This is a genomic window from Vibrio sp. HS-50-1 (genome assembly GCF_024747315.1).
In the GTDB taxonomy this organism is placed as follows: Bacteria; Pseudomonadota; Gammaproteobacteria; order Enterobacterales; family Vibrionaceae; genus Vibrio; species Vibrio diabolicus.
This window is the reverse complement of the sequence record NZ_JAMPZF010000048.1, coordinates 1,037,113-1,094,783: the sequence shown is the minus strand read 5'-3', so window position 1 is coordinate 1,094,783 and position 57,671 is coordinate 1,037,113. Positions and strand designations below refer to the sequence as shown.

Here is a 57,671-nt window from a genome sequence, read left to right as displayed (position 1 = left end):
AACCAATAGCATGAAAGCTTCCACGATGAGCGTGTCATCGGGCAAGTCAAAAGCAACACACAACACATCAACAACAGAAAACACGACGGACAAATTAGGACTGAATAACCCGGCCTTTTGGTATAGCGGTGGTTTTATCGCGTTGTTCGTTGCTATTGCACTTTATGACGGCGAGTTGTTATCTACGATCGTTAACGCCGGCTTTGGCTGGGCAGTTCAGGTGTTTGGTCCTTACTGGCAGTTACTGCTGCTTCTCACTTTTCTTATTGGTCTTGGCTTGGCTGCAGGGCGAACAGGCAAGGTGATGTTGGGCGGGATTGCGAAACCAGAAATGGATTCTTTCCGCTGGATGGCGATTATTTTCTGTACCTTATTGGCTGGTGGTGGTGTTTTCTGGGCCGCGGCTGAGCCTATCGCGCATTACGTTAGCCCACCCCCGTTGTACGGTGCGCAAGATAACCCGCAGCAAGGTGCGGTGAATGCGTTGTCGCAATCCTTTATGCACTGGGGCTTTCTGGCTTGGGCGATTGTAGGTAGCTTAACTTCCATCGTGGTGATGCACCTGCATTACGACAAAGGCTTACCGCTAAAACCCCGTATTTTGCTTTATCCAGTCTTGGGCGAACGAGCGCTTAAAGGCCAGCTCGGTGCATTGATTGACGCATGCTGCATTATCGCGGTAGCCGCGGGCACCATTGGTCCAATTGGGTTTCTGGGCTTGCAGGTTAGCTACGCGTTAAATGCATTGTTTGATATTCCTGATGGCTTTACGACTCAGCTTATCATCATCTTGTTTGCGATTGCGCTTTACACCTTGTCAGCACTCAGTGGATTAAGCCGAGGCATGCAACTGCTTAGTCGTTACAACGTGATTCTGGCAATGGCATTGATGGTTTACATCCTGTTTTTTGGTCCTACGAATTTTATCTTTAACGGATACATTCAAGGGGTCGGAAGCATGTTGGATAACTTTATCCCAATGGCGACCTATCGCGGTGACGAAGGTTGGCTAAGTTGGTGGACAGTATTTTTCTGGGGCTGGTTCCTTGGTTATGGTCCGATGATGGCAATCTTTATTGCGCGTATTTCCCGTGGTCGCACTATTCGCCAAGTTATTTCCACCATCAGCATTGTGGCTCCGCTCACCACCTGTTTTTGGTTCACGATTGTAGGCGGCTCTGGCCTAGCGTTTGAAATTACTGAACCGGGTAGTGTGAGTGCGGCGTTTGAAGGCTTTAACTTGCCAGGTGCTTTGCTTGCGGTGACTCAGCAACTACCAATGCCAATGCTGACTTCAATTCTATTTCTGATTTTAACCACGATCTTCATCGTCACGACGGGCGACTCAATGACCTACACCATCAGTGTTGTGATCAGTGGTGAAACGGAGCCGAATGCGATCATCCGTACCTTCTGGGGCGTAATGATGGGTGTGACAGCTCTGATCCTGATTTCGCTTGGCTCTGGCGGCATCTCTGCACTGCAATCTTTCATTGTGATTACCGCGGTTCCGGTTTCGCTGATTCTGTTGCCGTCACTTTGGAATGCACCGCAAATCGCAATCAAAATGGCGAAAGAGCAAGGGCTATAACAATTATCTAACTAAAACAACGTGGAGCTTGTGCGGGTGTTTTCCTCCTACATCCGCACAAACCCTAGTATTCTTACAATAACAAATAGGTGGTGAGCAAAATGGATGCACATCGTTCTACTTATACGGAAGCAACTATGCGCGACGCAGCGATTGTCATGGCAGCCGAAAGGCTTGGCGCAATGCACCAAAACCGAATCAGCTTTGTTCGTAGCCTGATTCGTAATATGGCAAGCCAAAACTGGCAAGTAACCAAGCATGAGTGGCAACTTTGTCCGCGTGGTTATGGTCACGTTATTTACAAGTTGACCACGCCAGAGCACGTTTATCATTTGGTGGTGTTCTGTGATGAAATTACTGATGACGAGCGTAATGACCGCGTCATTGCTGAAAAGTGGGACGTCACATTCGCACTGGTTCAAGGCGATGTTGATGTTACTTTGTTGGGAAGATTGCGAGCAAATGTACCGCTGCAAGAAGCGGGACGCAATCCGAATAACGTGCTTGTTCTGGCTCGCGCAAACAAAAGCGTGCGTGTGTTTGAACACATTGTTAGCGCCCTTTCTCAAGGCAAGCAGCCCGAGCCAAAAGAGCTGGCGGAAGTGGGTTATATCCTGCGTACCACAGCTGTGTATGGGAACGGCAAGTTTGGCATCGCCGATTTCAAACTGCTAGAGAACAACTCAGATTTCAGCCAGTCTTTTAGTGCGCAAATGTGCGCGGTATATATGTTGCGTGAATTCAGCTTGGATTGGGTGCACTACCTAGCACTTCAGCAAGGTGGCGATAACGCGGTGGCTTTGCATCGTGGCTTGCAGCGCTACCTTGGTGTCGGCAATGCTACTGGCTTAGGCATGGCTCCATACTTGATTAATCACCCGTGCATCGTTGACCAATGGATGACCTCTCGCGAGCGTGCGGTAGCGCGAGTCTTTGCGATGCCGTGTAAAGCGTCGTTCCATGCTCCTTTGCAAGGATTGCTGCAAAAAGCACAGCGTCATTTAGAGCAAGTCATCACCATCAATGAACATCAAGACAGGCTCAATCATCAAGCGATAGCAGACATCAAACAACTGCTATCGGAGCTAACAACGTTAATGGCATTACATCCGAACTGGGCGAGTTTGGTCGAGCATAAGAAAACAATGAGTGTGGAAGCCCAAGAAATCCTCACCTCTTGCTTGATCGAACTCTACCCATCTTTAGTGGATGAATTTGCTAGCCAAATGAATACGGATGAAACGTTATCTATTCCGGGCGGGAAAAAGATCCAAGATTTACTGGAAGTGTTGCAAAGCAAATACCGCTGGGCGATTGATACGGATTACTCACTAGCCGAGAACAACTACTGGTTCTGGTATCGCTCACAAGACAAAGAAGAGCCAAGGCTTGGTGTTCGTGGGGAAGAGGCAGGAGAAGAAAAAGAGCTGCCGCTTGATATCGGCAGACAAGTGAATCGCTTGTACCACGCTTTGCTTGGTTGTGATGAAGAAATGTCCGTAGCAGAGTTTCTGTTGCAAAATCCGACTTACCGTTCGATCACACGTCGCGTATGGACGTTAGGCAACCGAGCAATGGGTGATATTCAAATGAACGTGCTGCGCCAAGATGCACTGCCAATGCACTTATTGCGTTGTAAGTTGGCGATCTTTGGTGCGACTAAGTTTGATCCGCGCTCGGATCGTTGGGTTCGAGTAACTTTCTTCCAGGGCGCGCCGCTGTTAGATGAAATTCACGATCCTAAACTGGCGGACACATGGATTTTCCCAAGCATGCCGGAACGAGAAGAAATTGCGCAAAGTGACAATCTAAAAATCAACGGAGGATTTGCATTATGATCGTCTCTCACAACGAATTGGTGGCCGCGGTTAATAAGGCATTTCTTGGCATGCGCCGTCACTGTGGTGAGGCGGATGTCATTGCGAACATGGTGGCGGACTTGCAAATGGTTGGTCTGCACGGGGTGCGTCACTTTAATAACGCCAGCCTGTTTCTTGGGTTAGATTCGGACTGCGCGGTGTCGGTGACCAACAACACGTCAGCGAGTATCGAGATGGATTTGCACAATGGCAGTGTGGCGTGCCACTTACCCGCCGTGTTGGATTTCGCACTTGAGAAAATGATCAACAGTAAGTCGATTACTATCAAGTTGAAACAGTGTCATAACCGTTGGCTAGGTTTTAGTGAGTTGTTGAAGCTCTCTGCAAAAGGCATTGCGTGCCGTGCACAATGGGTCAATGGGTCTAGTCCAAAACGAACGCTTTATGTGTTAAATCGTGGACGAATCGCGCCAGAAGTCTTTTTCTCGGATCAGTTTGATGGGCATGATACGGATTTGCATAGTATGGTTATCGAACTCTCTGTGAACGATTTCGATATCGAGAAAAGCGCACAGGGATACACCATTCACATTGAAGGCGATGAGTTAAGCAACACGCAACAAGCCTCTTGGCAAAATGGTATTTTTGTCGAAGACCAAGAGTGGGAAACACTGAAACAAACCGCAACCGCGTTGCTAGTGGAGAATAGTGAGCGTTCCATGCAGGGCGCTGGTGGTGTGCTTTAAGCTCTGAAGGGACAGTGATTCCAAGTTTCAAGTGATGAAGGCTGCGGTTTAGCGGCCTTTTTTGTGCGCGATGTTCGGTCACTTCTTAGGTTCTAAGGCTATGATTATCGTTAAATACCAAGTAGAGCGACATAAGGAAGAAAATGGACCTGCAAGAGAACAAAAGAAATGCCATTGCGTTTTACGAAACCGCCTATCGGGGTAACCCAAGAAAGGCGGTTGAAGACTACGTTGGCGATGAATACATCCAGCACAATCCATTAGTTGGAAATGGCCCCGAGGCTTTTATCGAGTATTTTGAGCGGATGCAAAACGAGTATCCCGATAAAGATATTACGTTTGTGCGAGCCATTGCTGAAGGGAATTTGGTGGCACTACACACTCACCAAACATGGCCTAATGATATTGAATACGTGACGATGGATTTCTTTCGTTTTGATCATAATGGGAAAATCGTCGAACATTGGGACGCTCTGCAAGAGATTCCTAAAGAAACATTGAATGGTCACACCATGTATTAACGAATCGTTGACGAGTCTCCCATGCCGTTTATTCAAACGGTATGGGAGGTTAAACGATTTGTAGCACTCTAAGCATTAATCATCAAAGCGCTTTTTCGATTATCACCGCGACGTCTTCAGATACCCAACCTTTCCATAAGTCAGGGTAGGTATTAAAGAAGTAAAACATCGCTTCTTCACCATCCGCGTAGTTATCTTCCATCCAGGCCAGCATTTCACTCATTTCCTCGTTGGTAAATCCGCGTTTCTGCAAGTACGCGAATGCTTGGGGTTCTTTGTTCGCAAATGCCTCAGTTGTTACTGTGCGAACTGGAGAAGGTGGGTACATTGTTACTTTTGGTGAAGCGCAATCAGGTTGGGTGGTACAGTTGCGATACTCTTCCAAATCTGTTCCGCTACCAAAATCCACTTTGACCATATCATACTTGCCCAATACGGGTGTTGGTGACCAGTAGTAACCAAACCAAGGCATTTTGCGATCATAGGCTTTGGCGATGGTGCCAGCTAATGCTGCGCCAGAGCCTGGGTCAACCATCTCAAAGCCGTGCTCACTTAACCCTAATGCATTAAATAAGTGACCGGAGGTGATTTGGCATGTCCAACCAGCAGGGCAGCTATAAAAGGCGAACTTGTCATCATCCTCAGGGTGTTCAAACAGCTTGGCGTGTTTAATGACGCCTTCTATCGTCGCGAGCTCTGGATACTGTTTTACCAGATAGGCGGGAACCCAAAACCCTTCTTCACCGCCATTGACAAGCGACTCACCAGCGATACGCAAGCGTTTATCCGCAATCCCTTTATCAAGTGCTTCTTTAATACCGTTTGTCCATAACTCTGGTGCAACGTCAGGCTGCCCCTTTTCAATCATAGAGGTGCCTGTAGGAACGCTATCACCAGGGATCAATTCCGCATCGCACTGGTAGCCTTCATTTAAGACAAATTGGTCGATGTGCGCCATTAAGCTGGCCGAATTCCAATTCATATCCGCGATGGTTATTTTTCCACATTCATCCGCATTTGCATGAGTTGATAATGCTGATAGCAGCAGAACAGAGAGCATTGAAGGTGTCGTCTTCATGTGACTGAATTTCCTTGTCGTTGTCATTTACTTCAGTATATACATCGGTTTACAAAGATTCAGTGAACAAGGTTTTTTCAGTGACGTTAAGCATAAAAACGGCGATTTATGAAGCGTTTAGTGAAAGTGGTTGAAAGGGAGTTAATACAGCAAGAACACCCCTTCGTAGCCACCGATCTCAATGTGAGAAACATAGTCGCCGATGTTACCGTCTTGATCTACAGGTCGCATAGGCTCTGGAAGCTTGAACGCCATCTTCGGTGAGGAGAAATAATCGATATTCTTGCCAAAGAAGTCAGTCCGATACAGCACTCGGCCTTTGGTGAATTCGCGGGCTAACACCATCTCCGTAGGGCCATGCATCACTACCGTATCGTCTGAGCGATACGCAAAGTACGTATGGGTTGGTAACAAATCGATAGCGCCATTAGGCAAGTCAGGATGAGCCACTTTGCTCATAGAAGCATCTCCAATCACCGTGTAATCGGCGGAATAGGGCGTGCTGGTGGACATCATTAGCGGAGTCGCCTGATACCCATCTGGGATTTGATTGGCTGGTGTACCTAAATCGATGGCAAGCAAGGTGCTAGGTTGATAAGCAATATTCTTTGGTACGCCTGCCTTCCAGAAGTTGTTAACGGTGGTGTTATTGCTTCCATATCGGTAGCCATTATTCCACTGACTAAAGTAACTGCGCTCAGGGTGATAGTTTAAGTAGAACACTACTAGTGCAGAATATTGGTCCTGCTTCCAATTGTTTTCTGTGTTACCAAAGTATTGGACGCGACCATAACGCGTTGTTGCTTGATAAATCACGTTCTGACCAACTTTGGCGAGAGCAGAGTTATCCCAAAACTTAGCCAAGCCAGCATAGCCACTAAAGCCAGTGGAAGGGAAAAGGTAGTGCTCTCGCAAGTACAAGGAGCCAGCATCAACCAAGTGGTTTTGGCCGTTACGACCGAATAAGTTGGCCGTGCCTATGTTGAGGCCAATTAACGCATCCGCATCCAGCGTCGCCAATTTGTTTAAGAACGCCGAGAATTGCGCTTTGTATGCATCATCAGCGGCTTGGCTTCCCGCCACCAAACCAAGCTCATCCACCGTACCACCGGAATAAACGTAGAACTGATTTTCTCCGAGTAACTTATTCGTATCGTCGTTGTACGCACCGTTTAAACCTTGTTTTGCCCATTCAGCTTGATAATAGTGGCGCATTGTATTGGCAAAATCGGGATTGCCGAGATTGGTCAATGCCCAAGAAGAGGTTTGATTCCACATGCGACCAAATGGAACAACGCGTGCCTCCCAACGAAATCGTGCGGTTGCATTCTTATTTGAGCGGCTCTTGAACTCTTGCCAAGAAAGATAATTATCTTGGTTTCGATCAGCTGATTTGTCAAAACCTCGGATTTGTCGCCAGCGCTGAATAGTTTGTCCTTCAGGTGTCTCCGTTGGTGCTCCTGAGACATTGACGACAGGGAAGCTATCTTTGAGTTGAATGTTTTCGAGGCGTGGGCGGTTTTCTATGTTGTCGTCATGCCAAGTAATTTTCGCAACGTAAAGGCGGCCGCCGTCGCGTAAAAAAGTGGACCCAAAATACTGACCGCCACCATAGGTTTGTCCGCTACCATCGTGTGTCGTAGCGCGAACCCAATCCGAAGGAACAGACCAGTTTACCGTTTGGTTTTTAGTCATGTTCTCCGTCTTGTCTTTTTTAATTGCGAAGTTTTTCCATTCTGTTACCAGACCGAATGAATCGATGGCAGAAGGGTATTCAATTATGAAGTTGCCACCTTGAGCAAACTGGGAAAACGTAAGGGTTAAGCGGTCGAACTTCTCTGAGTGATAAACATAGAGGGCACCACCATTATTCGCCTGACCGAATACATCAGCATCCCATGGCGGTGGTTGATATAGCCAAAAACCGGCGTGGTCAGCACTAGCCGTATAACCAACAATCATCGGTTTTCGATTGAGCAGAGTATTCTCGCCATGGCTTGAGTCGACTTGAGCTAGGACAGTGTCTTCCGAAAAATGAAGAAAAAAGTTCTCATAATCGATGTTATTTATTTCTGCTTGGTTACGTATATCGTTTTCCAGCCAACCTGAGTTAAGTTCCAGCTTTTGGTTGTACATGTAACCAAGCGCTTTTACACGCTCGTTATCACTCTTATTTTCGTAAGCTCCAAACACGATATAGGCATTATCCAACTCCCATTCAAGTGCAGCGGCAGCAGAGATAGGCTTATCTTGAAGATCAATACCCTGTTCATGCAACCCAGGTAACACGATTGCTGTTCTACTCCAAACGTTGGGTACAGAAAGCAAGCTCAAAGAAATGAGTGTAACGAGAGAAAAACAATGCGACTTCAACATGGAGTTATCCCATTAATACTTAGATGACTCAAATTAAGAGTCAGATACAAAGAGAAATTATAGTCCATTCGCGAAGTCGTAATCAGGACCCTGCCATAGAGGACTTTACAGGAAAGCTAACAGGGGATGCTGTGCAAAAATGAGCGGGTGTACTTGGAATAGATCATCCTCATAGACTCAAAACTTCCTCTACACGTCAGCACAAAAATAACCACCATTTTAACCTTGTTTCGGTCGTCACCATGTTGTTGGATTTTTCTTCAACAAATTCAGTTAAAACTAACTCTTCAAACCAGTCAGATACTCTGTCTTGGTGGTTGCTGATCATACAAAAAATTAACAAATTAAATTTTTATACATTTTTATTGCATAAAAAGTCCAGTTGAGTAATATAAATACCAAGTGACAATTAATGCGGTATGTCAGCATGACTATTCAGGTAAGCGGAATCAATAAATCCTACGGTGAGACACAAGTGCTTCACGATGTCAGCTTTAAGTGTGAAAGCGGTGAAACGCTGGTTTTACTCGGTCCAAGTGGCGCAGGGAAGAGCTCTCTACTACGAGTTCTTAACCTTCTTGAAGGTGCGGATAACGGCAAGCTAAACATCGCAAATGATGTTTTTGATTTCTCTACTGAAATCAAAGAGAAACAAGGTTTAGCACTTCGTCGTAAAGTAGGCATGGTGTTCCAGCAGTACAACTTATGGCCGCACATGACAGTAATGGAGAACCTGATTGAGGCTCCGGTAAAAGTCTCTGGCATGGATAAAGAAGAAGCGAAGAACCAAGCAATGCAAATTCTCGCAACACTGCATTTGGCAGACAAAGCGGATGCATGGCCGATGCAGCTTTCTGGTGGTCAGCAACAACGTGTGGCGATTGCTCGTGCATTGATGATGAAACCGGAAGTCTTGCTTTTTGATGAACCGACCGCTGCGCTTGATCCGGAAATTACTAACCAAGTCGTTAAGATTATTAAAGATTTAAGCGAAACTGGCATCACCCAAGTCGTAGTAACGCATGAGGTCGATTTTGCTAAAAAAATCGCTAGCCACGTACTGTATCTAGAAAAAGGATACATCGTCGAGCACGGCACAAATGATTCGTTTTCTAACCCGCAAACCGCCCAGTTTGCTGACTACCTAAATCACTAAATTACGTTTTTAAAGTTCAGTCTATTTAACAGATAAGCTCGGCTGTCATTGCGAGTGTCAGCCCACTAAGTACACACGGAGTATTGCAATGAAAAAGATTCTACTAGCTTCACTAATCGGCCTTTCTTCTGCAACTATGGCAGCAAACGCAGCAGCACAAGAAGAGATCAAATTCGCGATGGAAGCGACGTACGCACCATTCGAATACATGGATGAAAACAACCAAATCCAAGGTTTTGATGTGGATCTGGCGAACGCACTATGTAAAGAAATGGAAGCAAAATGTACCTTCCACAACCAATCTTTTGACAGCCTGATCCCTGCATTAAAATTCAAGCGCTACGATGCGGCTATCTCTGCAATGGATATTACTGAGGCGCGTTTGGAGCAAGTGAATTTCACGAATGCATACTACGACAACTCAGCAGCGTTTGTTTCTATCAAAGATAAAGTCGCAGACCAAAAAGCATTAGAAGGTAAGCGTGTTGGTGTTCAAAACGGTTCAACACACCAAAGCTACCTGATAGAGCAAATGCCGGGCGTAACAGCGGTTCCTTACTCAAGCTACCAAGACGCGTTCATCGATATGAAGAATGGCCGTATTGATTCTGTATTCGGTGACACAGCAGTCGTAGCAGAATGGTTCAAGAAAGAAGACAACCTAGCGTACGTAGGTGAGCACGTCACTAACCCTAAATACTTCGGTAACGGTTTTGGTATCGCAGTAAATAAAGGTAGCGACGAGCTAGTGAACAAGCTGAACGCGGCACTGAAAACAGTGAAAGCGAACGGCGAATACAACGTAATCTACAACAATTATTTCGGTAAGTAATATGGCACTAACGGGTTACTCTTTATCGCTTGTTCAAGCTAGTTGGATGACTGTCCAGCTAGCCTTCACAAGCCTCTTAGTCGGTTTGATTCTGGCAGTGGTATTTGCCAGTGGTGAAATGTCTCGCCGCGTTTTCGTTAAATGGCCAATGACGGCGTTTGTGACGATTGTACGTGGCTTGCCAGAAATCCTTGTCGTGTTGTTCATCTATTTTGGTTCGACGCAGGTTCTGTTTTTAATCACCGGCGACTTTATTGAAGTTAGCCCGTTCTTGTCTGGGGTGGTGGCGTTGTCATTGATCTTCGCTTCTTATGCTTCTCAAACTCTACGTGGCGCGCTAAAAGCCGTTGGAAGAGGGCAGAGAGAAGCAGCAAGTGCACTCGGCATCGGTCAGGCACATGCTTTTGTTCGCGTTGTTTTGCCACAAGCAGTAAGACACGCGCTACCAGGTTTAACTAACCAATGGTTGGTTCTGTTGAAAGATACCGCGCTTGTATCACTGATTGGCGTAACGGATTTGTTGAAACAAGCGCAGCTAACGTCTGCTGCGACGCATGAAGCTTTTACATGGTACGCAACCGCTGCGGCGATTTACCTAGGCATCACTTTGATTACACAACGTGCCGTCAAACTGATTGATAAGAAGTTCTCAGTTCAAGGCATGAGCATGGGACAGGAGGCAACCGCATGAACGAACAACACGTTTGGCAAATGGTGGATGGCTTAGGTACTAGCCTTCAATTAACCGCCGCTTCCTTGGTTGTCGGCTGCCTCTTAGCTTTGATGATGACGCTGACTCTGATCCTACGTACTCCGGGTTTGTATTGGGTAAGCCGTGGCATCATCACCTTGTTTACTGGTACGCCTTTGTTGGTACAGATCTTCTTGGTTTACTACGGTCCGGGTCAGTTTGATGTAGTGAGAGAAAGTGTTTTTTGGACATGGTTAAGCCAACCTTGGTTCTGTGCGATGTTAGCGTTAGCGCTTAATACCGCGGCGTACAGCACTCAGCTGTTTAAAGGCGCGTTTAACGCGATTCCTTCTGGTCAATGGCAAGCGTGTCGTGCTCTAGGGATGAACAAAACCGCAACGCTAAAAGTGCTGCTGCCATACGCTATTCGTCGTGCCGTTCCGGCTTATTCGAACGAAGTGATTTTGGTCTTCAAAGGCACGTCATTAGCGAGCACGATCACGATCATGGATCTGATGGGTTACGCGCAGCGCATTAACGCACAAACTTACGATACGTTGACGGTATTTGGTATTGCAGGCGCATTTTATTTAACCGTAAATGGTGTGCTCACTCTTATCTTCCGTCAGGTAGAGAAGAAAGCACTAGCCTTTGAAGCCGTTTAATTATTAGTAGCTAATTTGTAAATGCCTCTGTTCAGCGTTGCCCTGAACAGAGGCATGTTTGTTTTAGTGTACTGCTACGCTGGAAAAATCATCAAGAATCACCAAACTTAAGTAAGGCAAACAATCACTGGTGATGATATGGAACGTCGACACTTCTTAGCTTTATGGTCGCTAATATTTGCGCCTTCGCTAAAATCCGCTAGCCCAATGAAGCCGACACCGCCTCAAACGGAAGGACCATTCTATCCCGTGGTTCCAGTGCCATTTCGTCAAAATTTGATTTTGCAGTCGAAAGGTCTTATTGGTGAGCCCATTTTTCTTCAGGGTAAGGTAATGGATACAGCAGGAAACCCATTGTCTGGAATGAAAATAGAACTATGGCAATGTGATGGACAAGGCATATATGATCACCCTAATCACCCTAATCAACCTAACAATAATAAGTTTGATCCTCACTTCGCAGGCTTTGGTGCAGTTTTAACTGACGAAGATGGGAATTACCTTTTTCAAACGTTATTTCCGGTTCCATATAGCTCTCGACCTCCCCACATCCACGTCAAACTATGGCGTGGAGAGAAAGAGCTGTTAACGACTCAGCTTTATTTGAAAGGGCGAACTGGTAACGAGTGGTGGGGCGGAAAAGCCCGTGATTATTTGCAGTTTGAGCCTGTCAACATTGATGGTCGTGTGGTCGGTGAGTTCAATTTTGTGCTCGCTTAGTGCGATTAAGCGTTATTTTGAAAACTCACATCGTAGATTACAAAAGTAATTAGCAAACAGAAGCTTCTAACAGATTAGTCTTGTCCGGCTCTGACTCTTAGTTTGTAGAAATCACTGTACCCAGATTTACGGAGTTGAACACCGCTTACACCTTTCGCTATGGTGATTTTTTCTTGCCCCCAGAACAATGGTAAGATTGTTGTATCAGCTCTGAGCTCCGAGAGTATTCCCTCCAAACGTTTTTCAGGCGTGGGATCAGAGACTGCATCGTGTACGTGATTAAGATGCTGTTCAAATTCATCAGAGTGAAGAGCAAATCGAATACCTGTACCTGTTAATAGCCACTCATAAATTCCATAGGTTAAAGGTGGCTCAACGACATCTTCGACAAAGAGCAAGTCGGCTTGTTCTTTTACAAGTTGAGGATTACTAGCGTCAGTTAGCTCCACAAATTCTACATGCAACCCAGTTTGACGGATTAAATCTACGATCCATTGGTTCGCTTTACTTAAATAATCAATCGTCCACTTTGGATGGGTTATGACCAACGTTCCCTCAAGCTGAGGAACATTCTCGTTGTGAGAGCTATCATCGAGAATGTGCATCGTTTCCAAGCCATTCGCTTTGGCAAATTCAAATCTACGACTCTCGATAAAAGAAAATAGGCGCTGCCAAGTTTGCTCGCTTAGTGAGCACTCGGCGCGACGGTTACGTGCTAGAAAAGAAAATGCCTGAATCATATAACATTCGGTATCGTCAGTTTCCTGATTATAACTGATGTATTGATCCAGCTCAGTCCCCTGATGAGAGAGCGTGATTTGCTCCAATAATGCCTTTTTTGCGAAATAGTTATGATGTTTCTTCAGTACTATTTTGTCGGTATCCCAATGCCTAAGTACAAACGGGCCAGTACCTATTGTGATACTGCGACCTTTAAAGCTCTTCTGACGTCGAGTAGTGATAGACGCATTTGCGGTTGCTAAGCAGTAAATGAATAAGTTATTAGGCTGCTTTAAGTCAATACGTATAGCTTGTTTGGCATTATCGAAGCTGATACGAGTGACTTGCTGAAGTAATTTTTGGACGGGACCATCTGTTGTAATGAGCTTATTTAAAGAGTTTACGACATCTTCTGCTTGTAATGTTAGCCCATCGTGACAGTAGATATCAGGGCGGAGCCAAATATATATACAACTGCCTTCATTTTTGTACTCACAAGCGAGGTGATTTTTTAATTGACCGTAGTGATCAACGGTAAAAAGAGTGTCATACAAGCTGCGTATTACCTGCAGTTCCGAAAAGCGATAAGTCAGTGAAGGGGTTAGCTCATCTACCCAAGGATACTGGCTGACGATGAGTGTATTTGAATCTTTGTTTTCTTCTGAAACTTCTGCGAGTGCTTGGCTAAGTGCGCTTACAGCGGTGCTACGGTAATGCTCAAGTAACCTCGAGATGACGTCAAAACTACCATTGTTGATTTCATTACGAATCGTAAAGTAGAGGGCTTGGTGTATTGTTACCGTCACTTTTAGTGTGCTGGCTTTCCCACGGCCACGACCTGGCTCCCAGTGGATCCAATTGTAGCTGTCAAGTATTCTCAGTATATTAGATATATTGCGTCTAGAAGTTGAAAAAACCAGTTCTAAATCGTCGAGGTTTACCTGATACGTTTGAGAGTGTTTGTAATGTTTTAATAACTGGCTCAATCTACGAAGACATGTTTCTGTCATGTTTTATTATGTTTCCTCAATAGATGATTGATTTATTAAAGCTATATAATAAATTGATTTCATATTGTGGTGAAGAAAGGTGATTGCTTAAACCTCTCAGTGTTATTGATTGGCTTATCTTCTTCCCATTTAAAAGTATTGGTGGTTTTCATTTTGACTCTAATATATTACTACTAATAGAGAGCAAAGGCTCACTTTTAATTTTTACTATAATATTAGTGAGTTATGATTAATGTTAGTGTTTGTTTTATTAGTTGTGTCTAATTAGTTAGGCGTAATGACATGAAAATACCCCCACTCATCTATGTAAATAAGCAGGGGTATAAGTTTATTTTACTTCTGGGAAGGTAGTGAATATCGTCCACTCATCTTTAACCATCCCTTGCTGGCCGACAACAGTGGCAGTAACGCGGCGGTTTAATGCGTGGCTGACACGATCCATACCCGGCTCTGCTAGCTGTGTGTCGCCAAAAGCAATAATTGCGAGGCGGTCACCCGGGATTCCTTTTTCTATCAATAGATCGCGTACATTCTCTGCACGATGGCGAGATAGGTTTAAATTGTATTCTGCGCGTCCTACCTTACTTGCGTATCCTTGTATCTCTATAGAAGTGGTTGGATACTTTTTAAGAAATGCAGCCAACTCATCTATCTTGTTTTTAAAAATTTGGTTAATAAGAGCAGAGTCATTATCAAACAAAATCTTAAGTTGGTATTGCTCTTCTTTATGCAAATAGGTTTCACAACCATCATTGTCCACTTCTGCCCCTATTGGAGTACCTGCGCAAAGATCACGAGCGTTTATCACACCATCTTGGTCCAAGTCGTTTAGGTCAGCAATCTGATTCGCCTTTGGTATAGGAATGTACGCCAGCTCATCTTTTGCGTATGCACTATGATGACTCATTATGACTAAAGCCAGAGTGATTAGAAGATTCTTTTTCATTGTATTTAGTACTCCACCGATTGAGTCCACGCTTCCGGTATGTCGACGCGCAATGCGTCTAAAAGTTGCCCGGTTGAAGTCAGGGTTCGATATTGTGCGTATTGCTGCGCGAATTGTGTTTCTAAGTAGTTTTTGCGTGATTCAAACAACTCGTTTTCAGTGTTCAGCAGATCAAGTAGGGTGCGCTTTCCAATACGATATTGTTTTTGGTATGCAATAACGGTGTTTGACATGGAATCAACGTGTTGTATTAAAAAAGACTTTTGTTGTTTAGTCAGCTCAAGAGCGCTCCAAGAAAGGCGGAGCTCTTGCTCTACACTTCGGTATGCTCGCTCTCTGAGGTCTTTCGCTTTATTGAGTTGGTAGGCCATACTGTCACTGTTTGCAGAGTCTCGGCCACCGTTGTAAAGGTTGTATCGGACACGGAGCATTGCTTGTGTTTCAGAGTTGAGACCATTTACTCCTCCTACATCATCGTTCCAGCTTTGTTTCGCTTCAAATGAGATGACTGGGAAATAGTTTGCATCTGCTTGTTTATATTGGAACCTGGCAGAATCGACATCTGCGAGTGCTATTTTTATGACAGGATGATTGTCAAAAGCCTGCGATTGGGCCTCGTCTAGAGAATTGGGGATAAAGTTTTGGTCTGCGTGCGGAAAAATAAGGTTAGTTGGTGCTTCACCAACTAAGCGAAAGAATGCTGTTTGAGCGTCTTTATGGTTATTTTGTGCAGCTAAAACATTACTTTGAGCTTTTGCTAAACGAGCTTTAACCTGGTTAAGGTCGGCAACTGAGCCAATTCCTGACTCTGTACGCTTTTTAATATCAGTATAAATTCGCTTATGTGTGTTTAGGTTGCTAGTGGAAAGCGCAGTCAGCTTTTGTGTTTTTACTACATCCAAATAAGCTTTGATGACTTCTAACGCAACATTTTGGGCATCTGCAAGCAACTGATAACGCACAGACTCTGCATCTGCAGAGGTACGATCAATGTCATATAGGGTTTTTGAACCATCCCAGATCAACTGGGTAAGAGTAATTGCCATATCTTTGCGGGTCATCTCGGTATCACTCTTACCAGTAGAGTCGGAAGGGTGAATGCTCTCGTAACCGATACCCGCGTCAATATCGAGACTAGGTTTATATGCTCCACGTGATTTATCGATAATATAACGACTACTCATATACTCGTTAAACGCACTTTTGATATCAGGGTTCGTTGCAAATGTTGTCGCTATTGCTTGTTCTAAAGTTTGTGCGCTAGAAACCAGTGGTATTAGCAAACCAAAACACGCGATACTAATATTACTTAGCTTCACTAAAATCTCCCCAAATAATTTAACGCCAGTTATTTTTCAAAAATAAACATTAAAGATTACTAATATTACCCAAGGCAAACGTTTCCTTTTGTTTGCTTTTTTGGAATGTAAGCTGCTATTTCAATGAAAATTTAATGACAAGTTTAAAGAATATTAAAAATAGGTCGCATAACATATGTTTTTACGGTGCAAAATAAAACAAATTTAAAACATGAAAATTATTGATAGGATAATTGCGTGTTTTAGATGGGTTAATTGATGCTAGCTTACGCCCAATTGTGTATATCGCTTCTTGAAAATAAGTCTTATTACTTTCTTAGTTTTATGGACTTTGAGATTTTTGTATTTACTAAATGAGGTATAAGCTCTTGGTTGGACCATCAAAATTAACCGCACAAACCTATGTTGTAATCGGCCTAGATGGTCAAATTAAAGCTTTTGCGTCTAAAGAAAACTTGTTACCGGGAGAAGTGGTCGTTGAATTAGTAGAGGGGAAGATCCAACCTCAGCATGTATATATTGCTGACACAGGAGGTGAAGCTCAAACTGATTCTACCGACAAGCTAGCGAAAATATTAGAGGCCATCGAAAAAGGGCAAGACCCGAGCGAACTAGGTGATGAATATGCTACTGAAGCTGGTGAAGTTACGGGTTCAAGTTTGACGGCTTCTGGTACTGTTGAACGAACGGGGGCAGAAGTACTAGCAAGTACTTTTTTTGAAACCGCCGGCGTGACGACAGAGCAAAGTACAACGCTATTTAATATTTCTCGATTCACAACCTCAGAGCTTGGTGAAACTGAAGCGTTGATTGATGGTGAAGATAGAGGTGCCGTTCAAGAAGACGTGACGCTTGGAACTTCTGGCAACCTCAGTGTTACTGATCCAAACACAGGTGAAGCGTTATTCCAATCACAGAGTGAGGTTCAAGATAGTTATTGGGGCGTCTTCTCAATTGATGCTTTCGGTAACTGGAATTATCAGCTGAATAATGAGCACGAAGAAGTGCAGGCTTTGGATCATGACAGTGGCCCAGTCATCAGAAGTATTACCGTTTTATCTGCAGATGGCACTGAGCATGAAGTTGTGATCTCTATTACGGGCACCGAAGACGCGCCAGTCGTGACGGGCACGTTTACGGGCAAGGTGACCGAAGGCAATCCCGGTGATGTTGTGACCGCAACAGGCACCATTGCTATTACTGATGTCGATAATGGCGACGATCCGATTTTTACAAACACCACCGTTACGGGCATTTACGGTGAGCTGGTATTGGTGGATGGGCAGTGGACGTATACGCTGGACCAAAGTCTGGTTCAAGAGTTAGATGAGGGTGAGCAGGTGCAAGACACCATCACTCTCACAGCGACCGATGGCACACAACAAAGCATCGTGATTGATATTACGGGCGCCGAAGACACGCCTATTGTTGACGGTACGTTCACCGGCAAGGTGACCGAAGGCAATCTCGGTGATGTCGCGACGGCAACAGGCACCATCACCATCTCTGATGTTGATAATGGCGATGAGCCAGTGTTTAGCAACACTACAGCGACGGGTACCTACGGTGAGCTGGTATTGGTGGATGGGAAGTGGACGTATACGCTGGACCAAAGCCAGGTCCAACAGTTGGACGAGGGTGACCGGGTGCAAGACACCATCACTCTCACGGCGACCGATGGCACCCAACAAAACATCGTAATTGATATTACGGGCACCGAAGACACGCCCGTCGTGACGGGTACGTTCACCAGCAAGGTGACCGAAGGTAATCTCGGTGATGTTGTGACCGCAACAGGTACCATCACCATCTCTGATGTTGATAATGGCGACGATCCGATTTTTACAAACACCACCGTTACAGGCACTTACGGTGAGCTGGTATTGGTGGATGGAAAGTGGACGTATACGCTGGATCAAAGCCAGGTTCAGCAGTTGGACGAGGGTGACCAGGTGCAAGACACCATCACCCTGACGGCAACCGATGGCACCCAACAAAACATCGTAATTGATATTACGGGCACCGAAGACGCGCCTATTGTTGACGGTACGTTCACCGGCAAGGTGACTGAAGGTAATCTCGGTGATGTTGCGACCGCAACCGGCACCATTACTATCTCTGATGTTGATAATGGCGACGATCCGATTTTTGCAAACACCACCGTTACGGGCACCTATGGTGAGCTGGTATTGGTGGATGGGCAGTGGACGTATACGCTGGATCAAAGCCAGGTTCAACAGTTGGACGAGGGTGACCAGGTGCAAGATACCATCACTCTCACAGCGACCGATGGCACACAACAAAGCATCGTGATTGATATTACGGGCACCGAAGACACGCCCATGGTTGACGGTATGTTTACCGGCAAGGTGACCGAAGGTAATCTCGGTGATGTCGCGACCGCAACAGGCACCATCACCATCTCTGATGTTGATAATGGCGATGAGCCAGTGTTCAGCAACACTACCGTTACGGGCACCTATGGTGAGTTAGCATTGGTGGACGGGCAGTGGACGTATACGCTGGACCAAAGCCAGGTTCAACAGCTGGACGAGGGAGATCAGGTGCAAGACATCATCACCCTCACGGCAACCGATGGCACCCAACAGAACATCGTGATTGATATTACGGGCACCGAAGACGCGCCAGTCGTGACGGGCACGTTCACGGGCAAGGTGACCGAAGGCAATCTCGGTGATGTCGCGACCGCAACAGGCACCATCACCATCTCTGATGTTGATAACGGCGACGATCCGATTTTTACAAACACCACCGTTACGGGCACCTATGGTGAGTTGGTATTGGTGGATGGAAAGTGGACGTATACGCTAGACCAAAGCCAGGTTCAGCAGCTGGACGAGGGTGAGCAGGTGCAAGATACCATCACCCTGACGGCGACCGATGGCACTCAACAAAACATCGTGATTGATATTACGGGCACTAATGATGTTCCTGAATTTGTTAGTGGGAGTAATGACAACTTTGGTCTGGATGCCCAAGGTAAAACCGACATCGATAGTTACCAGTTTAGCGTTGATGAAAACAGTCAATCGGGTGTAATTGGAAAAGTAAATGCATTCGATGTCGATCAGGACAGTCAGATTACGTATCACTTAAACGGTCATAGCGAACTGTTTGAAATCAACAGTCTTACCGGTGAGATCAGTGTCAAAAATGGTGCAAATCTGGACCATGAATCTATCGATAACTACCAGCTAGAAGTGGAAGCTCGTGACCAGTTTGGCGGTAAAGACACCGCTCAGGTCGAGGTGTTGGTTCGCGATATTAATGAAGCCCCTATTGCTGAAGATGATAAGGGCATTGAAAAAACGACCAAGACACTTGACCAGAGCAACTGGGATGATAGCACTGATATCACAGTCGATTACTATGTGATTGATACTCGATCTGGAAACAAGGTTTCTGATGCATCGAAAGCTGATTATGTTGGTGACGGCGACCACAAATATGGCGTTAGTTCTGCGCTAGACAGCGGCTCTGACCGGGTTCAAGATGGTCAGATTCGATATGATGATGCAACTGGACAAAGTGAAGCAATGCGCTTCTCCTTCGCTAATGGTCAGGTTGCCGATCATGCTGAAGTTGAAGTGAAAAACCTATGGACAGACACTTCGAACGGTAGCTGGGAGCCTGGTATTGAGCGCGGTGTTTGGAAGGCTTACTACAAAGGTGACTTGGTTGCGACAGGTGTGTTTGAAGGTACCCGTGGTGGTAATCAAGTAGTCAACATCAATGCAGATGGGCGTTTCTTCGATAGTATTGAAATGTCTACTACCAGCTATAAAGACGGTGTCATTGATCCTAAAGGCTCAGAGTACTTTATTACTCAGGTATCAGCGGACCTGACGACCTTTGATGAAGCTTACCAGACCAACGGCTCAGGCACGTTAGAGCTGGATGTTCTGGCGAATGACAGCGACCCGGATGGTGACGCTCTGACTATTATCGACTATCCATCAGAAAGTTTCCTCAGTCTGCAAGATGGTAAATTGGTCTTTGATGCGGCCAAGTACCTAGAGTCACTGCCAGCTGATCAACAAACCCTGAAAACGGGTGAAGTGAAAGATTATACCTTCGAATACACCATCCGTGATGACGACGGCCTGACTGATAAAGCAGAAGTTACCGTTAGTGTGATGGGTGAGCCTATGTCGCTCAGTGATGCACACGCAGCATTGGATGAATCTCAAGTTGATACGGATACTGGCGTACATGCTGAAGGCAACTTTATCGCAAATCTCGGTTCTGCAACGGAGGCTGAATATCACTTCAACGCCGATCAAAACCTAGGTGGTTTCACCAGCGATGGTAAAGAGGTTGTGTTTGAAGTGAGTGCAGATCAGAGCACTCTAACTGGTTATACTGGAACAGGTGCCGATCGCATCAAAGTGGTTCAAGCCAACATAGATAGCAAAACGGGTCATTTCACAGTTGATCAACATATGCCTCTTGATCATGCGGAGCATGGGGCGGACATGCTGGATATCCGCGCTAGCGTCGAGGTGGATGCCGGAGGTCAGTCTGAGAGTGCCACCTTGCATCTGAATGTAACGGATTCATTACCGTCATCGTCTTCAGCTCACTACGAAATAAATGATGTTGATTCACAAAGTAATAGTGTTGTGATTGCACTTGATGCGTCAGAATCAATGCTCGACTGGGTAACAGATGCAGACGGACAATATGTTACTCGCTGGCAACTTGCTCAAGACTCTATTAAGTTAATGTTTGAGCAATACCAAGATTTGGGTCCAGTAAGTTTTAGAATTGCAACTTACAGCGGACAACCATCTGGCCAGATTTCTGAGTGGCTAGATTCTGCCGAGGCCATTGATGCCTTTATCTCTGGTATACATCCATATGCATCGACGCCATATAACCAGGCCGTTGACCAAATAAATGAAATACTTAGTGATCCAGAAGATGATGCATTGCTTAGTAATACCGATACCCAGCTTTACTTTATCTCAGATGGTCGACCTTCCGATTTTACCTATTGGACAAATCAAACGAACGTGGGAGAAATTCAAACCCGTGAAAACTTGATTAAGTGGTCAACATCAGATGATTTTGAAAGTGAACAGCGTTATCAGGACATAGTGAATGGTCGGGTTCAGCCTACTTCTGAAGAAGAGGGCATCATTCTGCAAAATGCGATGGAAAATGGCATCAGCAGTAGCGGTCAGGATGTTGAAAATATCTGGTCTGTCGGTATCGGTAATGGTGCGTCTCTGGAACACCTGGAGTCGATCGCGACAGATAAAGGCAGTGCTATTGTCGTTGTAGATGATTCTCAGATTGGGGATTTGCTTAGCAAAACGGTCTCAGGCCAGTTGCAAGGTAACCTTCTGGATGACAATGGCGGTGATGCTCAGTGGGTAGATCACATCACTATCGATGGTGAGATATATTACTACAACAAAATAAACGGTGATGTCACTACCAGCGATGGCACGAAAATATCGGATCATTCTCTGGCGCAAATTGATACCAACCACGGCAAGCTGACCATTAACTTTGAAAATGGTCACTACGACTATCAAGCGAGCAATGTTGTAGGTCATCAACAAGAGAAGCTTGACGTTACGGTTATCGATGCTGACGGTGATACTACAAATAGCGAAGTTACCATTGATATCCGAGATCGCGCACCAGAATTCATCAGTGTCGGTGATACAGACCAAACCCATGGCACCGATGCCAACGGTATGCCAACAGAAGATACAGCAAGCTTTGACGTCGCTGAGCAAGAGGTTGGGGTATTAGTCGGCCAGGTGGAAGCGTTTGATCCGGATGGCAGTGACACCATAAAGTATGAATTGAGTGGTGGTGATGCTGATCTATTCCGTGTTGACTCGAATAGCGGTGAGATTTGGCTGAAAGATGGTGTAAAACTGGATCACTCGACTCAGCAAACGTATCAGTTGGAAGTGTCTGCAAGCGATGGTGTGGATACCGATACAACTCAGGTTATCCTGAATGTCACTGAGAACCATGCCCCAACCTCATCTCCAGTTCAGGGCTTTGCTCAGATGGAAGACTTACCGATCAATAAAGTGACGGTAGTGTTCGACCACTCGAACAGCATGACCCGTACCTTTGACGGTGAGAATACCGTGGGTCGTGATGCAACCGCACCGAAAACTGAATCGAGAGCTTACAAAGCAGCAGCAGCGTTACATTCCATGGTTGAAAACATGATTGCCGATGGAGGAGAATCAAACACCTATATCCGTCTGGTACGTTTCGACGGTGATACATCCACACATAGCTGGCTGACCTTGAGTGAAGTTGAGTTGATGACACGCCCACCAGAGATGAATGGCCGTGATTCAAACGATTTAAGTTTCCAAAATGAAGTTTCAGAATATGTGCGTAACTGGTGTGACGTAGAATACGGTACTAATACGGATTACGATAAAGCTTTAGAGGCTGTAATGGAGCCTGGTGAGGCGAGTAATGCCGTTTACCCTTGGCAGGATGGTTGGGACTATTTCGGTCCAGAAAAACCGTCTGAGAGTAAGGACACCATATTCTTTATCTCAGATGGCGAACCCAACCCTAGCGAGGGCGCTGTTACTTCTCCTGATCTAGCCGAGCGCTGGGAGGATTACAAACAGACTCATGACGCCAAAGTATATGGGATTGGTATTGCTCTCTCTGATAATGTCAAAGCAGCAGAGGCTCTAGATGAGCTTAGCGACAAAGTGGTGTTTATCGACTCAGGTGAAGACTTGGGGCAGTACCTAAACCAGTTCTCTCCCGATCCAATTGCCGGTGAGTTACTGGCGGGAAGCCAGGACGCTGATGGTGATAGCATGACCGTTTCTTTGGCAGAAGGTGATTTCACTCTGTTGGGCGCAGATCTGCACGGTGTAAGCGTAAATCAGCCGTTAGTTTCTTCATCCAGTGAAGTAGATGGTCAGCTTCATATCCAGACAGCGTTCGGCACCTTGGAAGTGTCATCCAATGGCAGTTATAGCTTTACTCAAAGCGATGAGCTTACTCTACAGGGTGACCAGCAGGCGGATATGCATTTCTTGTTTAAAGTGTCTGATGGTAAAGGTGGCATAAGTGAAAACGTCTTTACACTTACATTGAACGATTCTGGCACCGATATTGCCCAAACTGAGCGCCATGCGTCAGTGGGAGATGAGTTTGCGAATAGCATCACTGGTGGCGAAAGCATTGATATTTTGCTAGGACAAGCAGGTGAAGATACGTTGAGTGGTGGCGCAGGCGATGACATTCTGGTTGGTGGGCTTGGAAACGATATCCTGACGGGAGGTCTAGGCAGTGACATCTTGACAGGTGGAGAGGGTATTGACACCTTCACCTTTACTCAAGAATCACTGGACATGACGTCATCAAGAGATGTGATTAAAGACTTTAGGCTGGATGAAGACAAGCTGGATTTGAGTGACATTCTTGAGTTTGTCGGTGACGACACAACGGATATGGATAACTTGTTGGAACACGTAAGCGCAGACTACGATAGTGCCCAAGATACTCTGAATTTGACGATTACTGGAGAAGACAGCAACACAATGTCCGTGGCATTAGAGAACTTTGATTTATCAGGGTTGGAGCTAGGGTCGTCAGCGACATCTCATGAAATCGTTGATCAGCTGTTCCATCACCAAGTTTTTAGCGTGGATTAATATTACCTGAAGATAAAGTTATTTTAGTAAATAGCACCTGATTGAATCATCAGGTGCTATTTTTTATTTCTGCCGCGGCTAGCTACCGACTTTTTGTTTAACCACTTTAAAAATTAGCAGTAGTAAATGCACTGCTTCTGCACTTTAAGTGGTTCTTTGATTACATGTTTTGATAGCTTGGTCCGCCACCACCTTCTGGCGCTTTCCATGTGATGTTCTGTGAAGGATCTTTGATGTCACAGGTTTTGCAATGCACGCAGTTGGCGGCATTTATCTGAAACTTCAACTTACTCTCAACTTCCACCACTTCGTAAACCCCTGCAGGGCAATAGCGCTGGCTCGGCTCGTCATACATACCTAAATTCACATCAATTGGAATGTGAGGATAAGTCAGAACAAGGTGGCAAGGTTGGTTCTCTTCGTGCTGTGTTCCTGATAAAAATACCGACGAAGGCTTATCAAAACTGATTTCACCATCTGGTTTTGGGTATGCAATTGGTTGGCACTCTTGTTTAGGTTTTAACTGTTCGTGATCGTACGAATAGTCCTTGATAGTCCAAGGTAGCGGCTTCTTAACCAGTGGTTGCCATAGGTTATGCTCAAAGGTCGAAAGTGCACCGCCCAGTATGCTGCCAAACTTGTGGATGTTCGCACCAAAGTTACGTGTTTCGGCGAGCTCGTCATACAACCATGATGATTCAAACAATGACTGGTAGTCTGGCTCAGAAGCCCCAGTTTGTAGGGCAGTATGTACTGCTTCTGCTGCAATGATTCCGGACTTCATGGCTGTGTGGCTGCCTTTAATTTTAGCGACATTCAAAGTTCCTGCATCACAACCAATCAATAAACCGCCGGGGAATTGCTGTTTCGGCAGAGAAGAAAGTCCACCTTTTGCAATGGCTCTTGCACCATATGCGATACGTTGGGCACCTTTTAGGTGTTGCTCGATAGCTGGATGATGCTTAAAGCGTTGAAACTCGTCAAACGGGCTTAAGTAAGGGTTACTGTAGTTTAAATCTACGATTAAACCGACCGCGATTTGGTTGTTCTCCATGTGATAGAGAAAACCGCCGCCAGTGGTATTTGTCTCGCTCAAAGGCCAGCCAGCGGAGTGGATAACACTGCCGGATACATCCTTGCTGTCAGAGGGTAATTCCCATATCTCTTTTAAGCCAAGCGCGTAGTGCTGAGGTTGCTTGCCTGCGTCTAGGTCGAACCTTTGAATAAGTTCTTTACCCAGATGTCCGCGACAACCCTCAGCAAAAAGGGTGTATTTTGCCTTTAGCTCGATACCTGGCTCAAAGTTAGATTTGGCTTGGCCGTTCTTGTCTAGTCCCATGTCGCTCGTATTAATGCCTGTCACGACGCCACTCTGATCATAATTGATGTTTGCAGCGGCAAAGCCAGGAAAAACTTCCACCCCAAGACTTTCTGCTTGGTTAGCGAGCCAACGGCAAAGGTTGGCAAGGCTAATTACATAATTATTTTCGCCATTTATCATTGGACGTGGCGTAAGGAAATGAGGGACGCGAATATGGTTTTGCTCAGTAGTAAGATAAAGGAAATGGTCTTGCTGAACTGAGGCTGATAGCGGGGCATCCATTTCTTTCCAATCGGGGAAAAGTTCATCCAAGGCATTGGTTTCAAAAACAGCGCCAGATAAAATATGTGCGCCCACTTCTGAGCCTTTTTCTACAACGCAAATGGAAAGTGCGTCACCTTCACTATCTTGGTTGAGTTGAGCTAGGCGACAAGCGGCACTTAAGCCCGCAGGTCCGGCTCCCACGATCACGACATCAAACTCCATGCATTCTCGTTCCATCTATCTGCTTCCTTTCTATTATCGTCATCTGCGTGACAGGTTTTTGGTTTCTATACAGAAAACTATAGCTCAGTTGACGTTAACGTGAAGTGAACTAAGCTCAAGTAATGGATCTGACGTGTTATACGAGGCATGACCATGGACGACCGACCATTAGCAACACTTGTCATTGCGGAACATGACAACCAGTCCTTGGCTGTAGGGACGCTGTGTGCAATTAAAGCGGCATTTGATATCAAGGATGGTGATAAATCGCTTCCTGTGTCTGTATTGCTTATTGGTTATCAGTGCCAATCGGTTTTGGATGAGTTGAAGTGTGTTAAGGGCGTTGCAGAAATTATCTGGGTTGACGCGAAGGAATACGAGCATGGGTTAGCGGAAAACATTGCGCCTTTGATCTCACAAGTAGCCAAAAATTACTCACATATTCTTTCTCCTGCCAGTACATTTGGTAAGAATGTGATGCCTCGCGTGGCGGCGTTGCTCGATGTAGGGCAACTTTCGGACGTGATGACAATCGAGTCTATCGATACGGTGATTCGTCCCATTTATGCCGGGAATGCATTGGCGAGAGTCACGTCGAACGACCCCTTTAAAGTGATGACCATACGAAGTACGGCTTTTGATGCCGTAGAGCTGTCAGACACGCCAGTTGTCCCTAAGGTTACTCAAGTCGATACGGTTATTATCAACAAACTTAGTGAGTTTATTTCGCAGCAAACGCCAGAAAGTGAGCGACCAGAATTGCCAGCGGCTAGAGTGGTGGTATCGGGTGGTCGTGCATTCGGGAGTAAAGAGAAGTTTGCTTTAGTCGAACAATTGGCTGACAAGCTAGGTGGAGCGGTAGGAGCGTCCCGAGCGGCGGTTGATGCGGGGTATGTGTCTAATGACCATCAAGTCGGGCAAACTGGTAAAATTGTTGCACCTGAATTATACATTGCCGTCGGAATTTCTGGTGCTATTCAACATTTAGCGGGAATGAAAGACTCAAAGGTGATTGTCGCAATTAACAGCGATCCCGATGCGCCTATTTTTGACATCGCTGACTATGGGTTGGTCGGCGATTTATTTGAGGTGATGCCGGAGTTGCTAGAGAAGCTGTAGATATAATCTGTTCTCTCAAACAAAAGGCTTCCGAGCTGGAAGCCTTTATCATTTGGTTTTTACCAGTTACTTTTCGCTCGGGCGTTGCAGGTGTTCTGCAAGCACTTTAGTAAACCTTGCTGCTTCACCACCAGTACAAGCGCGATGATCAAACGTTACGGATAGCGGCATTGCTTTCACCGAAATTGCTTGACCATTTCTTATCACCACTCGGTCGAGTATTCGACCAGCACCAACAATAGCGACTTGTGGAGGTGTGACGACAGGTGTCGCGTAAATGCCGGCAATCGCTCCGAAGTTGGAAAGCGTAATCGTCGCGTGCTGTAATTGCTCTCGACCGATCTTTCTCTCTCTGATCCCTTCAACAGTTTGATCGAGCCAACGACGAACATCTTGTGGCTCGTATTCATCTGCGTGGCGCAATACGGGGACGTACAAGCCATGACGGCTATCTACAGCAATACCAAGATTAACTGTATTGTGCACGCAACGCGTCATGGTTTCTGCATCAAACCAAGCATTTAAAGCAGGCTCTTCCTGACATGCATGAACAATCGCTTGAACCAGACGGATACTGATGTCTTCGTTAGGCAGCCAGTCTTCCAGCAACGCTTCTTCTGTAATGGTCACGGCAGCAACGTGCTCGTGTGACTCAGTCATCGAGGACACCATGGTACGTCGAGCGCCTTTCAATACTTCTGTGCCCGGACGCTGTTTCCCGGCTTCGTCGTAAATGTCGGCATCAACGATAAGACCGTTTGGACCACTGCCTGACACGAGATTAAGATCTACCCCAAGTTTTTGTGCCAATAGACGAGCCGACGGTAGAGCAGTAACTAGATTACTCTCAGTCGTGTTGTGATTGCCTCCAATCCAGAAGTCATCGACGTTAACTTGATGCGCTTGATGAGAAACATTGCCGACAACGGTCGCGGCGTCAGCGGTCTCTTTTTTCTCTACCGTAGCCCCGCGCTCTGCGCCAGTTTCGTCAATTTCGAGTAGCAATGCGCCAATATTGACGATATCACCTTCTTCCCCATGGCGGCTGACTACACGGCCCGAGTAGGGGGCGGGAACGTCGACCGTCGCTTTTGCTGTCTCGACAGTTAAGATCACTTGATCCAACTTAACCATGTCACCGACATTAACGTGCCATTTTACAATTTCTGATTCAGCGAGGCCTTCGCCGAGATCGGGTAAGTTAAACGTCTTCATTTCCAATCCTCCACGAGTTCGCGCGCTGCGGTCACAATGTCTTCTTCCTGAACCATGAAATAATCTTCGTTACGGTAATAAGGCATAATGGTGTCCATTCCAGTTACTCGTTTAGGTGGGGCTTTTAGTAAGCACATGGCGTGTTCGGCTGTTCGAGCTAAAAGCTCAGAGCCCACACCACAAGTTTTACTCGCTTCATGAACAACGAGTAAACGTCCGGTTTTTTCTAGTGAGCTGAAAATCGTTGCGGTATCAATTGGCTTAATGCTCGCCAAATCAATCACCTCGACTTCAATCCCTTGACTAGATAAGGTCTGTGCGGCTTGAAGTGACTCTACGACGCATGCGCCCCAAGTAACAAGCGTGATATCGCGCCCCTTACGTAAGGTGAAGCAGGTGTCGAGTGGAAGTGCTTCGCCATTATCAACGACTTCAGATTTTACGGTTCGATAAATGCGTTTCGGTTCGAAGAACATGACGGGATCATTACTTCGAATCGCGGCGAGAAGCAGGCCGTATGCGCGTTGAGGTGAAGAAGGAATCACTACTTTAAAGCCAGCAGTGTGCGCAAATAGCGCCTCTACACTTTCTGAGTGGTGCTCTGGAGCGTGAATACCGCCACCAAATGGCGCACGAAAAACCGCAGGGCAAGTGAGGCGACCGCGAGTTCGGTTACGCATGCGTGCCGCGTGGCACATTAAGTGCTCCATTGCCGGAAAAACAAAACCTTGAAATTGAAATTCGGCGACAGGTCGTAATCCTTGCGTTGCCATGCCGACCGCAACACCGCCGATTAACGCTTCAGCGAGTGGCGTATCGATCACTCGTTTGAGACCAAACTCTTGTTTGAGCCCTACGGTGGCACGGAATACGCCACCATTATCACCTACGTCCTCACCTAACACGACAACATTTTGGTCTTGTTGCATTTCGTGGTGCAGAGCGAGGTTTACTGCTTCAACTAACGTTAGCTCAGCCATGTTTGCCTCCCTGCATTCGCATTGCTTTGTTGATGAGTTCATCTCTTTGAGCGTGAAGCTCTTGGGGAAGCGATTCATACAAATAATCGAACCCAGTTTCTGGTGCTTGTGACGGTAAGCTGAGGTAGCGTTCAACTGCCAGTTCCACTTGTTCCTTGCAGTATTCTAGCCATTGTTGCTCTTGTTCATCGCTCCAAGCACCTTGATTAAGGAGATACGTTTTAAGACGTGCTATAGGTTCGTATTGCCATGCGGTTTGAACATCGTCCTCTTTACGATAACGAGTAGCATCATCGGCCGTAGTGTGGTCACTTAATCGGTAACTGACCGCTTCGATGAGTGTTGCGCCTTTCCCTTTTCTCGCTCTCTCAAGTGCGGTCTTAGTTGCATCATAAACGGCGACGACATCGTTACCATCTACCGTAATGCCCGGTATACCAGCGCCTTGCGCTTTTTCTGATAAGAAATCGGCAGCACATTGAAGGCTACGCGGCACTGAAATTGCCCACTGGTTGTTATTCACAACGAAAACAAGTGGAATATTCCAAGCACCCGCACAGTTTATTGACTCTAGAAAATCCCCTTTGGATGTACCGCCATCGCCGCACATGACTAGCGCAGCTTCATGGTTACCTTGAATTTTCAGTGCGGAAGCCACCCCGACAGCGTGCGTACATTGCGTCGCAATGGGGACACAGAATGGAAGATCTCGGCTAGGAATTGGGCTGCCCTCAGGAGCAAAATCACTACCGCGCTCATCACCGCCCCAGTATTGAAGATTCTTCTCCATGCCAATACCACGACACCACATTGCAGGCATATCGCGATAGTAAGGGACAAATACATCATCGGCTTTCAGCGCTCTGCCGACCGCAATGCCGATGGCTTCAGCACCTAGGTGCGAAGGGTAGGTCCCTAACTTGCCGGTGCGTTGCAACGCAACGGCTTTGTTGTCGTAAGTGCGAGTCAATACCATGTCTCGGTAAAACCCGACCAAAGTTTCAGTGTCAGCCCAGTTGGGTAGTTGGCCGACTAGGTCCCCATGATGGTCGATAAACCGATGCATGGGTAATGCCTGAACGTTCATCTCAAGCTCCTTTTGACGCTGCGTGTCTTTTGGACTGCAGCTGTTCATATCAAACCAGAGTTTGTATGGGTACTCAAACTCTGATATCAGCGCAAAGGCCATACCTAAGGTTGCTTGTGTTTTCTATAGCTGTAGGCATCTGTACGTCCTTTAAACTATTTTTCGATAACACCGCTGCGGCTATTTCATCGCAAGAGACAGAGAAACATTTTTCTGCATCTAACCCTCTAACTAAATCGTGGTATAGCCAGATACAATAAGTGTAAACAAATTGTTAAATTGCGCTTCATTTTGACTTTTGACCAGTAGTAAAGTTTTGCTTACACCCTGATTTTGTAGAGTAATATGCTGATTTTTAATTGTTGGTATTTTTAAGCTCGAATTTAATTGCTATTGAATGAAACATATTTGCAACAAAATTTGGCTGTAAAATTTGACAAAGTGAGTCATTATTAATGAATCAACTCAAGTAGTTGTTATGTGTTGTATTGAGATTTTTTGTTGTGCCCGAAACTCCGGCCTTATGAGAATACATAACTTCTTCCCAACAGAGTGGAATCAGGGTAGGGTGACGGCATTACAAATGTATACCCTCGGCGGTCCTTGAGCTTATCAACAGTAGATGGTGCTCAAGTCGAAGTGATTATGGAGAAATTATGTATCACGCTCATGTTTATTTTCCTTTAAGAGAACAAGATAAAGCGCAAGCCTTGAACGAGATCATCCGTCAAGAGCGTCAAGATGTGCTGCGTGTGTTTCCTTTGGTTGGAAGATTGGTTGGCCCACATAAAATGCCGATGTTTGAAATTCACCTAGAGTCATTGAGTGAAGAGTTTTTGGCTTGGCTCGATACGATTCGAGGCGATTTTTCTGTGCTTATCCATCCTGTGAGTGAAGAAGAGTTGCTCGATCATACGGAACGCGCGATTTGGCTGGGTAGAGAGATTGGTGTATTTGAAGAGAAGCTAGAGAAATAGTTGTTCCTCTCGCATGTATGACCGCTTTGAATGCTTCTCCCCTCATCGCGGTCACCGTAGCAAGTTAGCGTCTTCATGTTCGTTAATAAGTCGCGATTTCCTTTTCTCCATTCTGCAGGCCCTGTTTTTGTGTGCTAAACCTACAAGTAGGTTTTTGAGCTTAAGCATCAAGTGAGACCATGTTTCTGTTTAACATGTCGTTAAATAAGTTTTGGCAGCAATAAAATAATAAGTTCAGATAAATGAAATAGGTATAGCAGGGAAGTGCAGTTTACGACCCCAACGCCATTGGCAGTGGAGCCGATAATTTCTGAGGGGGAAGGGTATGTTTTCGATACTCTTGGTCATACTTTCACTGTATATATTTTGGTTGTTGTTTCGTAACGGACCTGCATTCGCCGAGCGCGTCGCTCATCAAAAACGTAACTGGGTTGGACCTACAGCCAACAAAGAAGAATGGCGAGGATATTGTACGGATGTATTTCAGCCGTTCAGTTCTAAAACGACTTTTTACGCCATCGCTTATTTTGCGAATTATATTGCAGCAGCAAATGCGATATCTTGGTCAACAGTATATGAAGGGGATTACCCGATCATCATAAGCCGATTTGGTAGCTACTTTATTTTAAATACTCACGATTCACTAGTGGTTGCAGGGTTTATTGCGCTTGCTTTCTTTATCATCAATTGGCAACTTGCCATGCACTGTTCTGGTATTCTTAGTCAGTATCTAGTGCGGATTCTTATTATCAATCGAACGCGCTTTGTTGCGATTAGCTTAGTGTTTTGCAGTTACTTTGCGTATCTCTTGACAGTTGGTATTTTCTGGTTGTTCCATGACGGTTATTCGATCTGGCACGGATTAACGCTTACTCCTGTATTCTTATTATTGGCGTTATTGGTTGCGGTTGTTTTGCCATCTATGAAAAAAGAAAGCAATAAACCTTAGATAGACTTGCCACGTTAAATTACACACGATTTTAGGATAGTAATTCCTATGCCATTAAGTTAGCATTGCCGGCTTTTTAACGGTCTACAGGCCCTTATTAGTGGGAGGAACTATGTTTATCGGCTTTGACTATGGCACTGCAAACTGTTCAGTGGCAAAAATGGAATCGGGTGAGCCAGTAATGCTTAACCTAGAAGGGAACAGTCCATTTATTCCTTCCACCCTTGCTGCACCGACTCGTGAATCGGTATCCGAGCACTTATTTCGCCATCGAGATATTAAACCATTAGATCAAGTTGGTGAGCAGGTTTTACGCCGGGCAATCAATTTAAACAGAGAAGAAAGTATTGATCTCGAATCTGACGACATTGCATTTGGTCAGGCGGCGCTTAATCTCTATTTGGAAGATCCTCGTGATATCTATTACGTAAAGTCGCCGAAGTCTTTTCTTGGCGCTTCTGGCTTGCGTGACGTGCAATTGGCTTTCTTCGAAGATCTTGTCTGCGCGATGATGGACAATATTAAGTCGCAAGCCGAAAACGATGCGCAGCAAAGTATTACCGATGCTGTTATCGGCCGGCCAATTAACTTCCATGGACGTGGCGGTGAAACGGCTAACATTCAGGCTGAACGCATTTTGTTGCGGGCAGCGAAACGTTCGGGCTTCCAAAATGTGGAGTTTCAGTTTGAGCCTGTCGCGGCGGGCCTAGAGTATGAAGCGACACTCAGCGAAGACAAAACCATTCTAGTGGTCGATATTGGCGGTGGTACAACGGACTGCTCGTTGATTCAAATGGGGCCGTCTTGGCGTGGCAAAGCGGATAGGACAGCGAGCTTGTTAGCTCATAGTGGCCAGCGCGTCGGCGGGAATGATCTTGATATCGCGTTAGCATTTAAGCAGCTCATGTTTCCGTTTGGCATGGAAAGTAAAATGGAGTCAGGTATTGTGATGCCGACCACCCAATTCTGGAACCCGATAGCAATCAACAATGTAGAAGCGCAGAGTGATTTCTATTCGCGAGAGAATCTATCCGCGTTGAAGTTGCTTCAAAAGCAGGCTCAGGAGCCAGAAAAGCTTGCTCGTTTGCTAGAGGTGTATCATGAGTCTTTAGGCTATAACATTGTTCGCCGTGCCGAAGAAGCGAAAGTGGCGCTTTCCGAACAAGCTTCTTACCGAACTGGCATCAACTTACTGTCAGAACTGATTGAAGTCGATGTGCAACGAGACGAAATGATCGAAGCGATTCAGTCGCCGAAGAATAAAATGACGGCGTTGGTGACAGAAGCGGTAGAGCAAGCTGGGGTAAAACCCGATGCTATCTTTATGACTGGTGGTTCGGCACGCTCGCCAATCTTGCGCGATGCGGTGCAAACTGTACTGCCAAATATTCCGGTTGTCAGTGGAAATTATTTTGGCTCGGTAACTGCTGGCCTAGCTCGTTGGGCTGAGGTCTGTTTCAAGTAGAAAGAAAACTAATTGCGCTATGGGCATTGTTACCAAATTTATGACTTCGTCTCGCGAAGCGCTGCTATTCTTCTGAAGAATCGGGTTATGATCTATCGGAATAATGATTTTTACTAAACTGAAATAAAAATGCCCGCTAAATCAGCGGGCATTTTTGTTTACGTCATTAATGGTGCATGTGTTTTTCCATGTGACCTTGTTTTTCAACCGCCATTTCTACTTCCACTTTACCCGCGTTTTTGAATGTTAACGTCATCGGGAAGCGGTCACCTTCTTTGAGCGCTTGTGTTGGATTGAAAATCATTAAATGGAAGCTGCCTGGCTTAAACAACACTGAGTCATTGGCGGGAACGCGCACTTCGTCAATCTTAATCATTTTCATCACACCATCTTCTTTCTTATGCGTGTGAATTTCGACATGTCCTGCGATTGGGCTTTCTGCTGCGATCAATGCATCTTCACTGTCACCGTGGTTGGTTAATTGAAAAAAACCACCGATAACAGGTGCGTTTGGTGGCGCTTCGCGGCTCCATGGATGGTCGATATGAATGTTTCCTGCTTCATAATCGTGCGCCAAGCTCAGTGGACTAGCGATGACAGTAATAAGCGCGATAGCGGCGGTTTTAAATGATTTAAGCATGTGTTTTTCCTTTTGAATGAATAGCTTCTCTGAATGGACAACAAACAGAGTCATCGTTATTTTTGAATAAAGTTGTTAATGATTAGATGCCTGTTAGGCAGGAAAAACACTCGGCGGAGAGTGCTTAGGCGCGATGTGTTTGTAAACGAGCCTATCGCATTTTGAAAATCGGTAAGGCGTCAGCGCATTCTTGACTCGGCGCAGCCAATGGATGGTAGTCAGGTATAGCCCAATCGCAACCAAAAGAAAGAATTGAACAGCTTGAAGAAGCGGACACTCAAACTGAAAGCCTTCATGTAAATTAAGATCTTGAATGAGCGTAGAAGAAGGTTGAGCGTTAGCTTCAATCAGCGTATTGATATCCACCCATTTGAAACCATCTGCGGTACACAGTAAGACCTTTTCACTTTGAAAGTTGTTAAGCCATGTTGTGCTGTGAACTTGTGTTGGGTTAAGAGTCGCTGTGGACGCTAAATACAACTGAAACAACACCGCGATAATAACCGCAATAGCGTGCAAGCGATGGTGTTTATGCTGTATTAGAGTGTTTTCCATACAATTGAGTGCTTATCTTCTTCGGCGCGGGATACTAACAAATTAACCAAACAATGTAATTATCAGTTTACTAAAAGGTGATGCAAGTGTGCATTATTTGTTTTATTGCCTATTTTTAACGCTTTAATGTCTTGGCTCTTTACGATTTAAAGCAACGTGTTACGGCAGATGGCATGTCTTGATTCGGCTGGCATTCATAACTTCCAATTCAGCCTGCCTGTCTTGCCTAGTCGCTTTTGAAGATACTGAATTAATCTCTTTTATATGTCACTGAAGCTTCGGTTAGTGGGTGTCGTGGTGGTGTTTTTACGTGCTAGATTTGGCTGATATCGATTCAAAATGCACACCGAATCTTCACTTGTTTTCCATTAACGGAATTATGACAGTAATTTAATAAAGGATACGGTATTCTGCGCTCCTTTGTACATGCCAGAACGTCCGTCCTACTTAGTCGGAGGGGCGATTAATCTTAAGAAATTTCTCAAATGAAATACGAACAACAGATTGGATATCGATACCCTAAAGGTCGATTTGCCATGGTGAGTGTATACGCATTCACTGGTGCTGCGATTTTAGCATCGACTATTTTTTCTCTATTGCTGTTTTTGTCGATCGACGAAAACCCGATGATGCAAACCTTATTTGGTGGTTTAGCGATTATTTTTGAAGCGGGTAAGTTCTACGCTTGGTATGAATACGGTGAGCGCCGAGCCCATCGCAACTATACAGGGGCGGCAACCGCTCTCGTGTTTTATTTAGTCTTAGCTGCGATCTCCATTGGCGGTAGTATTGGTGGCATTAACAGTGCAACAAACAGCGCACAAAGTCATATTTCGGTAGAGCAGGCGAAAGTGGAAGCGTTTAATCGCCAAATTGCGGCAATCGATAAACAGATTGAGCTCAACAATATGGCAGCGCAGAAATACATCGAGATGGAGCGTATCGCGACTGGTGTAACTCGCATTCAGGAGCAAAACAAAACCTTACGCGAAGAGCAGCAACGCTTGGCTATGGAACGTGATAGTTTGCCACCAGTCACGCAAGGCTCAGTGATTGGTTTGATTGATAGCCTAGCCAACGCATTTGGTACCACCTCTCAGCAAGCTCAGCTTGGCTTAGTTGTATTTCTTTCGATTCTGTTGGATTTCTTTGCTGCATTTTTTGTCGGCCTGATTGGTGAAGAGCAACGGTTCAGACATTTCTATCGCCGAAATGAGGGCATGATACTGAAAACGGTTCGCGATATCGATCCAGAGCCAGCGGGATATCTTCCTCATATCAAAGAGGAGGAAGAGCAAGAAATACCAGTAACGCCGGAGCCTGAAGAGCCAAAAGAACCGAAAACTCTGTTAGAGCAAGTGAGCGATGCACTTAAAACGCATCAAATTACGTGCACAAAAAAAGCCGTTGCCAAACAATTTAGGCTATCTGCGGAAGAGGTAGACAAGGTGTTTGAGGAATTGGCAGAGCTCGGTTTAGTGGGTAAAAAAGCCAACCACCATTATCATTGGATAGGTCAGACAGAGACAGCATAATTGGTTATCAATTAGAGATCGGAAAGAGCGTCAATCGGCGCTCTTTTTTTACTGTAAGGTTTCGCTACTAAAGTGAGCCAAAAGAAGAGAGAGGATTTAAAAATAGAAAAACAAAAAAGTGCCACCGAAGTGACACTTTTTCTTTAGCGTAGAAGGGATCAGTTGTCGTAAACGTCCAACTCCACTTCACGGGCAATATTTTGGTCGTTGATGATTACACCATCGACTTCGACACGAGCACCATTTAGGTTAAGTTCTTCGATGCCTTGGAAGCGTGTTTGTGCATCAATCACAACGGTAGTGTTGTTTAGCAATTGATCTGCGTCGTTTTCGCAACGCTCGATGTCAAATGTTCTTGCTTCAGCATCGTAGTTTGATACGTATCCTTCACATTCAAATTCTTTACCTTGCCATTGGTTGTTATCGTCAAAGTCTGGTTGCTCAAACTCAATAACGGTAGCGATGCGTTTGCCATTTTTCATGACAGACGTTACTTCCACTTCTTGGCCTTGTTTTAGGTTCGCTTTGCTGCCATCTTCAAATCGTGTTGCGTTATCGATGAAGAATGCACCTCGGTAGTTTAATGAAAACTTACTGTAATCATTTGCAACCCAAGTCACGATGCCTTCCACATCGCTGTCATTGCTTATGACGTCGTAGCCTTCAACTTCTACCTCATTTGCCATGAAGATGCCGTTTTGCATTTCACCTTCTACTTCCACCCATTGGCCGATGCTAAGTTGGTTAATGTTGTCGTAAGATGCGGTTATATTTGTACCAAGCTTAAACGTGCCAGCATTTTCATCGATACTAGTAATGCGACCTTCCAGTTCGTAGTAGCTTCCAAGAGTTGGGTAATCGTTATCTACGTCGATTTCGACCACAGACAACACTCGATAACCCGCATCAGCAGTCGGCAAGGATGACACCATCACCCAGTCGTTGACCTCTATATCATCACTTAAACCGTCAAACTGCAGATCTACGCCGTTTACCGTAAATGTTTTCTTCACATAATCAATTGCTGTAACACGTCCGGTAATGGTTGGCTCAAGTGTTACTAAGAAGCCATCGTCAGACGCTTTACGAACACCTGTCCCTACTTGAACCATCATTTTTGGTTCTACATCGGCCAATTGCATTGATGTATCGCCATAAACCACCCCAGACACATGGTATGTATATCCATTGACGGTTAACGTGTTTTCTTCAGCGTTGACTGCTTCAACAGAGCCAATCGCTACACTTGGTTTCACTACTGGTTGAGTTGGCGTGCTATCGCTATTGCTGCCACCACCTGAACCACCACAACCAGACAATGCCAAACCTACTACAGAAATAAGAGCGAGTTTTTTCATTGTATTAACCTCAATTTACGAGCTAGTTTAGGAAATTGCCTGTATCTTATTGGGCATATCGTGAAGAGATCGTGAAGAAATGTGATTTTTATGAAAATTTTAATTGTAGATGACAACCACAATGTCTCGGAGACGATTGCGGACTATCTTGAGCTTGAAGGCATGATTATCGATTGTGCGTATCATGGTGAGGCCGCACTGAAGCTAATCGAGGATAATCATTACGATGTAATCATCATGGATATCATGATGCCTAAGCTCGATGGCATTAGTACGGTACAGAAACTTCGACAAGATCAGCTCTGTGGAACGCCAATCCTCTTCCTAACCGCAAAAGATACGTTAGATGACAAAATCGCGGCATTTAAAGCGGGAGGCGATGACTATTTAATGAAGCCATTTGCGATGGAAGAGCTTAGTTTGCGTGTTCATGCTTTGGCTAATCGCGGTCCAAGGCAAGATATTGGCACGCTCAAGTTTGCGGACATTTGTTTAGATGCGCGCACAGGCAAAGTGACGAGAAAAGACAAAGAAATTAAGCTGAGCCGAATTCAAACCAAGATTTTAAAGTTACTTCTCCAACGTGCTCCAGCATCGGTTTCGCGCACAGAAGTGATCGATAGTGTGTGGGGAGACGAACCACCCGGAAGTGATGCACTTCGTAGCCATATTTATGGTTTAAGAACCGCGTTAGACAAAGGTTTTGAAGAATCACGATTAGAGACTATTCATGGACAAGGTTACCGACTTAAAGCATAAGGAATATCCAAGTATTTATCGCAAGATCCGTTGGGGTTTTGGGGTGATGACGCTTGTGATGTTTACTCTTTTTTGGTCGCTGATTTATGTGGCAGAAAACAAACTTGAAGTGCTGAGTTTACATCACTGGCTTGATACTGAAGCTGCGCTTTATAGTGAGAATTTCGAGAAACAGGGCTGGGATGCGCCATTGCCAAACGTATTGGAGTTCAACTCATATTGGAGTGAAGCACCGACACCGGATTGGTTGCTCTCTTTTACTTCGCCCGGTTTTTACGAATATCTGCTTGGTGAAGAAGACAAACACTTTGTCGTATTGAAACACCCCTCAGGGAAGGGGCTTATGTACATTGTGTTTCAAGATGACTCCGATGATTACCTCGACGAATACGAAAGCTCGCTGCATCAGTTTACGCTACTGCTCGGTGGCTTATTTTCATTTGTTATGGTCGGATATGGCATTTATATGGTGCGAATATTGTCTCGACCACTAGCGCAAATCGAAGACAAAATCAGCCAAATGTCACCGGATCAACCCGCTTTCCAAGTTGAAACCAAGTTCAGCGAGACACGCCAAATAGAGCAAACTTTGCTGGATAATAAAAACGATATCGCGGGCTATTTCAAACGAGAACAAGAATTTAGTCGTTTTGCATCGCATGAGTTGAGAACGCCAATCATGGTGATCAAAGGCTCAACAGACATTCTAACGCGTATTCCAGAACAACCTCGAGTCGCGCAAAAAGCCATCTCGAGGATGCAGTCAGCTTGTGAAGACATGCGCGTACTGACAGAAGCGTTTCTCTTGCTCGGTAAAGAGAAAATAGAGCCTCAGCATTACGGAGAGCATGAGCTTCTCACTTGTTTACAAAAACAGTTGGAAGAGCTAGCTCCTTTATTTGCCAAGCAAGATTCGAATTATTCTTTGCACGAACAACATAGTGGTGTCGTGAATGCACCAGAGAGTTTTGTGACCATTGTTATCAACAATCTGATTAAAAACGCCTTTAGCTATAGTGTGGGAGATATTGAGATTGAGTTGGATGGTCATGCTCTTAAGATCCTGAATCGTCACGATGGTAACGAGACGTACAACGCTGGGTACGGTTGTGGTCTTGTTATCGTACAACGCATATGTGAACGGATGGGATGGGCGTTAATACTGGACGATGATGGTGTTCGATTTAGTGCGAAAGTGGAATTCTGTTCCTAGCTTTGTGCGTCTAACCCACAGTCAAACAAGAAAAAACTGGAATTTGAATTAGACTGAAGTTAGTGACGCGGAAACTTGAGGAACCGTTATGCTTTCTTATCAGGTCAGCAGAAGTATTGAAATTAATAAGAATCAAAGCGAGATTATTGGCTATCTCAAGGATTTTAATAACTGGCCTGATTGGTCACCTTGGATCATTCTTGAACCGAGCTGCGAGCTGACATTCAGTGATAATCAAGGTCACGTTGGAGCTGGTTACCAATGGAATGGTCAGCGTATTGGGACTGGTGCCATCGTACTTGAAAGCACTCAAGAACATAGGTTAGATATGGAGCTTCATTTCTTTCGCCCAATCAAGAGTCACGGAAAGGTGACTCTAATAGTGACGCCGTCACAAGGTGGTTGTTTAGTCGAATGGCAAATGCAATCACGCGTTCCTTGGTATCTGTTCTTTTTGAAAAGTATGTTTAAATCGATGATAGAGATGGATTATCAACGTGGGCTACGCATGCTCAAAAGCAAACTTGAAACCGGGCAAGTGCTCTCAGACTTGGTTGAAATTGGTAATCGAACCCAGCCTCTGGTTCACTACATCGGAATAAAAGGCGAGGCCACCATTCCAGAATTAGGCCCGGTAATAGAAGAACAAGTTCACAAGTTAAAGCAGATAGTTGATGACAAGGGCTTATCTGTGAACGGCGAGTTATTTTGTTATTACCAGTCGATGGATATGCAGAAAGGCACGTTTGAGTTTATCACTTGCTTGCCACTTGATAACGCGGTAACTGCGCCAGAGGGAGCGGTTTCCGGTACCATACCTGAGAGTGAAACATTTGTCGTCGAGCACCGCGGGGAATATCAGTTTTTAGGAAATGCATGGGCTTTAGCGATGAACTTGGTTCGTCAGAGTGGTATGAAAGCCAAACCCAGTCCATTAGGGATTGAGCGCTACTTAGATAACCCGCAAGAAACCACGCAGGATAAACTAAGAACCGAAGTTATTTTATTTAAGAAATGACAGGCGTTGCCGGACACGCTCCCCTAAATATCATGCTAGTTCCGTCGTAATTTACAAAAGAAAAAGAGGGTCTCTATACCCACCTATAAAAATGCCTCAGCAATCGCTGAGGCATGGTTTTATCAGCCAACTTCTCTTGCTAGAGAATTATTGTGCACGGTACTTACCGCTGTTTAGTTCAATTTTAGACGCTTTTACCCGGCTGTCTGCGTTTAGATAGTCGCTAATGCTTAGTAGATCTTGATCTTGAGATGCTTTTAACACCGCAGACTCTCCCTCTGCGAAGACAACTTCCAGCTTTAGCTCTTTGGCGACCGCTTTCGCTTCGTTAGGGTTGTTTACCGTGATGTAAACCAGTCCAGTGGCCTTGGATACATTGCTAAACGCATTCTTAAACACTTCATCACCGGCTCGAAGTTTTACTTCTTCGGATACGCTCCTAGCTGTACCCGTTTGCACCTTGCGATAATCTTGGCCATTAATCTCAACCGCTTCTGACGGCACAAACAGCTCAGGTGCGGGTTGTTGAGCGAGTTGTTGCTCAGCGTATGCGCTAGCTGTCATCATAGAAAGAGCCAGCATAGAAAATGATATGTATTTCATGTAATTGACTCCTTAGTGTCCAAAGATGCGCATCGACCAGTTCTTAATAACACCTGGCTGAGTGTTGTTTGCCATCGGAACATCATAGATGGTTGAAGAGTTAAAATATGCAATGTAAGAAAAGACTTCGTCGCCATTCGTATCGATTGCTCGTAATGTCCATTCGCCTTTTGCATCTTCGCCATAGAACTGGTTAGACAACATTAATTGGTCTTTGTAGCCAGTAATCGTTGGGTCAAGAGATTGACCAACAAGACCATTACGTGGTGTTTGCAAAACGGAACGAGTCCCTGATGGCGAAACGAGCTCGATAGCTAAGTCGGGCAGGCGAGAGTGGTCTAATGTCAATTTCACTTGAACGGATTCTACCTTCAGATCATCGGCAATAGCGATACTTGATGAACCGCCAGCCAGACTCGCATCGGGTACACTGACTTCTTTAGCATTATTAACCCAAGGCGTAATAACTTGAGGCGGTAAAACACGATTCGTCATGCGAGCACGTTGCATTGCTTCATCCAAATCGACAGCGCCGAAGCCATAAAAAGTATGGAAATCTACGCCTGCAGCGTTTTTCTGCCAAGGAGAAATGGCCTCGTAGCTAACCTGTTCACCTTTGTGGTTAGTAAATTCAAGTTGTACGCCTGGATGCGTTTTATCCGTTACTTTTGCTGTCTCTGCTAGCAAAGCACGTACATCACGAGCAGAAAGTGCATGATTCGTGGACATGATTGCCGCGATGGCACCGGACGTGTTTGGCGCAGCAGACGAGGTTCCGTTCATTGTACTGGTATAGTTACAGTTCGGGTCTAGCTCCGTTCCGCCGTGTAAGCCATTGATACCAAGTCCGTCGCTGGTATTTTGCCCTTCTTCACAACCCATCAAATCGGTGGTGACCATGGCAGGGAAGTCTTGCCCATATTCACCTGCTGGTGCGGCAACCCACACGTTAGACCCCACCGATGAGTAACTCGCTCGCGTGCCATCCGCACGTAGTGCACTGGTGATTAAATTAAAATAGTTGGCGTTGTCATAAGACTGAGCGGAGTTGTGCATCGGCAAGCCTTGGTTGTCTCCACCAGCAAAGAAGTTACTTGGTAATACGAAGAATCTTCCCGCATTGAAATAGCGATAACCATTGCCGGCTGACTTAACAAATACAGCACCGCGTCCCCATGAGTTACTCTCGCTGACATTTTTTATCACGTCCATTTCAAGTTTAAGTTGAGGATCGCTTTCATCAAAAGTTATTGGGTTGATCGGGCTGAAACCATAGCTTTGGTTAAATACACGAACATCGCGTGTGGCTGGGTCCATGCCGTGAGAGATTAGCCAGCCTTCTAATGTCTGGTTGGCTAACCAGTTAAAACCAATAAGAGAAGAGTGAGAAGCAACACCGCGTCCACCTTCACCATTGTTGCCGACTGCGCTGATCAAACCGGCGACAGCAGTGCCGTGACCATTGGTATCAACCGGATAACTTAATGGGAAAGAAGAGTCTTCGACGAAGTTTCTGCTACCTGTAACTATATTACCTGCAAGATCTGGGTGATCGATCTGCACTCCAGAATCAATGACCGCGACTTTTACACCAATACCCGCAATACCCATTGCTTGAGTGAGCTTGGTGTTTAGGTCGTTCCCAGCAACAGCTGGGTTAGCAGCAAAAGCAGTTTGCCCTGTGTTGTCTAAGTGCCATTGTTCAGAATAGAGTGGATCAAACGCCGAGACGGCGGGTGCAATGCCTACTGCCAACATAGCAGCAAATAGGCGGTTAATGCGTATTTCCATTTTTGACCTCATGTCTTTGTTTGGAATTTTTTAGCTCCTGTTTCATATTCCTCTAACAGGAATAAACAAAGCTAACGACAAAGAATAAGGACGAAAACCATTTACAACTTGTTTACATAAAAAGTTCGACGAACAACATGAGTTAGTGTTAATTCACTGAAACTATAGGGTTTTTTAATGTCGAATAGCGCACGCATGAAAAGTGAAAAGCAGAAAATACGGTCGTACTGTCTGCTTTGAGAGGAAGGATTATTTAGTTGAAGCGGGTTGAATTGTCGCCATTGGTTTCTTCGGTTTGGCCTTTTCTTTGGGTAACACGTTATCAATCCACTTTTTGATGTATAGCTTATTGAACTCACTATCACACCACTTCTTGTTTAAACCACGTCGGTTAAACTCAGCGCCAATCGCAACTTTGGTTTGGTTGGTTGCACGGTTGTAGTAGAGGGTCTCGCACAACTGAGTGTTACTCATTTGCTGGGCATATACGTTAACACTGCCACTGCGCATTCCCAGTTGAGAGGCTTGATGGTTACTACACGCAGTGAGAAGTGCAGGCGCAAAAATAGCGATGGTTAGGATTTTTTTCATTTTGCTCTTATGACATCGGGTGAATAACGAAGCGATTTCTTCCTGCTTGCTTTGCGTCATACAAAGCTTGATCTGCGAAGAAAAACCATTGATCCCATTCTTGTTGAATAGTTTTTACGGACAGTCTGTCGACAGCTCCGAGAGAAATTGTCGCGTTTAATGACTTAGAGTCAACCACTAGTGGCGTGTTTTCCACGATATATCTCAATCGATCCAAGAATTTAGCGCAATCGTCAGTTCTGTTTACTTCAAATAATAAGACAAACTCCTCTCCACCCCAACGGATGAGTAGGTCCCCAGAGCGAGTCGATTCATTAAATAACCTGGCAATATGAATTAACATCTTGTCGCCAATATCATGCCCATATTCATCGTTAAACGTTTTAAAATGATCGATATCTAATACGGCTAAGGCAAACGTTCTATCTGGGCTTCTACGAGCCATTTTATCCAGCCAAATGGGAAGGTAGCGACGGTTGTGCAGTTGAGTTAATGGATCGGTAGTATTTTCTTGAGTGAGTGCCTTATTAATACGCCTAACGCGCAGTACGTAACGAAAGCCAACGACACCAATCGCTGCGATAGCGATAAAGTAGAACATTTCTCTATAGCGTTGTGAACGCAGCTCTGAAGCTTGCAACGCATTTTTCGTTTCTAGTAGCTTGAGTTCTTTCTGGGCTAACTTAGCTTCGAGGTCAAACTTAATGTTAATCATCTCTTCGCCGTGAATATGATGAGAAAATTCAGCTTCTAGCTCTCTTAATTGAGTTAAGTAACGAAAAGCCGCTTCAAAATTATTAAGGGTTTGATTCGCGTTTACTAGGACCGACAGCATATCAATGCGCTGTCGTATTTCTAGCTCATCGGTTGATTTAGTTTGCTCAAGTACGTTGATAGCTGTCGAAATGGCTTTATCGTATTGTTCATCTGCGAGGTATGCTTCTGCATATGCTTCATAACAAGGCATTTTCTTCGCCTCTAAGTTCCCCGTGATAGGGAGAGCTACGCAACGTTGTGCAACCATCAACGCTTCATCAATTTTCCCTATCGAACTTAACATTTGTGAGAAGCTGGATAATGAATAGTGTTTGATGACGTCTGACCCCGTTTGCATTGAGAGTCGGATTGCTTCATTAAAATAGTATTCTGCCTTTTCGCTATCTCCACTGCTTAAGTGAACAATACTTAAGTTTGCGTAGATAACCCCAATGAAAAGGCTGTTGTCATATTGATATTCGCTGTTTAAATAGGTATCGAGTGCTTGCGTAAGGTAGCTACTGGCGCGAGCCCAATCGGATGCATCGATATAGACGGTACCGATGTTATTCAGCGTCATGGCAACTTGCATTTCAAATACGGTTCTCTCTAACAACTCATAGGCGGTTCGGTAATACTTGAGTCCGCTACGTAGTTGATTCCGTGAAACCTCTAAGTTCCCTAGCCAGCGATATGCTCTTCCTTCTAGCGCTAAATAGCCGAGATCGCGGGCTTCAGCGATGATGTCATGGAGTACAAGTTCTGCATTCCAATTGTCGTCTAGTTCAATCATGGTTACCGCTTTATTAAGCTGTGCTTCAGCGACTACCCACGGTAAATTATGCTCTGTCCCAAACTCAATTAAATCAGGCATATCTTTGGGCAGCGGAACGCCTTCGTAGCGCTTTAGGTATAGGCGCGCAAAGTAATAAAGCGCAAGAGATTCCGCTGACGCATTCTGTGGCGCAACTAATTCATCTTCTTCAATTGAGCGCGGCTTACCCATTGAACGAAAATAGAGATTGAGCATGGAGCTGCTTTGAGGAGAAATGTGTTCTTCCAGGTAGCTCTGTTTTTCTGTGTTGGCAAGTACATGGGTTGGATGGAAGAAGAATCCAAGTACTGAGAACAGCGCGCAAGTTAGCGTTTTAATCGGAAAGTGCATGAGCTTATTAATAAAATGTGATCTCGTTTAACCCTAATACTAGGTAAGTCTATCACTTCTTATTGGCTAAGTGCGGATGGATTCCGAGTTACAAACGGCTTGTGAAGAAAGTTTCGCGAAAGGTGAGGCTAATATTATGATTTATAATGATAAATCTGTTCAAAAGTGGAAAGATTGATTTAACGACAAGATAAACAGTACGACGAATCTAGTGTGTCGAACATTGTTAGTGGTGTAAGTTTCATCATTTAGTCGGTGCGATTCGCATCTCGAAAGATGGCTGGTTCGCTAAAAAATTATCTTTCTGTCATAAATATTTAATGTTTGTATGGGTTGTTAAAAAACTCGATATTAGACATAGTGTTATTAAGCCAATAAAAAATGGCTTTTATAATAAACAGGAGATTAACTATGCATAATGAAATGATTCAACCTTCACACTTCGGTATTATTGGCCGCACTTGTATCGCTTCAGTACTTATGATTGCGGGCGTTTTTGCTCTTATTTAAGAGTCAATGGTAACGATGGTTACCCGCTTAAGAGTAAGAAAATTCAGGGAATCACCTTAATCTCGTATAAGGTATTCCCCTGAAAATCCAACCTAATAACTACTTTTTAGCTGAAGAAGCTAAAAATCAATGCACTTACCGCTACAATGCCCGCAGTTAAAACAAAGTAAGTTGAGCCATTTCCACGATATTGTTTCAATGCATCGATTTTGTATACCGCTAACATTGGCATAATAAATAAGATCATCGCGATAACAGGCCCTGACAACGCTTCCATCATACCAAGAATGCTTGGGTTCATGATCGCTGCTGCCCAGATTGAAAAGAAAAGTACTGCAACGCTGATACGATCAACCCGCTTTTCAGACAGTTTAGAGTGTTTGGTAATTAAACCATTTAAGCTTTCGCGTGCACCTAAAAAGTGCCCAAGAAAAGAGGAAGTGATAGCAACAAAAGCCACCAAAGGACCAAGCGTTGCGATAAATGGGTTGTCTGTTGCATTGGCTAAATAAGACAGCACCGACACGTTTTGTTCTTTAGCTTGAGCCAATTGCTCTGGTGACAGCGCTAATACACACGAAAAGACAAAAATAAGCACAAACGCAATTAACATGATGCTAGTGCGTCGAAGAATTACTTCGGATTTCGCATCCGCTTGATCGCCATAATGGCGACGTTGCACATTTGCAAAGCTTGAAATCGCAGCTGCGTGACTAAACGAGAAAATAACCACAGGAACCGCTAACCACATAGTGCTAGCAAAAGCAGACGCTTCAGGGGCGTCCATGATTGGCATGGTCCAGTTTGGTATCAAGTAAAATGAAAGAAAGGCAAGAATAGCCACTAATGGGTAAACCATAATGGCAAAAGCCCGTAGCATGACTTTTTCGCCCGCCATCATAATGGCAATTAATGCAAACACTAGTGCACCTGAAAGCAGAGGGCGAGGCAAAGAAGCCATATCAGCTTGGTTAACCATAAAACTGTCTACGGTATTGGTAATACCGACACCGTAAATTAACAGGATCGGGAAGATCGAAAGAAAATACAGCAGTGAAATAGAGCGACCCGCTTTTGCGCCAAAGTGCTCTTCTACTACATCAGTAAAGTCTGCATTTTTGATCTTGGAAGACAGTACAAAGCGAGCTAAACCACGGTGGGCAAGATAAGTCATTGGGAAAGCAAGCACAGCCATTGCGACTAACGGCCAAAACCCGCCAATACCAAGGTTGATCGGCAGAAATAGAATGCCTGCACCAACGGCTGTTCCAAACAGACTAAGGACCCAATGTGTATCGTGTTTTGACCAAGATGTTGTTGTGTTTAATTCACTGGAATTTAACGTATTTCGAGATTCTTTCACTTAAAACTCGCTTTTATAAAAATAATAATGCGGAGAATGGTATAGGTTTTGGTGTTTGTTATCACATCGGAAGTGTGGTGAATCATGCTGAAGATAAGGGGTGGTTGTAACTTATCAAACTATGAATTTTTTTAAAAACTAGAATTTTAATCTAAAAATTAAGCAATAAATTGGTGTTATATTTCAAATTTTTACTAATGGGTGGTTTTTGATTTCGTGGTTAAAACTTAATCATGGATGTATATGCTAAAGAAGCTTGCTCTTACTTAATGAGCCATGGTGCATATTGGAGGGCTAGCAAGTGGCAGGTCTATGAGTCCTGCATTTAGATGAGTTTTAGGTATATACTGCCGCCACAAATGTTAAAGGAGGAATCATTGAATGGACATTCTGTCTGCACATAAAGACGACTTATTGGCTGTGTATACGCTTGAAAATACTTTATTTGGAGAACATGCCTATCCTCAATTTTTCTTTCGGCAAGCTTTTGATTGTTGGGGGGAAAGCTTACTAGTGGCGAAAGAGGGGGAGCAAGTCGCAGGGTATATTTTGCTGACGACAAGCACAAATGCACAGCAATATTGGATCATGTCACTGGCTGTCGATACTCAACATCGTGGTAAGGGTATTGCGCGTTCTCTGATTGAAAGTGCCATCGCGCCGTTGAAGTTGGGCTCAAGTGTGAAGTTGACGGTCGATCCGAATAATCAGCCTGCATTGTCTTTGTACCTGTCCCTTGGCTTCAAAGTCTTAAAAGAAGAAGCGCATTATTTCGGTGACGAAGAGTCTAGATTGGTCATGGAATTAGTAAAGTAACCCTGCACGATAATGAACGAAACTTGCACTCAATCAGTGCGCGGTATTACTTTGCAATAGTTGTTTACATTCTAACGTTTTGTAAATTAAAGATTTTCAATCTTGGCACCTCGTTTGCTTTGAGATAAATGTTCATCGTTAACTCGATGCGCCGCTCTCTATAGCAGGCGAGAGCGGGATAGGGTATTACTTTTGAAAATGTACTAACAGCGTTAAAGGCATTGCTGCCTCTCTCGATTCGGGAGAGGCTTTTTTTTTTGCCTGTAATTTAGGATTAGTCGCGCAGGAGGCGTTATGTCACAAGGGTGTAGAAAGACAACTTGTCCGTATTGCGGAGTAGGCTGCGGAATTGAAATCAGCAATAACAAGATTATTGGAGATGCGCTTCATCCGGCCAATTCCGGTTCACTGTGTGTAAAGGGTGTCGCATTAGCAGAAAGCTTACAAATGCCTTCAAGATTGCTCTACCCCAAGCTAAGGGAAAAAGAAGTGTCATGGCAGTCGGTCACAGACTTAATTGCACAAGAGATCCATCAAGCAAAAGCGGAGTTTGGACCTGATTCTGTCGCGATGTATGTTTCTGGTCAGTTGTTGACGGAAGACTATTACGTCGCCAACAAACTCATGAAAGGTTATGTGGGTAGCGCGAACATCGATACCAATTCCCGTTTATGCATGTCTTCTGCGGTTGCGGCTCATGTACGAGCATTTGGTGAAGATGTCGTTCCCGTCAATTACGATGACATTGATAAGACTGAGCTATTGATCATTTGTGGTGCCAATACCGCTTGGACGCATCCCGTGTTATTCCGTCGTGTTCAGCAAGCGCGAGAGAATAATCCAAACCTTAAATTAGTGGTTATTGACCCGCGTGAAACGGTCACCGCGCAGCAAGCGGATTTGCATCTACCGATTAAAAACGATGGGGATGTGTCACTTTTTAATGGGCTGCTCAAGTTTCTTATCGAGCAGCAATGTATTGATTCTGAATACATAAATTCCCATACCGACGGGTTTGATGCGCTTGCAGAAGAAGTTTCTGATTTGCGTTACGATGTCACTAATTTAACGTCTTCCATTGGTATTTCAGAAGAAAAACTCACGACATTCTTCCAATGGTTCGCACAAAGCCCAACCGCAATCACGCTGTTTTGCCAAGGGGTTAACCAAGCCGAAAATGGTGTCGATAAAGGCAATGCAATCATTAATGCTCACTTGGCGACAGGTAAAATTGCTAAGTCAGGTTGTGGGTCGTTTTCTATTACAGGTCAGCCGAATGCGATGGGTGGGCGAGAAGTCGGTGGTTTGGCAAACCAACTAGCGGTTCATCGCGCTTTTGACGCAGATTCTATAAAGCAAGTCCAAGCGTTTTGGGATTCACCCGAAATTGCCACTAAGCCTGGATTAAAAGCCGTCGAGCTGTTTGAGGCGGTAGAACGTGGTGAGATTAAAGTTCTGTGGATCATGGCAACCAATCCCGTGGTTTCTTTGCCTGATAATCAGATGGTTAAGCGCGCGTTAGAGGCTTGTCCTTTTGTGATTGTGTCTGATATTACCGCGGAGTCGGACGTTGCTAAATATGCAGATGTTCTACTGCCAGCAGCTGGTTGGGGTGAAAAGCAAGGGATGGTGACTAACTCTGAACGTAGAATGTCTCGTCAACGTCAGTTTCAAGTACCACCTGGTGAAGCAAAACCAGATTGGTGGGCGATAAGCCAAGTCGGGCAAGCTTTGTGTACATTGGAAAAGACACAAAATGGCTTTGCGTTTACTTCTGAGCGGGCGGTATTCAGGGAATATGCGGCGATGACAGGCATGAATGCTGATTCGCCATTGAAGCTCAACCTATCTGAATACGCGAACTTAACTGAGCAAGAATACGAAGAGTGGGTGCCGACACAATGGGGAGGAGAGCGCCCTTTTGCTGATGGAATCTATTCGCACCCAGATGGTAAAGCGCGTTTTGTCGTCACCAGCGAATTACCTCAACGCTTAGAGAGAACAAAAGGCTGGTGGCTCAATACGGGCAGGCAACGTGACCAATGGCATACCATGACGCGTACAGGGCATATCGCACACCTAGCCGCCTCTGAGTTAGAGCCAACCGTGTACATGAATACACTCTCCGCCACTCAAAATCGCTTAAAAGCAGGACAACTCACCAAGCTGTTTCAGCCTACTTCAAACACCGGTATTTATGCCAAAGTTGCCATTGATGAAGGTTTAGGTTTTCAGGAGCTGTTTATGTCAATGCACTGGGCGGGCCGATATGGCGGTGAAAGCAGTGTTAACGCGATAATAAACAGCGCAAAAGACCCTATTTCTGGGCAACCTGCGTTTAAGTCGTCTTATGTTGAAGTGCAAGACGCAGCGGTAAAAACCTACGGTATGTTCATCGGGACACAGTTTGATTCCGGCAAGTTTCTCTACAGCGCATTTCAAGCAGAAAGTAATTTGGGCATCTGGCGCTTCGCACACGATAAACGACCAAAAAAGCAGAGTTTTTGTCGAACGGAAAAGAGCCGCAGGATCACGATTGATATTGCCCAAGGTTGGCTAGCAGTGGATTACGATCTTGTTGGAGACGTTCGTATCATTCGTTCTGTTTTGGTGGTGTCTAGTGAACCGATTCAAACCGACTACACCAACTTTACGCACTTGATTGGTAAGCCGATGGAGTTATCGCAACTGCTTACCATCACTCAATCGCAAAGCATTGCCAAACTGGTTTGTAGTTGTTTCCGTGTTACTGATAAACAAATACATGACGCGATAGAGAAACGAGATTGCACTTCACTGACCCAACTTCAAAACAAACTCAAATGCGGTACCAACTGTGGCTCATGCGTCTCTCAAATCAAACAAATGGTCGACAGCCATCAGCATCAAAAGGGCAAACAGCAAGCGAGCCAGCAAAGTCTGGCGATGCAAATAAAGTAAATCAGAAAGAGGATAAGCACATGGAAGCGCCTTATCAAAAGTCTTGGTTTAAGAAAGGACAAGCGAGTCAGAATCAAGAACGCTCGTCTCGCTTTTCTAAGCATGACCAAGCAAGCAAACTGAACCAACTTTTAGAAAATCACTCCGCAGATCTAGCTGCGAATCAAAAAGGTTTTGTTTCGATTGTCGGAGCAGGACCGCACGATCCAGACTTGTTAACCGTGAAGGCAGTGAAAGCGATTATGTCGGCAGAGGTACTGTTGTACGACCGTCTGGTTAGCAAAGATATTTTGGAGTTGACTTCGCCACAAGCCGATTGGATTTACGTGGGCAAACGATGCGGACAACCTAGTATTGGTCAGGAGGAAATCTGTGATTTGATGGTGTCGCTCGCTCAGCAAGGAAAGCGAGTTGTGCGCTTAAAAGGGGGAGATCCTTTTGTATTTGGTCGTGGAGGCGAAGAGGCGTTAGCGCTTGTCAAACACTCTATCGCTTACGAAGTCATCCCCGGTATTACTGCTGCGATTGGATGTTCCGCAAACAGCTTGATTCCGCTGACTCATCGCGGCGTTGCTCGCAGCGTTACCTTTGTGACGGGGCAAGTGGTAACAGGCGCATTTGAGGCTTGGAGCCAATTGATGCAAAGCGGACAAACATTGGTGTTCTACATGGGATTAGAAAAATCGGCAGACATACAAATCGGTTTAATCGACGCTGGTTTGAGAGAAGATTTCCCTGTCGCGATCATCACTCATGGTTGCAGCCCTCAGCAACAAGTTCATGTTACCCAACTCAATCAGCTCAATGAGTTATCGATTACACTTAAAGGCATCAGCCCAGCATTGATTGTGATGGGAGAAGTTGTCAAACTGCGCGAACAACTAATAGAAACCGTACAGTCAGTGACGGAATACGAGGGAATATGAGCAGCATTTTGGAGTGTATCAGAACGGTCGGTCGTGGCGAACGTGGTAGAAAACCACTGAACTTTGACCAAGCGTTTCGAGTTATGGATGAATACCTAAACGGAGAGTGCGATGATGATCAAATGGCAATGCTGCTGATGCTGATCCGCGTACAAAACGAGACTCAACAAGAAATCGCTGGCTTTGTAAAAGCATTCCAATCCCGCATGCCTGCTATTGGTGCAGACATCGACTGGCCATGTTACGCAGGCAAACGTGAAGCGGCAGGTCAGCCTTGGCACCTGTTGGCAGCGAAGATCCTTGCCGATAATGGTCATAAAGTGCTGATGCATGGCTATCACGACCGTCAATCTGGACGTTTACACGCCGAAGATTACCTCGGCAAATTTGCTATTACGAAAGCGGAATCAGCAGAAGACGCAAAGCGTGTGTTAGAAACACAAAACATCGTGTATCTACCGCTCAGTGCATTTGCTCCTCAAGCAGAAACCATGATCGGTTGGAAGAATCGTTATGGGCTTAGAACGCCGATTAATACCGTGGTTCGAGCATTGAATCCGGGGCAAGCAACGGTTGGTATTCGTGGTAGCTTCCATCCTGGTTTCCAACAACTTCATGCAGAAGTCGAATATGAAATCGGTCAAACCGCTCACGCCGTTGTGTCATTCAAAGGGCAATCGGGCGAATCAGAATACAACCCGAAAGTAAGCCAAACGGTATGGTTAAGCCAAACAAGCGGCGTGACATCGCACTACTGGACGGAGCAAATGCTGTCTGAGGTGCCAATGCCTACGAACTGTCCGTTTGGGACGTCAGAAGATGACATGAACCAAATGGCGAATACGGTTTTGGCAACGATGACAGTTGTACTCTTTGCTCAAGTGCACGATAGGGAACAGGCCTTTGAACATGCGTTTACTTATTGGGAAAACTATTGTTGTGGCAGTTAATCCTGTGACGAGCTAACCGCGAAACGTTGTTGGATCGGAATCCTTTATCTATTGTTTGTGTAAGCTTGTCAGTGATGTATTTATCACTTGAAGTGTCTCACAGCTGATTGGGGCAAACATCAGTGAGGCCTGATGAGTTTACTTTTCGATAAGAAATGAGGACAAGGATAATGGTTCTAAAGCACTCAAATTCTAACAACAAGGCGTCACATCCCATTCCACAAGAAGCTTTCGATTGGTATGACGAATACGCACATGGCAAAATCTCTCGTCGAGAGTTTCTCAACCGTCTTGGTGGCCTCGCTGTTTTAGGTTTTAGTATGACGGCCCTGGTTGATGCTCTGACTCCAAATTATGCACTCGCAGAGCAAGTTTCCTTTAATGATCCTGAGATCAAAGCAACCTATGAAACCTTTGCTTCGCCCAAAGGACATGGGGAAGGTCGCGGCTATTTGGTTGTGCCACAAAAGAAGACCTTAAAATCGCCGACAGTGTTGGTGATTCATGAAAATCGAGGTCTAAACCCATACATCAAAGATGTCGCCAGACGACTCGCGAAAGACGGCTTTATTGCTTTCGCTCCTGACGCGCTTTATCCACTCGGTGGCTATCCGGGGAACGATGATGAAGGGCGAGCAATACAAAAAGAGATGGACAGAGCCAAGATTGAGCAAGACTTTATTGCTGCTGCTAATTTCATTAAACACTACGAAGGTGGGAACGGTAAATTGGGCGCAGTTGGGTTCTGCTTCGGTGGATACATCGTCAATATGCTTGCAGCGGTAATGCCAGAAGAGCTGGATGCAGGTGTGCCTTTCTACGGAACACCAGCGGCGCAAGAGATTCAAAAGCAGGTCAAAGGGCCGTTGATGATTCACTTCGCAGGGCTCGATAAGCGCGTCAACGACACATGGCCTGCCTATGAGCAGCAATTAATCGCGAACGATGCGCAATATCAGGCGTTAATGTATGAAAACGTCAATCATGGCTTCCACAACGACTCAACGGCACGCTACGCACCAGAAGAAGCGGCGCTCGCGTGGGAACGCACACTAAGCTTCTTCAAAGAACATCTTACCTCTAGTTAAAATGCTTCAACTTTAATTGGCACAGTCCTTGTTATGTCTCTCTTAGTGAGTGAGATATAAACAAGGAATGTGCATGACTCGATCAACGTCAAAAACACCCATCATAGTGTGCTGTGATAGCCTTCAAGAGCAGGCTCGACTGTCCGGCTTGTTGAGCAAAGATTACGACAACATCGTTGGCTGCCAATTGGCGCAACTAGAAACGCTGATGCAGAGAGAGAGCACTGCAAGCGTTGTAGTCGGATGGCAGCAGCCGACGGCGGAACTGCGTTTGATTGTCGATTTCTGTCGCAGAAAATCGGCACCACTCCTTATCGTGTTGAAGCAACTATCATCTAATGATATCAATCGGTTATCAGAAAAAATGGACTATGTTCTCATACCGCACGATAGCGAGTTTTCACTTCAACCTTGGATTGAACATGCGACATTAGTGAGAGCGAAATTCGAAAGTATGCAATCGGAAATTGAATTGCTGACCCATAAGATCGAAGAGCGCAAGCTGGTGGAAAAAGCCAAAGGTCTGCTGATGAAGATGCACAGCGTTGATGAAGAGCAGGCTTATAAAGCGTTAAGAAACTCCGCCATGCAATCGAGTCAAACGCTCTCTCAAGTGGCGAAGAATCTGATTACGGCATTGCAGTTAATGGATTAACTTCTCTACTACTTTGGAGTTATGGCAGAAATTCTACCGTGGTGCGTGTTGCACTAACAGCAAGCAAAAACAGTTGCTTGGTTACGAGGATAGACTCTAATGTGCTGTATTTAAAGTAGAAAATAAGTTGGCACAGTACTTGGATTAGTTAAAACGGGTTTATTGTTGAATCGCTTATCTCAATTATCAACGGCGGTAATTGTAGACTTAGCAACGGCGCTACTGCTCTTCGGAGTAGTGGCGCTTTTTTTATGGGAGCAAACCAATGAAATGGAGTTCGATGCTGAAAGTGTCAGCAATTTCGTTATCGGTATTCACCACGGTCAGCGTAAAGGCAGAGTTGGGTGAGCCAGAAATTGAAGACCTGAAGTTTGGTTTTATTAAGTTAACCGATATGGCACCGCTGGCGGTTGCTTATGAGAAAGGCTTTTTTGAAGACGAAGGCTTGTACGTCACTTTAGAAGCGCAAGCAAACTGGAAGGTGCTCTTAGACCGAGTCATCGATGGTGAGCTTGCTGGCGCTCACATGCTTGCTGGTCAACCATTGGGCGCGACGATTGGTGTCGGCACAAAAGCAGAAGTGATTACCGCGTTCAGTATGGATTTGAACGGTAACGCAATCACGGTTTCCAATGATACTTGGGAGCAGATGAAGCAGTACATTCCAAAACAACCAGATGGCAAGCCTGTTCACCCAATCAAAGCAGATGCCTTAAAACCAGTTGTCGACAGCTATCTGGATAAAGGCAACCCGTTCAACATGGGCATGGTGTTCCCTGTATCGACGCACAACTACGAGTTGCGATACTGGTTAGCGGCAGGTGGGATTCATCCAGGCTTTTATGCACCAGAATCCGGTGACAACAGTGGCCAGTTGGATGCTGACGTTCTTTTGAGTGTTACACCGCCACCACAAATGCCAGCGACAATGGAAGCGGGCACGATCAAAGGGTACTGCGTAGGCGAACCATGGAACCAACAAGCCGTATTCAAAGGCATTGGTACGCCCGTCGTGACCGACTACGAAATCTGGAAGAACAACCCAGAGAAAGTATTTGGTGTTTCCAAAGCTTGGGCTGAGAAGTATCCAAACACGCACATTCGCGTAGTGAAAGCCTTGATTCGAGCTGCACATTGGTTGGATGAAAACGACAATGCCAACCGCCAAGAAGCAGTGAAGATGCTATCAAAAAGCGAGTATGTGGGAGCCGATGCCGAAGTTATCGCCAACTCGATGACGGGCACATTTGAATACGAGAAAGGCGACAAACGAGACGTGCCAGACTTCAACGTGTTCTTCCGTTATAACGCCACGTATCCGTATTACAGCGATGCGATTTGGTACCTGACCCAAATGCGTCGCTGGGGACAGATCTCAAGCGAGAAATCCGATGATTGGTACATGGATGTCGCAAAAGAGGTTTACCGTCCAGATATCTACCAACAAGCGGCCCAAGCGCTAATTGAAGATGGTGTGTTGAGCAAAAAAGACTTCCCAGATTTTAGTGCTGAAGATGGTTTCCGTGCGCCACAAACACACTTTATCGACAACATCGTTTATGACGGTCGTGAGCCAAATAAATATCTGGAGAAGTTCTCTATCGGGCTTAAAGGAAAAGACAAGGTTTAACCATAACGATAAAGATAAACGCCACAGGCGAGAGGATTCGCTTGTGGCAACAAGGATGTAAATTTCTTAGGAGTGAGTATGTCTAGTAATGTCATTTCCCTTTTTCCTGCTAAGCAGGTAGTGAACCGAAGTCGGTTGGTGCTTTTGCCCGTCATTGGTTTGCTTATCTTTTTGGCAATGTGGCACTTAGCAGCGAGAGAAGTGCAAACTTCATTAGGTACGCTACCGGGACCTGTGCAAACTTTTCAGCAGTTCAGCAACCTTGTCGATGACCATTGGCAAGAGCGAGAAAAGGAACAAGCGTTTATCGAACGTCAGGAAAAACGCAATGCTGCGAAGTTAGCCAAGAATCCGGACGCTGAAGTGAAGATTCGTCCTTACACTGGTAAACCGACGTTCTTCGATCAAATCATAACAAGCTTAGTGACTGTGACTGCGGGCTTTTTTCTGGCGACGGTCATTGCGATTCCGCTTGGTATCGTGCTTGGTCTTAATCAAGGGCTGTATCAAGCGTTCAACCCAATCATTCAATTGCTCAAGCCTGTATCACCTTTGGCATGGCTGCCTATCGTAACCATGGTGGTGAGTGCTACTTATGTGAGTGATGACCCGATCTTTGCGAAGTCGTTCATTAACTCTCTGATCACAGTGGCGCTGTGTAGCTTATGGCCGACGCTGATTAATACAGCTGTGGGTGTAACGAGCGTTGATAAAGACTTAATCAACGTGAGCAAAGTGCTCCAACTTTCGTGGTGGCAGCACATTCGCACTATCGTTTTACCTTCTGCCATTCCAATGATTTTCACCGGTTTACGTCTCTCTTTAGGTATTGCTTGGATGGTATTGATTGCGGCAGAAATGCTCGCGCAAAACCCTGGGTTAGGCAAGTTTGTTTGGGATGAGTTCCAAAACGGAAGTTCGGCATCATTGGGTCGCATCATGGTGGCGGTCATCACTATCGGCTTTATTGGTTTGATGCTCGATAGAGGCATGCTGCAACTTCAAAAGTGGCTGTCTTGGAATAAACAACAAGCGTTGAGATAAGGGAAACGATCATGGAAAAAGCATTATTAGATCTAACGCGTTTAGGGATGCGATTCCCAACGCCAGATGGCGAGTTCATCGCGTTAAAGAACGTCGATTTACAAATCAATAAAGGCGAGTTTGTATCGCTGATTGGTCACTCTGGTTGCGGTAAATCAACGGTATTGAACTTAGTCGCAGGACTGCACATGCCAACAGACGGCGGCGTGATCGTCGATGGACGAGAAGTAGCTGGACCGGGACCAGACCGCGCGGTGGTGTTCCAAAACCATTCATTATTGCCTTGGCTCACC

The 57,671-nt window shown here is 45.2% G+C and carries 44 protein-coding genes (2 of these 44 only partly in view); 27 read left to right on the top strand and 17 right to left on the bottom strand.

Annotated features, from left to right (window positions below; all coding sequences use genetic code 11):
- The 4 genes from NDJ01_RS24130 to NDJ01_RS24115 all read left to right on the top strand — a co-directional run.
- Nucleotides 1–1,591 carry the 3' portion of a BCCT family transporter gene (locus NDJ01_RS24130; protein WP_253657991.1) on the top strand. Its footprint begins 11 nt before the window's first position, so the window shows 1,591 of its 1,602 coding nt (coding positions 12–1,602); its start codon lies beyond the left edge, outside the window; the stop codon is at nt 1,589–1,591.
- Between the two features lie 101 nt (nt 1,592–1,692).
- On the top strand, nt 1,693–3,429 hold the full coding sequence (locus NDJ01_RS24125; protein WP_258587517.1) for a hypothetical protein: 1,737 nt from the start codon (nt 1,693–1,695) through the stop codon (nt 3,427–3,429).
- Nucleotides 3,426–4,157: a DUF3726 domain-containing protein gene (locus NDJ01_RS24120; protein ID WP_258587516.1), complete on the top strand. Its 732-nt coding sequence runs from the start codon at nt 3,426–3,428 to the stop codon at nt 4,155–4,157. Before NDJ01_RS24125 ends, NDJ01_RS24120 begins: the two co-directional genes overlap by 4 nt.
- A 143-nt stretch (nt 4,158–4,300) precedes the next feature.
- Nucleotides 4,301–4,678: a nuclear transport factor 2 family protein gene (locus NDJ01_RS24115; RefSeq protein ID WP_031777276.1), complete on the top strand. Its 378-nt coding sequence runs from the start codon at nt 4,301–4,303 to the stop codon at nt 4,676–4,678.
- Nucleotides 4,679–4,760: 82 nt separating this feature from the next.
- Here the strand turns inward: NDJ01_RS24115 and NDJ01_RS24110 are convergent, their stop codons facing one another.
- Nucleotides 4,761–5,756, bottom strand: coding sequence for an ABC transporter substrate-binding protein (locus NDJ01_RS24110; protein WP_258587515.1), 996 nt, complete (start codon nt 5,754–5,756; stop codon nt 4,761–4,763).
- Nucleotides 5,757–5,897: 141 nt separating this feature from the next.
- Nucleotides 5,898–8,132 (bottom strand): hypothetical protein, encoded by a 2,235-nt coding sequence (locus tag NDJ01_RS24105; protein ID WP_258587514.1) that lies wholly within the window; start codon nt 8,130–8,132, stop codon nt 5,898–5,900.
- Nucleotides 8,133–8,559: 427 nt separating this feature from the next.
- Between NDJ01_RS24105 and artP the strand changes: the two genes are divergently transcribed.
- From artP to NDJ01_RS24080, 5 genes are all read left to right on the top strand, one after another.
- Nucleotides 8,560–9,288 (top strand): arginine ABC transporter ATP-binding protein ArtP, encoded by a 729-nt coding sequence (gene artP / locus NDJ01_RS24100; RefSeq protein WP_101911867.1) that lies wholly within the window; start codon nt 8,560–8,562, stop codon nt 9,286–9,288.
- A gap of 88 nt (nt 9,289–9,376) precedes the next feature.
- Nucleotides 9,377–10,120 carry an arginine ABC transporter substrate-binding protein gene (locus NDJ01_RS24095; protein ID WP_258587513.1) on the top strand — a complete coding sequence of 248 codons (744 nt, stop codon included), beginning with the start codon at nt 9,377–9,379 and terminating at the stop codon, nt 10,118–10,120.
- A 1-nt stretch (nt 10,121) separates the two neighbouring features.
- Complete coding sequence (gene artQ / locus NDJ01_RS24090) at nt 10,122–10,811, top strand: arginine ABC transporter permease ArtQ (protein ID WP_258587512.1); 690 nt, start codon at nt 10,122–10,124, stop codon at nt 10,809–10,811.
- A complete protein-coding gene (gene artM / locus NDJ01_RS24085) occupies nt 10,808–11,476 on the top strand; it encodes an arginine ABC transporter permease ArtM (RefSeq protein WP_258587511.1) in 669 nt (222 codons plus the stop codon). Before artQ ends, artM begins: the two co-directional genes overlap by 4 nt.
- 138 nt (nt 11,477–11,614) lie before the next feature.
- Nucleotides 11,615–12,196 carry a protocatechuate 3,4-dioxygenase gene (locus tag NDJ01_RS24080; RefSeq protein WP_258587510.1) on the top strand — a complete coding sequence of 194 codons (582 nt, stop codon included), beginning with the start codon at nt 11,615–11,617 and terminating at the stop codon, nt 12,194–12,196.
- Between the two features lie 74 nt (nt 12,197–12,270).
- On the opposite strand, the gene NDJ01_RS24075 is transcribed toward NDJ01_RS24080, so the two are convergent.
- The 3 genes from NDJ01_RS24075 to NDJ01_RS24065 all read right to left on the bottom strand — a co-directional run bounded on the left by NDJ01_RS24075 (nt 12,271) and on the right by NDJ01_RS24065 (nt 16,191).
- On the bottom strand, nt 12,271–13,926 hold the full coding sequence (locus NDJ01_RS24075) for an ABC transporter substrate-binding protein (protein WP_258587509.1): 1,656 nt from the start codon (nt 13,924–13,926) through the stop codon (nt 12,271–12,273).
- Nucleotides 13,927–14,254: 328 nt separating this feature from the next.
- On the bottom strand, nt 14,255–14,872 hold the full coding sequence (locus tag NDJ01_RS24070) for an OmpA family protein (RefSeq protein ID WP_168187771.1): 618 nt from the start codon (nt 14,870–14,872) through the stop codon (nt 14,255–14,257).
- 5 nt (nt 14,873–14,877) lie between these two features.
- Nucleotides 14,878–16,191 carry a TolC family outer membrane protein gene (locus NDJ01_RS24065; protein WP_005390923.1) on the bottom strand — a complete coding sequence of 438 codons (1,314 nt, stop codon included), beginning with the start codon at nt 16,189–16,191 and terminating at the stop codon, nt 14,878–14,880.
- Between the two features lie 368 nt (nt 16,192–16,559).
- Between NDJ01_RS24065 and NDJ01_RS24060 the strand changes: the two genes are divergently transcribed.
- Complete coding sequence (locus NDJ01_RS24060) at nt 16,560–23,873, top strand: VCBS domain-containing protein (protein ID WP_258587508.1); 7,314 nt, start codon at nt 16,560–16,562, stop codon at nt 23,871–23,873.
- Nucleotides 23,874–24,033: 160 nt separating this feature from the next.
- Here NDJ01_RS24060 and NDJ01_RS24055 read toward each other — a convergent pair whose 3' ends face one another.
- On the bottom strand, nt 24,034–25,695 hold the full coding sequence (locus tag NDJ01_RS24055; RefSeq protein WP_258587507.1) for an electron transfer flavoprotein-ubiquinone oxidoreductase: 1,662 nt from the start codon (nt 25,693–25,695) through the stop codon (nt 24,034–24,036).
- Nucleotides 25,696–25,833: 138 nt separating this feature from the next.
- On the opposite strand from NDJ01_RS24055, the gene NDJ01_RS24050 reads away from it, so the two are divergent.
- Entirely contained in the window at nt 25,834–26,799 is a 966-nt protein-coding gene (locus NDJ01_RS24050) for an electron transfer flavoprotein subunit alpha/FixB family protein (protein ID WP_258587506.1), read from the top strand.
- Between the two features lie 66 nt (nt 26,800–26,865).
- Here the strand turns inward: NDJ01_RS24050 and NDJ01_RS24045 are convergent, their stop codons facing one another.
- The 3 genes from NDJ01_RS24045 to pdhA are packed head-to-tail and all read right to left on the bottom strand — an operon-like array spanning nt 26,866 to nt 30,081.
- Complete coding sequence (locus tag NDJ01_RS24045) at nt 26,866–28,014, bottom strand: dihydrolipoamide acetyltransferase family protein (RefSeq protein WP_258587505.1); 1,149 nt, start codon at nt 28,012–28,014, stop codon at nt 26,866–26,868.
- Nucleotides 28,011–28,994 carry an alpha-ketoacid dehydrogenase subunit beta gene (locus NDJ01_RS24040; protein WP_005395620.1) on the bottom strand — a complete coding sequence of 328 codons (984 nt, stop codon included), beginning with the start codon at nt 28,992–28,994 and terminating at the stop codon, nt 28,011–28,013. Before NDJ01_RS24040 ends, NDJ01_RS24045 begins: the two co-directional genes overlap by 4 nt.
- On the bottom strand, nt 28,987–30,081 hold the full coding sequence (gene pdhA, locus NDJ01_RS24035; RefSeq protein WP_012842500.1) for a pyruvate dehydrogenase (acetyl-transferring) E1 component subunit alpha: 1,095 nt from the start codon (nt 30,079–30,081) through the stop codon (nt 28,987–28,989). The genes NDJ01_RS24040 and pdhA overlap by 8 nt, the downstream gene beginning before the upstream one ends.
- 656 nt (nt 30,082–30,737) lie before the next feature.
- Between pdhA and NDJ01_RS24030 the strand changes: the two genes are divergently transcribed.
- The 3 genes from NDJ01_RS24030 to yegD all read left to right on the top strand — a co-directional run bounded on the left by NDJ01_RS24030 (nt 30,738) and on the right by yegD (nt 33,472).
- Entirely contained in the window at nt 30,738–31,058 is a 321-nt protein-coding gene (locus tag NDJ01_RS24030; protein ID WP_005375836.1) for a DOPA 4,5-dioxygenase family protein, read from the top strand.
- A 325-nt stretch (nt 31,059–31,383) separates the two neighbouring features.
- Complete coding sequence (locus tag NDJ01_RS24025; RefSeq protein WP_258587504.1) at nt 31,384–32,007, top strand: hypothetical protein; 624 nt, start codon at nt 31,384–31,386, stop codon at nt 32,005–32,007.
- A 112-nt stretch (nt 32,008–32,119) separates the two neighbouring features.
- Nucleotides 32,120–33,472: a molecular chaperone gene (gene yegD, locus NDJ01_RS24020; protein WP_258587503.1), complete on the top strand. Its 1,353-nt coding sequence runs from the start codon at nt 32,120–32,122 to the stop codon at nt 33,470–33,472.
- Nucleotides 33,473–33,638: 166 nt separating this feature from the next.
- Here yegD and NDJ01_RS24015 read toward each other — a convergent pair whose 3' ends face one another.
- Nucleotides 33,639–34,112, bottom strand: coding sequence for a copper chaperone PCu(A)C (locus NDJ01_RS24015; RefSeq protein WP_164665700.1), 474 nt, complete (start codon nt 34,110–34,112; stop codon nt 33,639–33,641).
- 93 nt (nt 34,113–34,205) lie between these two features.
- Entirely contained in the window at nt 34,206–34,667 is a 462-nt protein-coding gene (locus tag NDJ01_RS24010) for a hypothetical protein (RefSeq protein WP_258587502.1), read from the bottom strand.
- Nucleotides 34,668–35,152: 485 nt separating this feature from the next.
- Between NDJ01_RS24010 and NDJ01_RS24005 the strand changes: the two genes are divergently transcribed.
- On the top strand, nt 35,153–36,202 hold the full coding sequence (locus tag NDJ01_RS24005) for a Preprotein translocase subunit SecY (protein ID WP_065646682.1): 1,050 nt from the start codon (nt 35,153–35,155) through the stop codon (nt 36,200–36,202).
- Between the two features lie 158 nt (nt 36,203–36,360).
- Here the strand turns inward: NDJ01_RS24005 and NDJ01_RS24000 are convergent, their stop codons facing one another.
- Complete coding sequence (locus NDJ01_RS24000) at nt 36,361–37,560, bottom strand: DUF5666 domain-containing protein (RefSeq protein ID WP_258587501.1); 1,200 nt, start codon at nt 37,558–37,560, stop codon at nt 36,361–36,363.
- Between the two features lie 90 nt (nt 37,561–37,650).
- On the opposite strand from NDJ01_RS24000, the gene NDJ01_RS23995 reads away from it, so the two are divergent.
- The 3 genes from NDJ01_RS23995 (at nt 37,651) to NDJ01_RS23985 (ending at nt 40,550) form a co-directional block, all read left to right on the top strand.
- Nucleotides 37,651–38,319 (top strand): response regulator transcription factor, encoded by a 669-nt coding sequence (locus NDJ01_RS23995; protein ID WP_005395631.1) that lies wholly within the window; start codon nt 37,651–37,653, stop codon nt 38,317–38,319.
- Entirely contained in the window at nt 38,291–39,532 is a 1,242-nt protein-coding gene (locus tag NDJ01_RS23990) for a HAMP domain-containing sensor histidine kinase (protein ID WP_258486172.1), read from the top strand. Before NDJ01_RS23995 ends, NDJ01_RS23990 begins: the two co-directional genes overlap by 29 nt.
- An 88-nt stretch (nt 39,533–39,620) precedes the next feature.
- Nucleotides 39,621–40,550 carry an SRPBCC family protein gene (locus tag NDJ01_RS23985; protein WP_258587500.1) on the top strand — a complete coding sequence of 310 codons (930 nt, stop codon included), beginning with the start codon at nt 39,621–39,623 and terminating at the stop codon, nt 40,548–40,550.
- Between the two features lie 147 nt (nt 40,551–40,697).
- On the opposite strand, the gene NDJ01_RS23980 is transcribed toward NDJ01_RS23985, so the two are convergent.
- From NDJ01_RS23980 to NDJ01_RS23960, 5 genes are all read right to left on the bottom strand, one after another.
- Nucleotides 40,698–41,153: a hypothetical protein gene (locus NDJ01_RS23980; RefSeq protein WP_139059860.1), complete on the bottom strand. Its 456-nt coding sequence runs from the start codon at nt 41,151–41,153 to the stop codon at nt 40,698–40,700.
- A 12-nt stretch (nt 41,154–41,165) separates the two neighbouring features.
- The gene (locus NDJ01_RS23975; protein WP_046875333.1) at nt 41,166–42,944 is read right to left on the bottom strand and encodes a S8 family peptidase; all 1,779 of its coding nucleotides are present in this window, start codon (nt 42,942–42,944) and stop codon (nt 41,166–41,168) included.
- A 249-nt stretch (nt 42,945–43,193) separates the two neighbouring features.
- Complete coding sequence (locus tag NDJ01_RS23970) at nt 43,194–43,535, bottom strand: hypothetical protein (protein ID WP_176319550.1); 342 nt, start codon at nt 43,533–43,535, stop codon at nt 43,194–43,196.
- A gap of 7 nt (nt 43,536–43,542) precedes the next feature.
- A complete protein-coding gene (locus tag NDJ01_RS23965; protein ID WP_258587499.1) occupies nt 43,543–45,456 on the bottom strand; it encodes a tetratricopeptide repeat-containing diguanylate cyclase in 1,914 nt (637 codons plus the stop codon).
- A 616-nt stretch (nt 45,457–46,072) separates the two neighbouring features.
- The gene (locus NDJ01_RS23960; protein WP_256951680.1) at nt 46,073–47,329 is read right to left on the bottom strand and encodes an aromatic amino acid transport family protein; all 1,257 of its coding nucleotides are present in this window, start codon (nt 47,327–47,329) and stop codon (nt 46,073–46,075) included.
- Nucleotides 47,330–47,710: 381 nt separating this feature from the next.
- Here NDJ01_RS23960 and NDJ01_RS23955 point away from each other — a divergent pair, with 381 nt between their 5' ends.
- The 9 genes from NDJ01_RS23955 to NDJ01_RS23915 all read left to right on the top strand — a co-directional run.
- A complete protein-coding gene (locus NDJ01_RS23955) occupies nt 47,711–48,145 on the top strand; it encodes a GNAT family N-acetyltransferase (RefSeq protein ID WP_005395641.1) in 435 nt (144 codons plus the stop codon).
- A gap of 294 nt (nt 48,146–48,439) precedes the next feature.
- Complete coding sequence (locus NDJ01_RS23950) at nt 48,440–51,085, top strand: nitrate reductase (RefSeq protein WP_258587498.1); 2,646 nt, start codon at nt 48,440–48,442, stop codon at nt 51,083–51,085.
- A 20-nt stretch (nt 51,086–51,105) separates the two neighbouring features.
- Nucleotides 51,106–52,011 (top strand): uroporphyrinogen-III C-methyltransferase, encoded by a 906-nt coding sequence (gene cobA / locus NDJ01_RS23945; protein ID WP_258587497.1) that lies wholly within the window; start codon nt 51,106–51,108, stop codon nt 52,009–52,011.
- Nucleotides 52,008–52,961, top strand: a complete 954-nt coding sequence (locus NDJ01_RS23940; RefSeq protein ID WP_243327792.1) for a glycosyl transferase family protein — start codon at nt 52,008–52,010, stop codon at nt 52,959–52,961. The genes cobA and NDJ01_RS23940 overlap by 4 nt, the downstream gene beginning before the upstream one ends.
- Nucleotides 52,962–53,131: 170 nt before the next feature.
- Nucleotides 53,132–54,049 (top strand): dienelactone hydrolase family protein, encoded by a 918-nt coding sequence (locus NDJ01_RS23935; RefSeq protein WP_258587496.1) that lies wholly within the window; start codon nt 53,132–53,134, stop codon nt 54,047–54,049.
- Nucleotides 54,050–54,122: 73 nt separating this feature from the next.
- Nucleotides 54,123–54,704 (top strand): ANTAR domain-containing response regulator, encoded by a 582-nt coding sequence (locus tag NDJ01_RS23930; protein ID WP_161443081.1) that lies wholly within the window; start codon nt 54,123–54,125, stop codon nt 54,702–54,704.
- Nucleotides 54,705–54,969: 265 nt separating this feature from the next.
- On the top strand, nt 54,970–56,334 hold the full coding sequence (locus tag NDJ01_RS23925) for a CmpA/NrtA family ABC transporter substrate-binding protein (protein ID WP_258587495.1): 1,365 nt from the start codon (nt 54,970–54,972) through the stop codon (nt 56,332–56,334).
- Between the two features lie 78 nt (nt 56,335–56,412).
- Nucleotides 56,413–57,378: an ABC transporter permease gene (locus tag NDJ01_RS23920; protein ID WP_258587494.1), complete on the top strand. Its 966-nt coding sequence runs from the start codon at nt 56,413–56,415 to the stop codon at nt 57,376–57,378.
- 11 nt (nt 57,379–57,389) lie between these two features.
- On the top strand, nt 57,390–57,671 hold the 5' portion of the coding sequence (locus tag NDJ01_RS23915) for an ABC transporter ATP-binding protein (RefSeq protein ID WP_228089337.1). The gene runs 555 nt beyond the window's last position; only the first 282 of its 837 coding nucleotides appear in the window; it begins with the start codon at nt 57,390–57,392; the stop codon falls past the right edge of the window.

Bases quoted from the DNA above. Each gene is read 5' to 3' on its own strand.
- NDJ01_RS23985 (WP_258587500.1), top strand. From the start codon at position 39,621: ATGCTTTCTTATCAGGTCAGCAGAAGTATTGAAATTAATAAGAATCAA.
- NDJ01_RS24025 (WP_258587504.1), top strand. From the start codon at position 31,384: ATGTTTTCGATACTCTTGGTCATACTTTCACTGTATATATTTTGGTTG.
- NDJ01_RS24080 (WP_258587510.1), top strand. From the start codon at position 11,615: ATGGAACGTCGACACTTCTTAGCTTTATGGTCGCTAATATTTGCGCCT.
- NDJ01_RS24005 (WP_065646682.1), top strand. From the start codon at position 35,153: ATGAAATACGAACAACAGATTGGATATCGATACCCTAAAGGTCGATTT.
- NDJ01_RS24055 (WP_258587507.1), bottom strand. From the start codon at position 25,695: ATGGAACGAGAATGCATGGAGTTTGATGTCGTGATCGTGGGAGCCGGA.
- NDJ01_RS23990 (WP_258486172.1), top strand. From the start codon at position 38,291: ATGGACAAGGTTACCGACTTAAAGCATAAGGAATATCCAAGTATTTAT.
- NDJ01_RS24015 (WP_164665700.1), bottom strand. From the start codon at position 34,112: ATGCTTAAATCATTTAAAACCGCCGCTATCGCGCTTATTACTGTCATC.
- NDJ01_RS23925 (WP_258587495.1), top strand. From the start codon at position 54,970: ATGAAATGGAGTTCGATGCTGAAAGTGTCAGCAATTTCGTTATCGGTA.
- NDJ01_RS23970 (WP_176319550.1), bottom strand. From the start codon at position 43,535: ATGAAAAAAATCCTAACCATCGCTATTTTTGCGCCTGCACTTCTCACT.
- NDJ01_RS24040 (WP_005395620.1), bottom strand. From the start codon at position 28,994: ATGGCTGAGCTAACGTTAGTTGAAGCAGTAAACCTCGCTCTGCACCAC.
- NDJ01_RS24050 (WP_258587506.1), top strand. From the start codon at position 25,834: ATGGACGACCGACCATTAGCAACACTTGTCATTGCGGAACATGACAAC.
- NDJ01_RS23975 (WP_046875333.1), bottom strand. From the start codon at position 42,944: ATGGAAATACGCATTAACCGCCTATTTGCTGCTATGTTGGCAGTAGGC.
- NDJ01_RS24010 (WP_258587502.1), bottom strand. From the start codon at position 34,667: ATGGAAAACACTCTAATACAGCATAAACACCATCGCTTGCACGCTATT.
- NDJ01_RS23955 (WP_005395641.1), top strand. From the start codon at position 47,711: ATGGACATTCTGTCTGCACATAAAGACGACTTATTGGCTGTGTATACG.
- NDJ01_RS24075 (WP_258587509.1), bottom strand. From the start codon at position 13,926: ATGACAGAAACATGTCTTCGTAGATTGAGCCAGTTATTAAAACATTAC.
- NDJ01_RS24125 (WP_258587517.1), top strand. From the start codon at position 1,693: ATGGATGCACATCGTTCTACTTATACGGAAGCAACTATGCGCGACGCA.
- NDJ01_RS24110 (WP_258587515.1), bottom strand. From the start codon at position 5,756: ATGAAGACGACACCTTCAATGCTCTCTGTTCTGCTGCTATCAGCATTA.
- NDJ01_RS23980 (WP_139059860.1), bottom strand. From the start codon at position 41,153: ATGAAATACATATCATTTTCTATGCTGGCTCTTTCTATGATGACAGCT.
- NDJ01_RS23940 (WP_243327792.1), top strand. From the start codon at position 52,008: ATGAGCAGCATTTTGGAGTGTATCAGAACGGTCGGTCGTGGCGAACGT.
- yegD (WP_258587503.1), top strand. From the start codon at position 32,120: ATGTTTATCGGCTTTGACTATGGCACTGCAAACTGTTCAGTGGCAAAA.
- NDJ01_RS24095 (WP_258587513.1), top strand. From the start codon at position 9,377: ATGAAAAAGATTCTACTAGCTTCACTAATCGGCCTTTCTTCTGCAACT.
- NDJ01_RS24115 (WP_031777276.1), top strand. From the start codon at position 4,301: ATGGACCTGCAAGAGAACAAAAGAAATGCCATTGCGTTTTACGAAACC.
- artM (WP_258587511.1), top strand. From the start codon at position 10,808: ATGAACGAACAACACGTTTGGCAAATGGTGGATGGCTTAGGTACTAGC.
- artQ (WP_258587512.1), top strand. From the start codon at position 10,122: ATGGCACTAACGGGTTACTCTTTATCGCTTGTTCAAGCTAGTTGGATG.
- NDJ01_RS24000 (WP_258587501.1), bottom strand. From the start codon at position 37,560: ATGAAAAAACTCGCTCTTATTTCTGTAGTAGGTTTGGCATTGTCTGGT.
- NDJ01_RS24070 (WP_168187771.1), bottom strand. From the start codon at position 14,872: ATGAAAAAGAATCTTCTAATCACTCTGGCTTTAGTCATAATGAGTCAT.
- pdhA (WP_012842500.1), bottom strand. From the start codon at position 30,081: ATGAACGTTCAGGCATTACCCATGCATCGGTTTATCGACCATCATGGG.
- NDJ01_RS23965 (WP_258587499.1), bottom strand. From the start codon at position 45,456: ATGCACTTTCCGATTAAAACGCTAACTTGCGCGCTGTTCTCAGTACTT.
- NDJ01_RS24105 (WP_258587514.1), bottom strand. From the start codon at position 8,132: ATGTTGAAGTCGCATTGTTTTTCTCTCGTTACACTCATTTCTTTGAGC.
- NDJ01_RS23935 (WP_258587496.1), top strand. From the start codon at position 53,132: ATGGTTCTAAAGCACTCAAATTCTAACAACAAGGCGTCACATCCCATT.
- NDJ01_RS23930 (WP_161443081.1), top strand. From the start codon at position 54,123: ATGACTCGATCAACGTCAAAAACACCCATCATAGTGTGCTGTGATAGC.
- NDJ01_RS23920 (WP_258587494.1), top strand. From the start codon at position 56,413: ATGTCTAGTAATGTCATTTCCCTTTTTCCTGCTAAGCAGGTAGTGAAC.
- NDJ01_RS23950 (WP_258587498.1), top strand. From the start codon at position 48,440: ATGTCACAAGGGTGTAGAAAGACAACTTGTCCGTATTGCGGAGTAGGC.
- NDJ01_RS23995 (WP_005395631.1), top strand. From the start codon at position 37,651: ATGAAAATTTTAATTGTAGATGACAACCACAATGTCTCGGAGACGATT.
- artP (WP_101911867.1), top strand. From the start codon at position 8,560: ATGACTATTCAGGTAAGCGGAATCAATAAATCCTACGGTGAGACACAA.
- cobA (WP_258587497.1), top strand. From the start codon at position 51,106: ATGGAAGCGCCTTATCAAAAGTCTTGGTTTAAGAAAGGACAAGCGAGT.
- NDJ01_RS24030 (WP_005375836.1), top strand. From the start codon at position 30,738: ATGTATCACGCTCATGTTTATTTTCCTTTAAGAGAACAAGATAAAGCG.
- NDJ01_RS24045 (WP_258587505.1), bottom strand. From the start codon at position 28,014: ATGAAGACGTTTAACTTACCCGATCTCGGCGAAGGCCTCGCTGAATCA.
- NDJ01_RS24120 (WP_258587516.1), top strand. From the start codon at position 3,426: ATGATCGTCTCTCACAACGAATTGGTGGCCGCGGTTAATAAGGCATTT.